We start from the raw sequence: 57671 nt of genomic DNA, 5'->3' as shown, positions 1-57671 counted from the left end.
CGGCGCCGGTGAGACCGCCGCGAGCATGCCGCTCGATCGCAGCCTGCGGCAGCGGCTACCCGCATTGAACAGGGCCGGAATATCGAGGGTGTCCCCGTTCCCTGTAGCCGCTGCCGAGCCCCGCGAGGCTGTGATAGACCCGAAGGGTCTCCGGCGCCGGTGAGACCGCCGCGAGCGTACCGCTCGATCGCAGCCTGCGGCAGCGGCTACCCGCATTGAGCAGGGCCGGAATATCGAGGGAGTCGCCGTTCCCTGTAGCCGCTGCCGAGCCCCGCGAGGCTGCGATAGACCCGAAGGGTCTCCGGCGCCGGTGAGACCGCCGCGAGCGTGCCGCTCGTTCGCAGCCTGCGGCAGCGGCTACCCGCATTGAGCAGGGCCGGAGTATCGAGGGTGTCCCCGTTCCCTGTAGCCGCTGCCGAGCCCCGCGAGGCTGCGATAGACCCGAAGGGTCTCCGGCGCCGGTGAGACCGCCGCGAGCGTGCCGCTCGTTCGCAGCCTGCGGCAGCGGCTACACGCGCATTGAGCAGGGCCGGAATATCGAGGGTGTCCCCGTTCCCTGTAGCCGCTGCCGAGCCCCGCGAGGCTGCGATAGACCCGAAGGGTCTCCGGTGCCAGCAAGATCGCCGCGAGCGTGCCGCTCGATCGCAGCCTGCGGCAGCGGCTACACGCGCATTGAGCAGGGCCGGAGTATCGAGGGTGTCCCCGTTCCCTGTAGCCGCTGCCGAGCCCCGCGAGGCTGCGATAGACCCGAAGGGTCTCCGGCGCCGGTGAGACCGCCGCGAGCGTGCCGCTCGATCGCAGCCTGCGGCAGCGGCTACACGCGCATTGAGCAGGGCCGGAGTATCGAGGGTGTCCCCGTTCCCTGTAGCCGCTGCCGAGCCCCGCGAGGCTGCGATAGACCCGAAGGGTCTCCGGCGCCGGTGAGACCGCCGCGAGCGTGCCGCTCGATCGCAGCCTGCGGCAGCGGCTACACGCGCATTGAGCGGGAGCGGAATATCGAGGGTATCCCCGTTCCCTGTAGCCGCTGCCGAGCCCCGCGAGGCTGCGATAGACCCGAAGGGTCTCTGGCGCCAGCAAGATCGCCGCGAGCGTGCCGCTCGATCGCAGCCTGCGGCAGCGGCTACACGCATTGAGCAGGGCCGGAATATCGAGGGAGTCGCCGCATCCCTGTAGCCGCTGGCGCAGCCTGCGATAGACCCGAAGGGTCTCCGGCGCCGGTGAGAGCGCCGCGAGCGTGCCGCTCGTTCGCAGCCTGCGGCAGCGGCTACACGCGCATTGAGCGGGGCCGGGATATCAAGGGAGTCGCCGCCTCCCTGTAGCCGCTGGCGCAGCCTGCGATAGACCCGAAGGGTCTCCGGCGCCGGCGAGATCGCCGCGAGCGTGCCGCTCGATCGCAGCCTGCGGCAGCGGCTACACGCATTGAGCTGGGCCGGAATATCGAGGGAGTCGCCGCATCCCCGTAGCCGCTGGCGCAGCCTGCGATAGACCCGAAGGGTCTCCGGCGCCGGTGAGAGCGCCGCGAGCGTGCCGCTCGATCGCAGCCTGCGGCAGCGGCTACACGCGCATTGAGCGGGGCCGGGATATCAAGGGGCGAACAGGTTCAGGAAATGCCCAGGGCTTTCAGGCGTCGGTACAGGGTGCGTTCGCTCAGGCCCAGGGCCTTGGCCAGTTCGCTGCGCGAGCCTTCGAACACTTCCAGGGCGTGGGCCAGTTGCTCCAGGTCCTTGCCCGCGCGGCGCCGGCTCGGCGGCGTTGTCGCAGCGGCACTGCCGGCGCGCAATTCCTCAGGCAGGTCCTCGACGCGGATCACCCCGTCGTCGCTGAACAAGCGCGCCCGTTCGAGGATATTGCGCAGCTCGCGGATATTGCCCGGGTAGGCATACAGGCCCAGGCGCTCCAGGGCCTCGGGAGCCACCCTGGGCACCGCGCCCGGCGCCAGGCGCTGCAACAGGCTGTCGATCAGCAGCGGCAGGTCGTCGCTGCGCTCGCGCAGGGCCGGCAGGCGGATCGGGAAGGCGCTGATGCGGTAGTACAGGTCCTGGCGGAAGGTGCCGGCGGCGACCATTTCCTTGAGCGGCTTGTGGGTCGCCGAGACCAGGCGGAAGTCCGAATGCACGGTGCGCAGGCTGCCCACCGGGCGAAAGCTGCCGGACTCGATCAGCCGCAGCAGCTTGACCTGCATCGCCAGCGGCACTTCGCCAATCTCGTCGAGAAACAGGGTGCCGCCATGGGCGGCTTCGGCCAGGCCGATCTTGCGTTGCAGGGCCCCGGTGAAGGCGCCCTTCTCGTAGCCGAACAGTTCGCTTTCCAGCAGGGTCTCGGTCAGGCCGGTGCAATCGACCACCACCAGCGGCCCGCTGGCCCGCGGGCTGCCATCGTGCAGGGCGCGGGCGAACAGCTCCTTGCCGGTACCGGACTCCCCTTGCAGCAGCACCGGGATCGGCGACGGCGCCGCCCGTTGCAGGGCGCTCAAGGCCGCATTGAAGGCCGGCGAACGGCCCACCAGGCCCTTCTGTTGCGGTTGCACCGAGGCCACCGCCACCGAACTCAAGCGCTCGACATAGGCCACCACCTGCCCCGCGTCGCCAAGGATCGGCCGCAACTCGACGTCCACATGCTCCGGCCCGCGCGGGGTGTGATGGATATGCAGCAGGCGCTCCGGCAGACGGGTCTCGAAGGCCTTGCGCATTGGGCAGTGTTCGCCGGCCTGGTCGCACGGCACCGCGAACTGGTGGGACACCCGGTAGCACTTGGCGCCGACATGGGGTTTGCCCTCGACGCCAAACTGGCGCTGGTAGGCGGTGTTGGCGGCGAGGATGTTGTAGTCGGTGTCTAACAGGATCGTCGGCTGCGCGTCATGTTCCAGATAGGACATCAGGGCTAACATTTCAGTATTGGCGAGGGCATGGGTGGACTGGGGCATGGCAACTCCTGGGCGTTGCGCGGCAGCTTAAACCATGGGCGCGGTTTCTGCCATTTACTGCCATAAACTGCCAACCGACTGCCATCTACAATTGACAGTGACAGCCCGAATGCCCGCCCCAGGCCTTTGAATTCAATGAATGAGCGGTAAAAACGGCGCGCGCCGGTTGGCACGTTTATTGACAGTCCAAGGGTCTGTACGAAAAGTTGGCGAGCGAAGCTCAGGCAAGGCGCAACGACCAACGGGAGTAACAGCCGAAGGCTGGCCCGGAGGGTGAGCGCAGCGAAGCAAAACAGGCGAGGAACGGCCGGGGTCGCGCCCGACTGCAGGGCCTGCATGAGCATTCCGATCGGACTCGCGCACGAGCCTGTTTTTGCGTAGCGCCGGAGGTGCCCAGCACGCAGCCACTTTTCGTACAGAGCCTAGGGACGACTGCCAGTCCCGGCCGGCATCACCCTATTGTTCGGAGAGCTCAATGATCATCGGCGAATCGCTGTGCGTAGAAGCCTTTTTTGACCACCAGACGTGGACCATCAGCTATCTGGTGATGGACCAGGGCACCCGGCGCTGCGCGCTGATCGACAGCGTGCTGGACTACGACCCCAAGTCCGGCCGCACCCGCACCGAGTCCGCCGACAAGCTGATTGCCCGGGTGCATGAACTCGATGCCCAGGTCGACTGGATCCTCGAGACCCACGTGCACGCCGATCACCTGTCCGCCGCGGCCTACCTCAAGGCGCAACTCGGCGCCCGGGTGGCGATCGGCAACCAGATCACCGTGGTGCAGCAGGTGTTCGGCAAGTTGTTCAATGAAGGCCAGGATTTTGCCCGCGATGGCAGCCAGTTCGACGTGCTGCTCGAAGACGACAGCCACTTCGCCATCGGCAACCTACAGGCCCGCGCCCTGCACACCCCCGGCCATACCCCGGCGTGCATGACCTATCTGGTGCAGGTCGGTGAAGAGACGGTGGCCTTTGTCGGCGACACCCTGTTCATGCCCGACTACGGCACCGCCCGCTGCGACTTCCCCGGCGCCGACGCGCGCACCCTGTACCGCTCCATTGGCAAGATCCTCGCCTTGGCGCCGCAGACCCGGCTGTTCATGTGCCACGACTACCTGCCCAACGGCCGCGAGCTGCAATACATGACCACGGTCGCCGAACAGCGCGCCAACAATATCCACATCCATGAAGGGATCGATGAAGACACCTTCGTGCGCATGCGCGAGGCCCGCGACGCCACCCTGGAAATGCCGGTGCTGATCCTGCCCTCGGTGCAAGTCAACATGCGCAGCGGCCAGTTCCCCGAGCCCGACGACAACGGCGTGAGCTACCTGAGAATCCCGCTGAACGTCCTTTAAACCTATAACGCCACTCCACCCGGAGACGCTGCCATGCGCCCTATTTCCCCGATTCAACGAGCCGTCAACGGCAGCCACCAGGTGCTGATCGTCGGCGGCGGCGCGGCCGGCATTGCCACCGCGTCCAGCCTGATCAGCCGCGAACCGCACCTGGACGTCGCCATCATCGACCCGGCCGACACCCACTATTACCAGCCCGGCTGGACCCTGGTCGGCGCCGGGGTGTTCCGCGCCGAAGACACCGCCCGCAGCATGGCCTCGCTGATCCCCAAGGGAGTGAAATGGATCCAGGCCGAGGTGAGCCGCTTCGAGCCGGAGCACAACGCCCTGCTGCTCAACGACGGTCGCGTACTGGGTTATGACCAGTTGGTGGTCTGCCCGGGCCTCAAGCTCGACTGGCATGCCATCGACGGCCTGAGCGAAACCCTGGGCAAAAATGGCGTGACCTCCAACTACCGCTACGACCTGGCGCCCTACACCTGGCAACTGGCGCAGCACCTCAAGCAGGGCCAGGCGTTGTTCAGCCAGCCGCCGATGCCGATCAAATGCGCCGGCGCGCCACAGAAGGCCATGTACCTGTCCTGCGATCACTGGCTGCGCACCGGCCGGCTGGGGCAGATCAACACGCGCTTTTTGAATGCCGGCGGCGTGCTGTTCGGCGTACCGGACTACGTACCGGCGCTGATGGAATACGTGAAGAAATACGCCATCGCCCTGGATTTCGGCCACAACCTGGTGGCAGTGGACGGCCCCGGCAAGCGGGCGACCTTCGTCCGTAACAACGCTGAGGGCCAGCAGGAACGCATCGAGCTGCCCTTCGACATGCTGCACGTGGTGCCGCCGCAAACCGCCCCGGACTTTATCCGCAGCAGCCCGCTGGCCGACGCCGCCGGCTGGATCGACGTCGACCCGCACAGCCTGCGGCACACCCGCTACAGCAACATCCATGGCCTGGGCGACGGGACCAATACCAGCAACGCGAAAACCGCCGCCGCGGCGCGCAAGCAGGCGCCGGTGGTGGCCACCAACGTGCTGGTCAACCTCAAGCGCCTGCCGGCCCGGGCGCAGTACGACGGCTACGGCTCCTGCCCGCTGACGGTGGAACGCGGCAAGATCGTCCTCGCCGAATTCACCTACGGCGGCAAGGTCGCGCCGAGCTTTCCGGCGTGGCTGCTCGACGGTCGCCAGCCGACCCGGCGCGCCTGGTGGCTGAAGGAACGCATCCTGCCGCCGTTGTACTGGCGCGGCATGCTCAAGGGCCATGAATGGCTGGCACGGCCCAGCCTGGTGACGGACCTGCCGAAATCATGAGTGAGTACAGCTTGCTGGGCGCCGGGCTCGGCGCATTGATCGGGGCGATCCTGGCGTTGACCGGGGCCGGCGGCGGGATTCTCGCGGTGCCGCTGCTGGTGTTCGGCCTCGGCCTGAGCATGGTCGAGGCCGCGCCCATCGGCCTGCTCGCGGTGGGCCTGGCGGCCGCCGTGGGCGCGGTGCTCGGGCTGCGCGAAGGCATCGTGCGCTACCGCGCCGCCGGCTTCGTCGCCGGCATCGGCATCCTCATGGCGCCGGTCGGCCTGTGGCTGGCCCACCGCCTGCCGAACCTGCCCCTGGCCCTGCTGTTTTCCGCGGTGCTGCTGTACACCTGCGGACGCATCCTGCTCAAGGCCACCCACGAACTGCGCCACGGCCAGCCGGCGCCCCGAGCGGCCTTCCAGCCCTGCGTGCTCAACCCCTTGCAGGGTCGCCTGCGCTGGACCCTGCCCTGCGCCCGCGCCCTGACCTTCACCGGCATGCTCTCGGGGCTGCTGTCCGGCCTGCTCGGCGTCGGCGGCGGCTTCGTGATCATCCCGGCGCTGACCCGCTACACCAACCTGGACAGCAAAAGCATCGTCGCCACCTCCCTGGCGGTGATCGCCCTGGTGTCCATCGGCAGCGTGATCACCGCCAGCCTCAGCGGCGTGATGCACTGGGCCGTGGGCGCCCCCTTCGCCGGCGGCGCGGTGCTGGGGCTGATCGCCGGCCGCCAGGTCGCCCGCTACCTGGCCGGGCCAAGGTTGCAGCAGCTGTTTGCCCTGGTAGGCATGCTGGCCGCGGTGATGCTCAGCCTCGGCGCACTCGGCGCCTGGCACTGAGCCCACAATCGCGAGCAAACGCTCTTCTGTAGGAGCGAGCTTGCTCGCGATAACGCCCGCCCCGACAACAAAAACATCCCGGCAACCAACCGTTCCTACAACCAATGAGCACCTGCCCAACCTCTTGCAGATTCCTCCTAAATCCTTGCCCCGCCATTCCCGGTACGCACCACCACCCCAAAGACTAAACTTCACTCACCCTTCCCTCGCACAAGGTACTCTTTCCATGAGCATCGACTGGCTGCATTTCACCCCCTGGAGCGCCCTCGCCGGTGGCGCGTTGATTGGCTTGGCCGCCGGCATATTTGTGATGGCCAACGGGCGCATCGCCGGGATCAGCGGCTTGCTGGGCAGCCTGCTGCAACCAGGCAGCGAAGGCTGGAGCGAAAAGGCCCTGTTCCTCTCGGGCCTGCTGCTGGCGCCGTTGTTCTGGGGGCTGTTCCAGGTGTTGCCGACGATCGAATTCCAAAGCGGCACCGTGGGCCTGATTGGCGCCGGGCTGTTGGTGGGCCTCGGCACCCGCTACGGCTCTGGCTGCACCAGCGGCCATGGGGTCTGCGGCATCTCCCGCCTGTCCCCCCGCTCACTAGTGGCGACCCTGAGCTTTATGCTGACCGGCTTTATCACCGTCTGGCTGCTGCGCCATGGGATGGGGCTATGAACGGGAGGGCAATGAAAATGCGCAAGGTCACGGCTTTTATCGCCGGCCTGTTGTTTGGCCTCGGCCTGCTGCTGTCGGGCATGAGCAACCCGACCAAGGTCCTGAGTTTCCTGGACCTGGCGGGCCAGTGGGACCCGTCCCTGGCCCTGGTGATGCTCGGCGCCATCGGCGCTGCCTGGTGGCCGTTCCACTGGGCCATCAAGCAGCCCAATGCCCTGCTCGGCGGCCCCCTGCAATTGCCCACCCGTCGCGACATCGACCGCCGCCTGATCGGTGGCAGCCTGCTGTTCGGCATCGGCTGGGGCATCGCCGGCATCTGCCCGGGGCCGGGGCTGACCCTGCTGCTCATGCCCCATTGGCAGGCCTGGGTCTTCGTCCTGGCCATGCTGGCGGGCATGCTGCTGTTCCAGTGGCTGGAAGCGCGCCGCGCGCACTGAACCCTTGGCGAACCAGACCCGGCAAGGTTAGTGTCCGGGTCTACCCCTAGAAGGATGCCCACATGGACAGTGAAATCCGCCCCGCCCACGAGCAGGACGCCGACGCCATCAGCCGCCTGATCATCGCCGCCCTGCAGACCAGCAACGCCCAGGACTACCCAGCCGCCGTGATCGCCCAGGTGCGGCAAAACTTCAGCCCGCACGCCGTGCGCCAGTTATTGAACAAACGCCAGGTCTGGGTGGCCCAGATGGCCGGCGAAATCGTCGGCACCGCCAGCCTCGACGGCCAGGTAGTGCGCTCGGTCTTCGTCGCCCCGGAAAGACAAGGCCAGGGCATCGGCCGCCAGCTGATGGCCGAGCTCGAACGCCAGGCCCTGGGCGCCGGCCTCACCCAACTGACCGTGCCCTCCTCGATCACCGCCGAAGGCTTCTACGCCAACCTGGGCTTTCGTACCCTGCGCGAGCAATACCATGGCGAGGAACGCACCCTGATCATGCAGCGCGAACTGAGCCCAACGACGCACACCCTGTAGCCGCTGCCGAGCCCGCGAGGCTGCGACGACCGGTCCGCGCTCGGGCGCAGCAGTCGCAAAACCTGAAAACGCGGTTTGCCTGAATAAACACCCAGACCAACCGACAACCCCCACTCAGGGCAAAGCCTCAAACCGCCCACTCCCCTCATTCCACTGAAACCCCGGCAACTTGCAGTCGCTCAAACTGATCCGCAGGCTCTCCCCCTCCGCCTGCACCTGCAACATATCCACCCCTTGATACAGACAACCCGGCGCCGCCAGCGTCAGGATCTGCAGCGGTTTGCCGCTGGCCTTGTCCACCACCTCGATCGCCGTTATCCGCTGGTCATTGCCCTGCATCGGCACCTGGAAATACCAGCGTTTGCTGGACGCGCTCTGTAACAACGTGGTGTTCGGCTGCGGCCACGAGTAGTCCGAGTTCACCAGGGCCACCAGCTTCAGGGCGATGGGCAAGGTCTTGCCGGTGCGATAGCTGGTCCAGCTGCCGCGCACCTGCTCGCTCTGGCGGCTGACCATCAGGTCGTTGAACTGCAGCCGCGCCACCGGCAGGTCCTGCTCGTCCAGCTCGTCCATGGCCAGCACCTTGTTGCTGAAGCTGAAGGTCGGCTTGAGGCGGATCGGCGTGCGATAGCGCTGGTAGGCATAGGTCCCCTGGTACAGCGCGTTCTGGCTGCCCAGCGTCAGCACGATAGCCTGCTTGCCCAAGGTACCCTGGTACACCCCATGGGCCGCTTGCGCCGGCACTAGCCACGCCACCAGCAACAACGCCGCCAGCCCGCGAAAAAGATCACCCACCCGCATCAGAAACGCTCCTCGCCAGACTGAATAAATTCCAGCCGGTCAGGGCTGATCACACGGTAATAATCCCAACGCCGGGTGCCCGCACTGAAGTTGATAAAGTCCTGCTGGCTGAACTCCATCTGCCCGCCCGCGGCAAAGCGCACAGAGCCCTGCGCGGCGAACTGCTCCAGCTGCGGATGGCGCAGATACGCCTGGGTCTGTGGGTGGTACAGGTAATACTCGGTCGGCGCGCACAGCACACTGCCGTACGGGCCGTTCAAGCTGTAGCTCTGCACCTGAAAATCGATGGTGGAGTCGGCATCGAAATGCTCGAAGGTCAGGGTGCGGGTCCCGGTCGGAGCCAGGCACCACTGCCCGCCCACCTCCTGCACCACTTCGCCGGTGGCCCGGCTCAGCACCCGGATGTTGTCCACCCGCCCCGTGTCCTCCCCGGCGTTGCGCACGGCATGCACACTGAAATAGAACTGCTTGTCGGCCGCCGGCTGCAACAACTCACCGTCAAAGGCCTCGCGCTGACTCCCGCCAAAACGCATCACCCGCTGCAACCGCAACGGCTGCTGCACCCCCGTGCGCAAATCGACAAACGCCCCCTGCAACACCTGCGCCCCCTCGGCAAAGGGCTGCAACGACACAGCCGCCGCCGGCAAGGTCGGGTTATCCATGATATTGATCAACAGCCCCCCGCCCGGACGAAACGGCGTGAGCTCCAAAGGCATCGGCAAGCGCTCGGCCCCGCTAAACCAATAGCCGGACATCCCGCCGCCGTATTGCGAGTCATAGGTGAGCGCCAACTCCACCGGCGTATCGCCGAGCGTGCCGCGGTAGGTAGTGATGGGGTTGGCGTTGGCCGTAGGCACACTCAGCGCCATGCCCACTAAAAGCACCGGCGCCAACCGAGATAGAAACTGCCCCAGGCGAGACACACACCCCCGCGTCCCTGCCCCTACTCGCCTCCCGCCACCAACGAACTGGGTCATGCCTGCGCTCCTTGCAATGGGTAAAAGGCGCGCAGGATAGCAAAGTTGGTTGGGGGATCAGAGGGTGTTGCTGCGGCCCTGTAGCCGCTGCCGAGCCCGCGAGGCTGCGATGGGGCGCGCAGCGGCCCTAAATCGGCGCACCGCGATTGTTCAGATACACCTCAGCGGCTGAATCGTGGACGCTCCCCCACGGCCTAGACCTGCGATAACCACTACGGAGTTCTTAGTAGCCGCCCCGCTTGCGACAAGGATCAACGACTCAGCCTCGCCCTACCCACAATCGAGACCTTTCCTACAGCCCCGCCGTTGTCCCTGATCCACCCCACACCTATAGTTTTCACGTCTGCTGATTTCGATCAGCACAGGGGTTCGCAGCCTTATCGAGAGGACATTCAATATATTTATTCGTCAAGGAACAGCGATGAACAACCAAACCCCACACGGACGCTTTATTCCTCTAACCCCAATCGCCAGCGATACCCCAGTGCTTTTTATTGACAGCCACGCACCTCTGGTAGATCTGCATGCCTGTGCTAGCGAGCGTTTACTCACCACACTCGACTATCTGAATCTGATGGCTTGCACTAGCTTGCGCGACTCCAGCGACAAGGACATCGATACCGTGGCTAATACCGCCAGATTGTTGCTGCAGGATGTGCGGGATGTGTTGGCGGTGATTGAGACCCGAGCTTTTAGTGCCTGACTAAAAATAACAAAGAGCCGGCTACTCGCCGGCTCTTTATCCACCCGAGAAGATCATTAGAGAATGGCTAGTCTTGATGCTCTACAACCACCCCTCACAAAGCAGCTCCGTTTGATCGAGGATCATCTGTGCAGCATCTTCGGCTTTATCCGGCGGATAGTCATACTTGCGCAAAATCCGCCGTACCAGAATACGCAGCTTAGCCCTAACACTTTCGCGACTGTTCCAATCAACGCTGACATTGGCACGCAAACTCGCCGTCAATTCATGAGCAATTTTCGCCAGGGTCTCATCACCCAATTCGCGCACCGACGCCTCGTTAGTGGCCAAGGCATCGTAAAACGCCAATTCATCCTCATTGAGCCCAAGCTCTTCACCGCGCTTGCTGGCAGCGGCGAATTTCTTGGCCATTTCGATCAGCTCTTCGATCACTTGAGCCGTTTCAATCGAACGGTTTTGGTAGCGCTTAATCACATTGGCCAGCAGCTCGGAGAACTTCTTTTCCTGGACCAAGTTGGAGCTATAACGGCTCTTGATTTCACCTTCCAGCAAGCGCTCCAACAGCTCTACTGCAAGGTTCTTCTCCGGCAGGTTACGTACGTCGGCAAGAAATGCGTCGTCAAGTAGGCCGATATTAGGTTTGTCCAAACCTACTGCCTCGAAGATGTCCACCACATCCCCAGAAACCACGGCATTGCCGATGATCTGACGAATCGCCAACTCACGCTCTTCATCGGTTTTCTTCTGCTGACTGACATCACGCTTGATCAAAATCACCTTGATCGCTTGGAAAAAAGCCACCTCCTCGCGAACTGCCTTGGCTTCATCCAAGGTGCAGCACAAGGTGAATGCCTTACTCATGGCCAACGCATTGTCAGCAAAGCGCTTTTTACCGTCCTCCAGACCCAACACATGGTTGGCGGCCCCCGCCAACAGCTTGTGGCCACCGGTTAGAAAATCGCTGTAATCGAAACCGTGCAACAGGCTACGCAGGACATCGAGCCTCTCCTCCAACACCGAGTAGGCTTCATGAGCATCCACCGTGGGGCGCCCTTTGCCCTTACTGCCGGTGTATTCCTTAAGCGCCGCTTTCAGCTCGTTGGCGATACCGATGTAATCCACCACCAGGCCGCCCTGCTTGTCCTTGAACACTCGGTTAACCCGGGCGATAGCCTGCATCAGGTTGTGGCCCTTCATCGGCTTGTCGACATACAGCGTATGAACACAAGGCGCATCAAACCCGGTCAGCCACATATCACGAACGATCACCAACTTGAGCGGGTCGAGGGGGTCTTTGAAGCGTTTTTCCAGGCGTTTTTTGACCTGGCCAGAGTAGATATGCGGCTGCAACAAGGCCTTGTCCGAAGCGCTGCCGGTCATCACGATCTTGATTGCGCCTTTCTCCGGGTCTTCGTCGTGCCAGTCAGGACGCAGGGCAACGATTTCGTCGTACAGATGCACACAGATTTCACGACTCATGGCGACCACCATGGCTTTGCCAGGCATCTGTCCCATGCCGACCAGCCCCAAATTACGCTCCTCGAAATGCGTGACCATATCCGCCGCCACGCTATGAATGCGCGGCGAAGCGCCCACTACCTTTTCCAACGCAGCCCAACGGCTTTTCAAGCGTGACTGCTGCTCGTCCTCTTCATCTTCGGCCAGCTCATCCACCTGATCATCGATGTTCGGCAGTTCGCTTTCTTTCAAGGACAACTTGGCTAGGCGTGACTCGTAATAGATGGCGACAGTGGCACCGTCTTCTGTGGCCTGCTGCATGTCGTAAACATGGATGTACTCACCGAACACCGAGCGGGTATCGCGGTCTTCGCTGGACACCGGAGTGCCGGTAAAGGCCACGAACGTAGCGTTCGGCAGTGCATCGCGCAGGTGCTGGGCATAGCCCACCTCATAACGCGCCCGGCTTTCTGCTGCTTGCAGGCCAGCGGGGGCTTTGAGCTCGGCATTAAAACCGTATTGAGTGCGATGCGCCTCGTCGGCGATAACCACGATATTGGAGCGCAGGGACAGCACCGGAAAGCTGTCTTCATCGACGCCCGGCATAAACTTTTGAATGGTGGCGAACACAATGCCGCCACTGGGTCGGTTGGCCAGCTTGGCCCGTAGATCACCACGGGACTCCACCTGGACTGGCTGTTCCCGGAGCAGATCTTGAGACAGGGAGAACACTCCAAACAGCTGGCCGTCCAGATCGTTGCGGTCGGTGATGACCACAATGGTCGGATTCTCCATCGCGGTTTCCTGCATCACCCTTGCGGCGAAGCAGGTCATGGTGATGCTCTTGCCCGAGCCTTGGGTGTGCCAAACCACACCGCCCTTATGGCTGCCACCAGGACGTGAAGCAGCGACTACCTGCTGAATAGCGGCGCGTACGGCATGGAACTGGTGATAACCGGCAATCTTCTTCACCAAGCGGCCGTCGTCTTCGAACAACACGAAATAGCGCAGGTAATCGAGCAGCATCTCCGGCGCCAACGCGCCGCGTACCAAGGTTTCAAGCTCGTTGAATTGCCCAAGCGGATCGAGTGTTTCACCGTCGATGGTGCGCCAGTTCATAAAGCGCTCGATATCCGCCGACAGCGACCCCATTCGAGCTTCAGTACCATCGGAAATCACCAGGATTTCGTTGTACTGGAATAAGTCCGGAATCTGCTCCTTGTAGGTCTGAAGCTGCTCAAACGCTTTACCGAGATCCGCCTTCACGTCAGCCGGGTTTTTCAATTCCAACAAGACCAGCGGCAACCCGTTAATGAACAGGATGATGTCCGGCCGACGAAGCTTCTTCGGCCCTTGGATACGGAATTGATTGATGGCCAACCAATCATTGGATTTGACTTCGGCCCAATCGATCAAGCGCACGAAATCGCCGCGGGTTTCGCCGTCCTTCTGGTACTGCACAGGTACGCCACTGACCAGTAGGCGATGGAACAAGCGGTTGGCCGAAAGCTGCACCGGCAAACCCAATTCCAGCACCTGTTTAAGGGCATCTTCGCGGGCTGCCAATGGCACCTTGGGATTGAGCTTGGCCATCGCACTGCGTAAGCGCTCGACCAACACCACTTGCCGGTAGTTATCGCGCTCGGGGTGTTCTCCGTCGTGGGCGATGTATGGCCCATACAATCGGGTATAACCCACGTCCTCCAGCCAGCCGAGGGTTTCCTGCTCCAGTTGGTCTTCGGTCATTACAGCATTAGTCCCTTATCAATCCTCGACATTGGCCAACAGCGGGCTGCCCAACCAAGTCGTTCCCCCAACCTCACAGGCTGGGTCATCTAGTTATTGGTCACCCACGTCGCCCCTTGTGCAGTCAATCGGTACTTCTGTGCCGGACTGCGTGGCGAATCGGGATGAGTCATTTCAATCAACCCGGCCACTAATGCAGGGTTCAAATAGTTGTTACGGAAGGTGGGGCGGTGCACCAATTGTAGGTGCTGCATCAACTCCCCCGCTTTGAGGGCAACACCGCCATCCAATACTTGAAGCAGCCTGGCTACTTGGTCGCTTACTTGGTCGCTTACTTGGTCGCTTACTTGGTCGCTTACTTGGTCGTTTTGGCTGCTATCGAGCAACGCCTGATGCAACGCTTGCAACATGAACTCCACAAAAGGCGTGGCCTCACTGCATTGATCTGCAGCACTCAGCGCGGCGTAATAAGCCTCCTGCTGCTCGCGAATCACTGTCTCCACGGGCAGCCAAGCCAGAACGGGACGCCATAGACTGAGGATTAGCGTTTGCCACAAGCGCCCCATCCGCCCATTGCCATCGGCGAACGGATGGATGAACTCGAACTCGTAGTGAAATACACAGCTGGCCAGCAATGGGTGCAGATCCGTGCTGGACAACCAACTGAGCAGATCGTCCACCAAGGTCGGTACACGGCTGGGCGGCGGGGCCATATGAACCAGTTTTTGCTCACGGTAGATACCCACCCCAGCGCGACGGAACTGTCCGGCATCGTCGATAAGACCGTGCATCAACAGAGCATGAGCCTCTAGCAAATGCTCACGCAACGCTGGCTGCCAACCGGGCATGGCTTCATAGGTGATAAAGGCATTACGCACTTCCTGGATCTCACGGGGCTGGCCTAATACCCGCTTGCCGTCCAGCACGGCCGTTACCTGTTCCACAGTCAGCGTGTTGTTCTCGATGGCCAGCGAAGCCTGGATGGTACGAATACGATTGCCCCGCCGCAGCTGGGGCGTCAGGGTCGCCTCATGCCGCGCCGACAACCGCCCCACCTGCTCGCTGATCTGCGCGACAAGCGCGAGCATGATTGGAGTCAGGGTCAACGGCGGCTGGTAGCGGCTCATGGGTTTGGCCGCTGCTCAGCGAGAGATTTGGGATTGCTCACGCAGAGACCTCCCATTCCTTAGCGGTTAACTCGCCGGTTTGGTGGAAGCGCCGGACACGTCCGAGGAACTCGGCAAAATCACTATTCTCTTCGCTTAGACGGTTGCACATGTCCCAATCGATCTCACTGCGCTCCCGCGCCGGAATCAGAATCTGGCTTTCCGTGGGATTCTCCACGTCCAGCTGAATTACCCCGATGCCATGGGCGGCAGCAAGCATTCGCAACTCTTTGAGCGTGCCATCGCCTTCCACTGTGGCGGCCACCAAGTAGCCAAAATGCGCCCAGGAGGAATTGGACACCGTCTGGAAGAAACACTTGCGGGCATTGGAGCGGTTGAGCAGCAGTTTGACCTCGAAGGACCACAATCGAGCACGAGGCCCTCCCAGCTCGCGAACACAATCACGCACATTGAGCGTCCAATCGGCGGTCAGGTTCTCCAGGCCCACCAAATCCGGATGCAGCCACTCATTACCGCCACTGCCAGCACGGTTGGAGGAACGCTTTTCGTTGATACGCATGGCGTTCACGCACTGTTCTTCTGACAGCAGGTATTGCGCCAGCAAGGGGTAGAGTGCGTGCTCGCGTAACCGGGTGGGTTCGGGCAACTCCGCGGCCTCAGGAGAGAGGCCTTCCGCCGCCGCAACCTCGGCATTGGCGTCCAATTCCGACCAGTAATAGTGACGTGGCCGACCTTCGGTGGTTTTCAGTTGCGGATGCTGCTTCTGCCAACGGGGACGCGAGCCGGCAATTTCCGCTGCCAGTTGCTGCACCAGGTCAGCGTCGGTCTGAATATGGCTGCCACTGCCATCTTTCTTGGCCGCGCATTCGGTGGGGAACTGCTCGAATATCCATAGCGCCAGTTCACGGGCGGTGTGTTGGGTATCGAGTTGGCTTTGCAGGCGATCGGTAACACGTTTGCGCAGGTTTAGAGCCATATTAGATGGCCTCCGACAAAATCTTTTCAGTGGCGGCTGTCGCTTCTGGCAGGCGTAATTGACCGGAGATTAGGCGAGGTAGCAGAGTGTCGCGAAGTTGGGTGAGGGTTTGAGCAAGTTGATTGTTCGAAAACATTTTTTTTCGCAATGAGAAAACAATCTTATCAAAAGACTCAAGAATAGATTTCGTCGCCACTACCACAGGTAATCTATAGACATTATTTCGGTTCAGGCCAGGCACAGCACCATCGGTATTCATACTTTCAAGGCCGAGCGTTTTCAGGAGACAATAACAGTAAGTTAGCGGCTTATCTGTTCTGACGTAAAAAACGGTATCGATAGGAAAGAAAGGCCTATCTTCCCAGTACAAACTACCAACAGTCCCTTTACGTCCAACTATGACTGATGGACCATTGACCAATGATTTATTGTGGCTGCCCGTGACTCCGCCTGAACCATATACTGGAACTGGGCCGTCAATCCGATCTGTTGCTTTCAATGCCTTACCGTAAGACAACTCCATTAGGTCCTGGACTTTTTGTAGCTCCCATCCTGCTGGTACCAACCCCTGCTCGGACTCTTCAAAACTGCTAGGAAATAATGCCGCGGTGGCTGCATCCATACCTTCGGGCTCAAGCCCTACCGCCTTAGCATGAACTGGGTCAAAATCGACGAACCAAGACCTGAATAGTGTTTGTGCGATGGCCTCCAGAGTAGAGTTAGTCTCGCGCAATAGAGTAATACGATCATCTATTGATCCAACAAGCTGAAAAATTGACTCCTGCTCTAGAAGCGGAGGAACCAGCACTTGCATTTTGTCTACACGAGTAATGTAAATATGCTTAATAGTTGAGCCATCAGAGTCACCCTCCATTACTCGCTGATAGTGTGGCGAGAGGAGTAAATACTTGAGAAAATGGGAATTTATTCTCCTATTTGGTCGAAGAAGAGCAACCGATTGGTTTATACAAACCCCATCACAATCAACAACTGCGACCCTACCAATTGACCCATCTTTCGTGAGTAGTACATCACCAACTTTTGGCCTACTTTTATCCGTTAACTTCTCTATGAATGCTTCAGCAGTTGTCTTCCTAGCCGTGGCATAGTTAATACGACCATCTATTACATCCTTAGCAGTGATCTTCCACGGCCCCACTTCAGCATCAGGCATTGGATTTGTAAAACCGTAAGTAATTAAATCGAGAAAACTACGCAACTCTCCGGATTGCCATGATGCTGGAATATTTCTGAGTTCCGCAGTTTTAGAACTCATATCCAAGCCCTCCAAGTTTCTGCCGGATCAACTGGTCGAGTTCTACACCTTTGGCCATCTGTTCACCCAACAGCCCCGTGAGGTTCTCCATCTTGTCAATGAAAGCTTCGTAATCATCCTCAACAACCTCTACCCCAACATAGCGCCCCGGATTCAGTACATAGTCGTGCTTGGCAATTTCCATAAGAGCAATGCTGCGGCAGAAGCCAGGAATATCCACATACTCGGCAATTTCGCCGCCTACATCCAAGGGCTCGCCGCGCCAGTTAGCTACAGTCTGAGCAATACGTTCGATATCACTGTCGAGCAACTCTATCTGTACTCGACTGATATTGGTACCGAGCTTGCGAGCATCGATAAACAACACCTCACCAGGACGAGCGACTTTCTTCTTAGTGAGGAACCACAAACAAGCCGGGATCTGCGTATTGAAGAACAACTGACCAGGAAGTGCGACCATCACTTCCACCACATCAGCATCGACCATTGCCTTGCGAATATCACCTTCCGTGCTCTGGCTAGAACTCATCGAACCATTGGCCAAAACAATACCGGCGCGGCCGTTGGACTTGAGGTGAAACAACATATGTTGCAACCAAGCATAGTTGGCGTTGCCTTGCGGTGGTGTGCCATACACCCAACGCGGATCACCCTCCAGGCTGCCATGCCACCAGTCGCTGATATTGAACGGCGGGTTAGCCAGCACAAAGTCGGCACGCAGGTCGCCGTGCTGGTTACGAATAAAAGTGTCACCCGGCTCTTTACCGAGATTGAAGTCAATGCCGCGAATCGCCAGGTTCATTGCCGCCAGACGCCAGGTGGTCGGGTTGGATTCCTGGCCATAGATTGAGACGTCACCCAGTTTGCCACCATGGGCCTCGATGAACTTTTCCGACTGTACGAACATGCCGCCCGAGCCGCAGCAAGGGTCATAAACCTTGCCATGGTGTGGATTGAGCACGGCAACCAGAGTTTTAACGATGCTGGCCGGCGTGTAGAACTGCCCGCCCTTCTTACCTTCGGCACTGGCGAATTGGCCTAGAAAGTATTCATACACTTGGCCCAGCAGGTCGCGGGCTTGGTTGGCATCGCCACCGAAACCAATGGTCGAGATCAAATCGACCAACTCACCGAGCTTGCCATCCGGCAATTGGGCTCGGGCGTAACGCTTGTCGAGAATATTTTTCAGGCTGGAGTTTTCCGCTTCGATGGCGGCCAGTGCCTCGTCAATGCGCTTGCCAATATCCACCTGTTTAGCAGCGGCGCGCAGTGCCTCCCAGCGCGCCACTTCCGGCACCCAGAACACGTTGACTTCGGTGTAGTAGTCGCGCTCTTCCAACTCTTGGGCCAGCAGTTCGGCGTCGTCACTGCCCAGGTAGTAATCATCGCTGGCATCGGTAAAACGACGCTTCAGCTCGGCACTACGGCCAGCGAAGCTGTCGGAGATGTACTTGAGAAAGATCAAGCCGAGAACGATGTGTTTGTACTCAGCGGCATCCATATTGGCGCGCATCTTATCGGCGGTGGCCCACAGGGTTTTCTGTAGGTCTTGTAGCGTGTTGTTGGTGGTCTTGACCGAGGCTTTGCGTCCCGGCTTTTTCTTGGGTGGTTTAGCTTCTACGCTGGCTGGTGTCTCGCTTACCGCATATCGAGCGCGAGCTTCGTTAAGGACTTGTTCAGCAAGACTGCTGGCGGCCTGTTTAGCACCCTTTTGATCCGACACGGACTACTTCCTACGTTTGACGCAGATGAATTGCGCAATGAAAAATGAAAAACCAACCCCTGGGGCCGGTCGAAGATGGGCTGCATGATACCGGGCTGATGGCTTTTAGTCAGATCCCGATGCCCTCATCCCCACCATGACCGCTAAGGCTAAGGTTCGACACTCAATGAGCCCCCAGTAAAGCCTCAAATTCCGATGCCTGAATCTCCGAAGCCCCACTCAACATGTCCCGAGCCAACGCCCGCCTCTTGCTCAACAACTCATCCAACGTAGCCTCAAACGTTGGCATCGCCTCATCTCGAATAGTCGGGTAGTACACATATACATCCTTCTCCTGCCCAATCCGATAAGCCCGATCCGTCGCTTGGTCTTCCTTGGCCGGGTTCCAGCAACGGGTGAAGTGAATCACATGGTTAGCCGCCTGCACATTCACCCCAAAACCAACAGCAATGGTCGACAGAATGATTACCCCAAACCCCGGAAGCTCCTGGAACTGATCAATAAGCTTCTGTCGACTATTGGCACTCTGGCTGCTGGTGCTGGTATCGCCGTTAATAACAGTGGCGCGAAAGCCAAAGTGCTCCTGAATCGCGTACTGTAATTCCCGCTGAATATCCCGCAACTCAGTGAAGACAATCACTTTATCCCCCTTGCTGGCCCTTTTGATGGACTCGAGGGTTTGCATCAACCATTGCAGCTTCGGTGAGTTATCGCGCAGCCTTTTATCAGGCTGGACGCTGTAAGGATGGGCGCAAATAAGCTTGAGCTTGTGCAGCAAGCCAAGCATATGGGAGGCCTTTTGATCGAGCTGCTCGTTGATCTGTTGCTTCTGGCTGTAGGCGGATACCTCAGACAGGTACAGATTCCTCTGTAAGGTATGCATGACCAGTGCACGGCAGGCCGAGTCTTCAATTTTTGCAGGTAGGTCCTTGGCAATATCCTGTTTGGTACGGCGTAGTGTCTGTGGCTCGATAAGCCCGCGAAGTCGTTCCAAGGCAACAGTATCGCGCTCCAAACCAGCTTCGATTGGGCGCAGATACTCGCGACCAAACTGGTTCAAGCCACCCAGAAAGCCCGGCTGGATGAAGTCGAAAAGGCACCATAGATCGATAAGCGTATTCTCGACAGGTGTCCCGGTGCAGGCCACTCGAAATCTTGCAGGAATAGCTTTGACTGCCTGGGTCACCAATGCAGCCGGATTCTTTAGCTTTTGCGCTTCGTCACAGACAACGATCGACCACTGCTGGCGTGCCAGAGAAAACTCTTGGTCGCGAAGCGTTTCGTAAGTCGTCAGGACAATTTTGGCGTCGCCCATCCACCCTGGACGAAGAAGATTTTTGATGCCTTTGCCTTTCAAATCGGCAGGAATTTCCTCCTTTTTGAACTTCACAGCACTCAAGGCTGAACCATACAACTTCAGTACTGGTAGAGCGTCAGCAAAGAAGAATCTTCGAAGCTCACGCTCCCAGTTATCCAGTAACGAGACCGGGGCGATGATTAGCGTTGGCTTATCTTCGGGATACTTTTCGAGATACCAGACCAGAAAGGTAAGTAGCTGGATTGTTTTTCCAAGTCCCATATCATCGGCAAGCAAGCAACCCGATACATCCGTGGGGGACAGACGGAAAAGATGCTGCAACCAAGCGACACCTTGCAATTGATGGTCCCGCAGCACGACTTCAGGCTTTAGGAGATTAGGCAGCTCTGGCGTTGCGTCCAAAGCGCTTCGCAAGGCCGCCTGACGAACCTGTACGTAGGTGGGTTCGTCGATATTGTGACCAATCTGCAGAACAGCACGACCGACCTTATCGACAGGCTTAACCAACGCAGTCTCGACAGGAGCAATCTTTTTCGACCATGCCTCAAAGAGCTGCTCCGCTACAGCCATAGGAAGAGGCGTCTCAGACTCAGGTAAATAAACCGATTCGTCACCCGCGGCACGAGCCTCGTCCAGTCGCTGCTCAAAAACCTCGAATTGAGCACGGTCGGAGGGATCCCAACGCCCCAAAATCTCCGCATCAATGCCAAGCATCGCAACATCCGGTGGCAACCAGTTTTCAGTTGCCTCTTTGACCAGGAATGGTGATGTGATGCGCTCGGCTTCACCGATACCTGTTACTCGGTCGCCATAGAGGGAAAGGTCCAGTACTGAGTCAAACTCAATACCAGCTGCTTCATTTTGCCAACGCTTAAGCAGCTCTCCAATTCCCGCGAGCTGGCGTAAATCAAAATCGCTGAGTTCAAGCTCGTATCCCTGCCAAAAGCCCGCAGGCATACCGGCGGCCAGTTTCACATGCAATTCATGTACGAAAGGCGCAAGCTCATGCGCCGCATTGAACGTGATTTCGATGGAGGCTTGCGGTACTGGCGAAATTGGTTCGAGAGTCAGGTTTACCCTCTCAATTCGATGACCAGCATCATCCAACTTCGGCTCCAGGTGAAAGCGATGAAAGAAGATCCCAGCCTCAATCAGATCCTCTTCATAAGTGTCTGCGTCCAACACCTGTGCAGCACTATCCCCTAGCGCGCTGTAGGGATTACGAACAAATGAAAGCGCATCATCACCAGCAACTCGTCGACCGGGCAACGAACGAACGTAATCCAGTACAGATTTAACCTCAGGCTCTATCAGGACGTGGGTCAACGACCCGTCATCATCCGTAACTCGATATCGATCCTGAACCTGCTTGGCGCCATCGAAACTCTCGAGCCAGTTCGCCGGTTGACCTTCGAAGCTGGGCTCCAGCTCAATCACCGGCGTATTACCCACCGTCGATTTTCGTGGATTGAGCCGCAGGCTTTCAGGTTTGATGACGACCGTTTTATCCAAGAAGCCGTCCATACCCGCACTCGCCTTGCGTGCCAACTTTCTGATGCTGGCCCAACCGATCTGGTTAGTCACTTCACCTGGCTCACTTTGTTGAGCCAAATAAAGTTGTCGTACAGCACCAGTCAACCTCCAAGATGACTCAGGCAAAACCTCAATTGCTCCGTTGTATTGGATAGTGCCGCCAATACGCTGTATCTGAATGCTGGCGTTTGACTGAGGGTCGCGCCAACCGCTGATAGTGACCTTAAAGTCGTTAGAGGCAAGGCTGCCTTGGCTGCTCAGTTGAGGAACGAGCTTCGTCTGCGCAGGCAGGCCCAACAACGGCACACTCGTCGCATGGTCCGGATCATCAATAAGCCGATAAAGCTCATCCCAGGTCAGCAACCAGCGATCGCTGAGCTGGGAGACAAACTCCTCCTCTTCCAGCTGGTCCAGATAGCTTGCCAATGGCCAGGACTCAGCATCCTCAGCCAAACTCAAGGGGTAGCAAAGACCCTGCTCCTCAATGGAAAAAACTGGTGCAGTAGTTACCAATGAGGCGTCCTGTTGCAGGCCTATGCCTTTAAGGAAACGCTTGAGCATTATTGCCTCCAGAACCTGAGGGGCTGGTGATTGACGGGCTTAAAGCCTAATCGTAGAAGTGCTGCGATTGCCGTCTGGTCTGCAACACTCAGCTGAACTTGCAAGGCGCCACCTCGTGCACGTTGGTCGTAGACTTTGTGTTGGACCGACTTCAGGGCATCACGAACCTGATCCTCAAGCGCCACAGGTTTGGGGGAACCAGATGAACTGATCTGACTTTGCACGCGAATCCCCCATTTCCCTAACGAGTCATCGAACTTGCTGAGCCAACCTTCTATGCGATTTGGACGACTTGGTGCAGGTGAATGCCGCATACGATCCAGCGCACGATAAGGCTGTTTTAGATCGGTCAAATCGAGTTGTGTCTTGTCTGGATTGAACGGCGACTTATCTGCTTGGTACACGTAGCAGGCATTGCCCGTTCCGGAAAACTCGACAAAGAAATAGTTCCCGATCTGCATGACAACAGCATTGTTGTGACCTGGAGCCCCTATCAGCCGGCTAAGCCGCCCTTTATTTTTCTCACGGAAATGAACAAAGTCTCGTCCGCCAGCGTTCCAAGCATCCGCCCCCATAACGATTCGGGTATAGCTCATCTGATTGGCGAACCGCAGCCAATAATGCAGACGCGACTGATCGACTTCTGCCTCCCCCTTCAGCAAATTGAAAAAGTGCTCAAGGTCTTCCTTAGCGAACCATGCAACCACCATTGCGCAGACATTTTCGTCAACGTACTGCAGCCAGCTGTTTTGCTTGGAGCGAATCTGCGGACTTCCCCAGTTATCGAGGGCGACCTGTTTCAAGAGTGACGACGGTTTTTCCCGATAATCAGCCAAGTGATAGCGGGAAAGACAGGCACTGAGAACATCGTTCATGTAACGCGGGTGCTGGCGGCCTATATCCACCAGATCCGGTAGACGCTGGGCAAACTCGGTATCGTCCAACATGAAAATGCGGGAGATGAGGACATTAAAGATTCGACGCCACAGCCAACTGCTATCTGGGATCTGCGCAATCGTCTGCAATGCAGAAAGATCGCTGATCTCACCATTGAACATCTGGTCACCCAGTCGTGCACCCGCCTGCTCAGAAAAGAGTTCCTGATGCTGCTGGACGATCTGAATCCATTCTTTCTCGCGCCTTTGCTGAGCACTAACACAATCAAAACCAAGCTGGATATCCGCCCTTAACAGACACCAATTAGCATTCTGATCAGGAGTGGAAGCCTCATACCCAAAGTAGCTGAAGCACAGTGCCAACCAGTCTCGACGACTTAGCTTTCTCTTTTCGATACGGTCATGAACCTCTTTATGAACACGAACAAAAAGCTGTTCATCTTCCAAGATCGGCCCCACACGTTCGGTCTTATCTGAAAGACCGGCGAAAACCAAACGCCACTCTGAAGCACTGAGTGGGAGAACATTTCGGAATTTGTTTATTGCCTCACGGCGTTTTTCCTGGGGCGGAGGTAGGGCCTTTTCAGCACGCTCGAATCTCTCATAAAGATCAACTCTCGCAGCTCCCAGGCGGGGGAACCGCGCCAGTGGCTCAGACGCGTGTCCTGTGCGATATACAGACAGCCCCAAATCGATAGCGGCGGAAAGCCTTGCAATTGGGCTAGTCATCGGTTCATCGCCAACTGACATTTCTCCATATCGGTGTTATTGAACACCGGCACCTCAGGTTTGAGGTTTTCTTCCTTTTCCTTGAGGCCAAAGAACTGCATGCGCAGTTCTACTCGTCGACTTTCTTCCTTGGTGTCCTTTGCATTGTTGAACGAGACACCACCCGCAAGGAATATCGACCGAATTTGTTGTTGGTGCTCAGGCGACAATCCAACTTGAAGTGGGCTGCGACTATCCAACAAGCTGCACATCACCCACTCTGAACGCTGCAAAGAAAGATGCAGGTTATACAGGTAAGAACCATCGGTATCAGTCGATCCCTCAATCACAACCTGCTTAAACCACTTCCGCCCTTCGTCACTGTTTGCCGCATCCAGAATCATAGGAACAACATCCTGTAGCGCTGTTTGCCCCTCGCTGCTCAGCGCATATTGGTTATGCCCAAAGCGGCCGGCATCGCCGAAGCTGATTCTGTTGTCTTTGCAATCCACAACGATTGTTCTATTAGCAGCTTTAGCCTTGAGACTGAGGTGTTCGCAGATCTGGCTAATGTCTTGACTACGTTGTTTCTCACCCTGCTCTGCCTGGTTAATACGCTGAGTTACGGAGCTCAAGGCTGCAACCATTACCACTAAAAAAAGAATCATCATCGCCGTCATCAAATCAGCGAAGGAGATCCAGAAAGGCTTTTCTCCTTCGTCTCTTGAACGGGCTGCCGAAGGCATTTGCTTACCAAACATCGACTAGCCTCCGTTACTGCCTGATGCGTTCCATGATGTCGCCGAAATCTTCGAGACTTTCCTTGACCCCCTCTACCCCGCCGGCCAAGCTTTTGACCGCTTTATCAAGCTCGGCATCCAGACTACCGAGTGTTTGTCTCAAGGCCCGATCCATGCCTTCACCAAACTCTTTGAAGCCGTTACCCAGCACACCACTGATATTTTCCAGGTACTCATACACTTCACGATTAAGCGCCTGCATCCGCTCACTTTGAACCTTCAGGTCCTGAAGGTATTGGCTACGGCCGCTAGCTTCCCCTTGTGCGCTTGCAACAACGCCTTCGATCACTGCCAAGGTTTTCGCCAGTGCTTCACGATTGTTCCGGTAGTCTGCAACTACAGTGTTTAACTCACGGGATGCTTGAGCGAGTTCAGTTCCTGCACCCTGGACTGTCCCCATCAAACCTGCGGTCGACTCACTGGCGCGAGCAACGCTCTGTCCAGCCGTTTCGAACCGCTCTGCCGCCATCCGCATCTTGTCAGCACCTTGCTGCATGCTCTGTAAGTGCTGTTCTGTTTGAGCACTCAATGCTTTAACGGTATCCTGCGCAGATTTTTGTTGCTCTGTAACTGTTTGCAGCAATGCCTTTACTTGTTCATCTAATCCACCCACCAAATCGCGGGTACCTTGATGCAGATCAGCCTGTGCAGCACGGGTCGACTGATCCATCTGCTGCTGACCATGTTCCAGTTGCTTGAACACCGCCGAAAGTTGCTCACCCAGCACCTCAACGGAGCCGGCAATTTTCGCCATGGTTTCCTGTTGCCCTTGGCCAATGTTCTGCTTGATCGACTCAACAAAGGCCTGAAGGTTCTCAGCCATCGCCTGTTGGCGAGCCTCACTTTCAGCGAACAGTTTTTCTAACTGTTGTGCCATCCGAGCCCCTGCGTCCTCGCCTTCATTACCGATACGGGCAATCGAAGTCTGGAGATTGACAAGCATCTCGTTCATCCCCGCCTGCATGGCGCTTTGTCCGGCCTGCATATCAGAGAGCAACTTTGCAATCATGGTTGAGCTGTTTTGAGTAGAGGACTCGCTCGCCGAACGCATATCTTGAATAAGCGTGGAAAAGCCTTGCTGCATCGATTGCATTGCAGCGACAGACTGCCCCATCAATTCGTGCAGCCCATTGAATTGCTGACCGAATGTACCTTCCAACTTTTTCATGAAGGCAACCAGAACATCCTGAAGAAGATTCTGCACTTGCCCTGACTGTTCGCCACTAGCGGCCTGAACCGCGCCCGCGATGGCTTCAAGGGGGGATTTGAGACTGTTTTCAATTGCACCGCTCACCTGATCGGCCAGCAACTGACCAGAGTCACGGTAAGTGGCCGATAAGGTATCGGCTAATTTGAGGCTTTCCCGAACTTGGGTATCAACCAGGTTCTGCAGCATCTCACGCAAGTCAGTGACCAGACTGTCCTTAAGCTGACGCGTCTGCACCGAGCTTTCTGCACTCGAACGTACAAGCTCTGCCAGGTACTCCTCGCCAACGCCACTGTCGAACAGACCATCGATGGTTTCGTTGAATGTCTCAAGGTGCTTGTAACAACGGCCGAGGCGCCACTTCTCAGTGATCGTCACAGCAATAGAGGCCATAATCGAAATGAAAGAGCCTATGAAAGCAAACAATACATCCTTTAAAAGCTTGTCGACGCTACTGTTGACCAGTTCAGGTGTACTGGGGTCAAAATGCTGCAGCCCTAGCATCAGACCAAAAAAAGTCCCGACAATACCGATGCCCGTCAAAATGCCCGGCAGATGTTTATAAAACTCTGTTCCGAGTGGGGTATCAATGACGCTTTGAGGTGAAAAAAAGTGTGCTGCGCCGGCGGTAGCACGCGAGCGGACGAGTACTTGCTCACCTTCCGAAAGCTCAAACTGGTCATGCAATGTTTCGGCGTACTCCCGCCAGGAGTGCTCAAGATTGGTCCCCTTGAATAGGCTCTCCAATTCAGTTCGACGCTGAGGAGCCGCTAGAGAGCGCACTTTTAGCAAATGTGCGGTCAGCTTCTTTAGCCTGCTGCTTAGGCGAAATGACCGGTAGAAATATCGAACTAGGTACCAAGTACATAAGACGGTGACAAATCCAACCACTATCTTGGGCGCGATGAGCTGTTCGGAGCTCGCTGCGCTCCATAAATGTACCAGTGTCGAAAAATCCATGTTTCCAGCCTTCGATTAGCAATATCTTGACGTTCAGGATGCCCAGCTCAACCCACTGGAGCATCCATCGCCATACCTATTGGCAATCGATGACAGCACTTTGCTTGGCAATTTTTCATGGGAAAAACGAAGGAACGATGGGAGAACGACAAAACGTTCTATCCCATGGGGAACCTTCCTTGGACAACTGCTAGAAAATCATGTCCTTGTGCCAGCACCTTAGCCTGAGCCATAACCGCCGTAAAGCTGGACACGATCAAAGGATCTTGGGCGAAGAGAAGCTACAAAGCTCTGTGATGGTGCTCTGAAAGGTGATGCAGCAAAAGGCAGGAGTACCACTCCGCACCTTTAGTACTTGCGCCAATACTGTTTGCATGTGGAATGCAGAGTATGGAAACGATAAATAGACCACCGTGAACCTGTAGAGGTGTTCGGACGGTGCTCCATCAGCAATGGTGACCTTACAGTCCCCTTCGCCGGCAAGCGCCTCAGAGAGAAGCGCTCAATGCCGTATTCAATCTTTAGAAGGGACTCTTCACAGCAAATCAGTCTCAAGCGCCCCCAACCCCACCAACTTCTCCGGATTCCGCATGATAAAGACGCGGTTCACCCGCCCCTCTACGTCATACCCAAAACTCACCACTGCAACCACCTCCCCCTCCGCCCGCACCACCACCCCACGCCCACCATTGATCTCCACCTCCTGCCACTGATACTCCCGCAAGTACCGGCTCAACGACTCGCCCACAAACGCCAGCACCGCCTCCAACCCATACAAGGTCTCGCGAATGGCGCTGGCTTTGCCGCCGCCATCGGCACACAGCTCGACGTCTTCGGACAGCATGGCGGCCAGGCCTTGGGTCGAGCCGCTGGTGATGGCGCTGTGGAAGGCGCTCAGCAGTTGTTCCTGGCGTGAGGGGTCTGGCTGGTAACGCGCTTGGGTGTTGCCCAGGCTGGCTTTGGCGCGGGAGACCAGTTTGCGGCAGGTAGCTTCCTGGACGCCGAGGGTATGCGCAACTTGGGGGTAGTCCAGGTCGAAGATGTCGTACAGCAGGTAGGCGGCGCGTTCCTTGGGGGTCAGGCGTTCGAGCAGGAGCAGGAAGGCGGTGGACAGCGACGAGGCCAGTTCATGGCTGTGTTCGGGGGAGTCGTGGTGCAGGGTGTGGATCGGTTCTGGCAGCCAGGTGCCGACGTAGTCCAAGCGCGAGCGCTGGGCCGAGCGCAGCAGGTCGATGCAGTGCCGGGTGCAGGCGGTGGTCAGCCAGGCGGCCGGGGTGGCGATGGAGGCCTTGTCGGCCTCCAGCCATTTGATGAACAGGTCCTGCACCACGTCCTCGGCCTCGGCGCGCGAGCCCAGGAGGCGGTAGGCCAGGCCCAGCAGGAAACTGCGACGGCTTTCGAACACCGTCGTGTCATCGATTCGATCCATCCTCAGTGCCTCGACACCTGCAAGCGATTCCACAGGTTGATCATGCCGATATCGGCCGTCAAGGCGGCGATCTGCGCTTCGCTGAAATGTTCGCGCAGGGCGGCGCGCAACGGGCCGAAGTCGGTGTCTTCGCGCAGCACGGTGAGGGCTTCGGTCCAGGCCAGGGCGGCGCGTTCGGCAGCGTTGAAATCGCTGACATGGCGCCAGACCACCAGGCGGTCCAGGCGCTCGTTGCTTTCGCCGTCTTCACGGGCCTCGCGGGTGTGCATCTTCACGCAGAAGCCGCACTGGTTGATCTGCGAGGCGCGCAACACCACCAGGTGGTGCAGCTTGCGGTCCAGGCCGTGGGCGTCGATCAGGCCGTGGACCTGGCCCAGGCTTTCGAAGATCTCGGGGATGGTTTGCAGCAGGTTGACGGCTTGGGTCGGGTGGCTGGATGACATGGGGTGGCTCCGTTATTTGAGGGATACACCGACATGACGGGCCAGCCTGGCGGTTTGTGACGGGGTGGTGGAAAAATAATTCGGGCTCCGATAAGGCGGCTCAAACCGCCTGAGGATTCAGCGCATAAAACTCATGCAACTTGGCCTGCAGCAGCTTCTTGTCCGGCAGCTGTGTCTGGTACTCGGCGATCAATGCGGGCGAGAGTGAGCGGTTGAGGGCGTACTCGACCACCTCGTCGTCCTTGCTGGCACAGAGCAGCACGCCCAGGGCCGGGTTCTCATGGGGTTTGCGCACCTGGCGGTCCAGCGCCTCCAGGTAGAAATCCAGCTTGCCCAGGTGTTCCGGTTCGAAGCGCCCGACCTTGAGTTCAATGGCCACCAGGCAATTCAACCCACGATGGAACAGCAGTAGGTCCAGCACAAAATCGCGCCCGCCGACCTGCAGGGGGTAGCGCGAAGCGACAAAACAGAAGTCCCGCCCCATTTCGATCAGAAAGTCTTTCAGTTGCTGCACTAACCCACTGTGCAGGTCGGCTTCGCTATGCCCCTGGGCCAGGTCGAGAAACTCCACTACATAGGCGTCCTTGAACACCTTTAGAGCTTCTGGGTGAATTTGTCTCAACGCTGTCGAGACTTTTGCCGGTCGGGTCAGCGAGCGCTCGAAGAGGGCCGATTTGATCTGGCGCTCCAGCTCCCGACGCGACCACTGCTCCTGAACCGCCATGCGCAGGTAGAACTCACGTTCCTTAGGCTGTTTGCTCTGCCCAAGAACGACCAGGTTGTGGCTCCAAGACAATTGTCGCACCAGTGGTGCGACTTTCTTTTCACCCCGATAGACCTCATAAAACTGGCGCATACGAAACAGATTGGCTCGGGTAAAACCCCGCAACCCCGGCTGCTGCCGCGCAAGATAATCGGCCAATTGCCGGACCACCCCATCGCCCCACTCCGCCGCCTCGATCTTGCGGCTGATATAGGCGCCGACCTGCTAATACAGCTCCACCAGTTCGGTGTTCACCGCCCGCACCGCCCGTTGACGCGCGGCGGCGATCATTTGCGCCACTTCGTTGAAGGCCGCATCGGTGGAGGGCCGTGCTTGATTCATAAAAAGGGTCCTGCCTGAAGGATGTAGTCCACCATCATCAGGCGGCCCTCAAGCAACGTGCAGTCAGCCGCTTCTCTTTCTATTGAGCGAAATTTCCTGGATTGAGCAACGCCGGCAGCTCTGTCACCCCGGCATACACTCAAAATCCCGCACACTCGCCACCTGTTTCCCCTTCCCGTCATACAACCGCGCCCGCACCTCGGTGCCCAGGGTCGATTCCACCAGCTTGTAATGCTCCCCCGCCTGGAAGTTCGGGTAGCTCACGTGTCCGCGGCAGTCGATCTGGTTGGAGTCGCCGCCGACTTCTTCGAACAGGGTCACATCCAGGCGGTGGGCGCCGGGCTGGACTTCGAAGTAGCGGCCGTCGTCGACGTTCTTGCCGTCGACCCGTTCGGCCAACAGGTCGCTGGAGCCCTCTTCTTCGAGGCTGATCCAGGCTTGCCTGGGGTCGGGCTGGGGCATCGGGCCGGCGCAGGCGGACAACAGCAGCACCAGGCTCAGGGCGGGAATCAGCAACAGGGGTTTGGCATTCATGGCAGCTACCTCGGCAGTAAAAAAATCGACACCGGGCGAAGCGAAAAAAGCAGTCGCGCCGGATTGCCCTCCAGCTTGTCGAGGCCCCATGCGGAGGACAAATGAATCCCCGTGAAAGGAAATTCAGGCCTTACCTAAAACTTCCTTCACCTGGCTGAAAGCCGCGTGTTAGGTGGGTCGCCGGAGACTGCCGAGCCTTGTTTCCGCCTCGGAGGTCCACCCCATGCTCGGGCTGGTCAAGACCGCTCTGCTCAAGCCCTACACGTTTATCGTGCTGGCGATTTTCATCTGCATCATCGGGCCGCTGGCGGCCCTGCGTACCCCCACCGATGTGTTCCCCGATATCGGCATTCCGGTGGTGGCGGTGGTCTGGCAGTACACCGGCCTGTCGCCGGACGCCATGGCCGGCCGGGTGATCTACACCTACGAGCGCTCCCTGAGCACCACGGTCAACGACATCGAGCACATCGAGTCGCAATCCTTGCCGGGCATGGGCATCGTCAAGATCTTCTTCCAGCCGGGGGTGGATATCCGCACCGCCAACGCCCAGGTCACGGCGGTGTCGCAAACCGTGCTCAAGCAGATGCCGCCGGGCATCACCCCGCCGCTGATCCTCAACTACAGCGCCTCGACCGTGCCGATCCTGCAGATGGCTTTCTCCAGCCCGACCCTGTCGGAAGCGAAAATCCGCGACCTGGTGCAGAACAATATCCGCCTGCCCCTGAGCTCCGTGCCCGGGCTGGCGATGCCGACGCCCATGGGCGGCAAGCAGCGGCAGATCACCCTCGACCTGGACCCGCAGGCGCTGGCCGCCAAAGGCCTGTCGGCGCAGGACGTGGGCAACGCCCTGGCGGCGCAGAACCAGATCATCCCGGTGGGCACCGCCAAGCTGGGTGGCAATGAATATACGGTGCTGCTGAACAACAGCCCGAGCGCCATCGACGAGCTCAACGACCTGCCGATCAAGACCGTCGACGGCGCGCCGATCACCATCGGCCAGGTGGCCCATGTGCGCGATGGCTCGCCGCCGCAGAGCAATATCGTGCGGGTCGACGGCCACCGCGCGGTGCTGATGCCGGCGCTGAAGAACGGCAATATCTCCACCCTGTCGATCGTCGATGGCATCCGCCAGATGCTGCCGCGCATCGACGAAACCCTGCCGCCGGCGCTGAAGACGTCGCTGCTGGGCGACGCCTCGGTGTTCGTCAAGCAGTCGGTGGGCAGCGTGGCCCGGGAAGGCATCATCGCCGCGCTGCTGACCAGCGCGATGATCCTGCTGTTCCTCGGCAGCTGGCGCTCGACCCTGATCATCGCCGCCTCGATCCCCCTGGCGGTGCTCGCGGCCATCGCCCTGCTCGCCGCCAGCGGCCAGACCCTCAACGTCATGACCCTCGGTGGGCTGGCGCTGGCGGTGGGGATCCTGGTGGACGACGCCACGGTGACCATCGAGAACATCAACTGGCACCTGGAACAGGGCAAGGCGGTGAAGGCCGCGATCCTCGACGGCGCCAAGCAGATCGTCGGCCCGGCCTTCGTCTCGCTGTTGTGCATCTGCATCGTCTTCGTGCCAATGTTCCTGTTGCAGGGCGTCGCCGGTTACCTGTTCCGGCCCATGGCCCTGGCGGTGATCTTCGCCATGGCCAGTTCGTTCATCCTCTCGCGGACCCTGGTGCCGACCCTGGCCCTGTACCTGCTCAAACCCCATGTGCCGGAAGCAGGCCCAGGGCATCACCCGGAAGACGCGTTCATCAACCACCACGAGGGCGAGCAGCACGCCCGGCCACGGCATGCGCTGGTGCGCGGGCTGCTGGGGTTCCAGCAGGGGTTCGAGCGGCGCTTCTCCAACGTGCGCGACACCTACCACGGCCTGCTGAGCCTGGCCCTGGCCCATCGCAAGCGCTTCCTGCTGGGTTTCCTCGCCTGTGTGCTGGCCTCCTTCGCCCTGCTGCCGAGCCTCGGCCAGGACTTCTTCCCGGCCACCGACGCCGGCGCCCTGGCCCTGCATGTGCGCCTGCCCCTGGGCACGCGGATCGAGGAAAGCGCGGCGGCCTTCGACCGCATCGAGGCGCGGATTCGCGAGGTGATTCCGCCGGAGCAACTGGACAGCGTGATCGACAATATCGGCATCCCCCTGAGCGGCATCGACATGGCCTACAGCAGCAGCGGCACCATCGGCCCGCAGGACGGCGACATCCAGGTCACCCTCAAGCCCGGCCACGCGCCGACCGCCGACTACGTGAAGCAATTGCGCGAAGCCCTGCCGGAAAGTTTCCCCGGCAGCCAGTTCGCCTTCCTGCCGGCGGACATCAGCAGCCAGATCCTCAACTTCGGCGCGCCGGCGCCGCTGGACGTGAAAATCTCCGGCCCCGACAGCGCCGCCAACCGCGCCTATGCCCTGGAACTGCAACGGCGCCTGCGCCATGTGCCGGGCATCGCCGACCTGCGCATCCAGCAGTCCACTGGCTACCCGTCGCTGGCGGTCAAGGTCGACCGGCTGCGGGCCAACGGCCTGGGGATTACCGAGCGCGACGTGACCAACAGCATGGTGGCCTCCTTGGCCGGCAGCTCCCAGGTGGCGCCGACCTTCTGGCTCAACCCGCAGAACGGCGTGTCCTACTCGATCGTCGCCGCCACCCCGCAGTACCGCCTGGACAGCCTGCCGTCCCTCGAGGCCCTGCCGGTGACCGGCAGCAACGGCCAGTCGCAGATCCTCGGCGGCCTGGCCAGCATCTCGCGAGTGGACAGCCCGGCGGTGGTCAGCCACTACAACATCCAGCCCACCCTGGACCTCTACGCCAATGTGCAGGGCCGCGATTTGGGCGGCGTGGCCCGGGATATCCAGAAAGTCCTCGACGCCAGCCAGGCGCTGCGGCCCAAGGGCACGACCCTCAGCCTGCACGGGCAGATCGACGCCCTGCATGAAGCCTTCGGCGGCCTGAGCCTGGGCCTGCTCGGTGCCGTGGTGCTGATCTACCTGCTGATCGTGGTCAACTTCCAGTCCTGGCTCGACCCGTTCGTGATCATCACCGCGCTGCCGGCGGCCCTGGCCGGGATTGTGTGGATGTTGTTCCTCAGCGGCACTTCGCTGTCGGTGCCGGCGCTGACCGGGGCCATCCTCTGCATGGGCGTGGCCACGGCCAACTCGATCCTGGTGGTGAGCTTCTGCCGCGAACGCCTGGCCGAACACGGCGATGCCCTGAAGGCCGCGCTGGAGGCCGGCTACACGCGCTTTCGCCCAGTGTGCATGACCGCCCTGGCGATGATCATCGGCATGCTGCCGCTGGCCCTGTCGCAGGAGCAGAACGCGCCCCTGGGCCGCGCCGTGATCGGCGGCCTGATCCTCGCCACCACCGCCACCCTGCTCTTCGTTCCCGTGGTGTTCAGCCTGGTCCACGGGCGTCACCCCACTCGCGCTGTCGCTGGAGAAAGTACCCATGTCGCCTGAACACACCCCCTCGCGCAAACGCCTGCTGTGGCTGGGCATCGGCGGCCTGACCCTGGCCGCCCTGCTGGTGGCCAACGGCCTGGCCGCGCGTACCCGCCATGAACGCGCGGTGGCCGCCTGGACCGAAACCGCCGCCGTGCCCCAGGTGCTGGTGTTGCAGCCGCAGCCGAACCGCCAGGGCGACACCTTGCGCCTGCCGGCGCACCTGGAAGCCTGGAGCAAGGCGCCGATCCACGCCCGGGTCAGCGGCTACCTGAAAAGCTGGAACAGCGACATCGGCGCCAAGGTTCAGGCCGGGCAAGTCCTCGCCGAGATCGACAGCCCCGACCTCGACCAGCAGCTGGCGCAGGCCCACGCCCGGCTGGTGCAGGAACAGGCCAATGCGCGCCTGGCGCAGACCACCGCCGTGCGCTGGCAGAACCTCGTGGCCAGCCACTCGGTGTCGCGCCAGGAAGCCGATGAAAAAACCTCCAATGCCGCGGCCGCCAAGGCCAATGCCGAAGCGGCCGCCGCCGACTATGCGCGGCTCTCGGCCCTGGAGGCCTACAAGACCATCCGCGCGCCCTTCGCCGGCACCATCACCGCGCGCCACACCGATATCGGCCAGTTGATCAAGGCCGACAACGACAGCGACCCGCAGCTGTTCGACCTGGCCGACACCCACAAGCTGCGGCTCTACGTACCGGTACCGCAGAACTACGCCAGCGTGATCCGCCCCGGCCTTACAGCCGAGCTGACGGTGCCGGAACACCCCGGCCAGCACTTCAGCGCGCGGCTGATCGGCGACTCCACCGCCATCGACCAGCGCTCCGGCACCCTGCTCGCCCAGTTCGTCGCCGACAACCCCGACGGCGCGCTGCTGCCCGGCGACTATGCCGAGGCCGCCCTGGCCCTGCCCACCGACACCCGGGGCCTGAGCATCCCGGCCAGCGCCTTGATCTTCCGCGCCCAGGGCACCCAGGTGGCGCTGCTCGACGAGCACAACCGCGTGCACCTGCGCGACATCCATATCGGCCTCGACCTCGGCGCGCGGCTGGTGATCGACCAGGGCCTGCAAGCCGCCGACCGGGTCATCGACAACCCGCCCGATGCCCTGCGCGAAGGCGACCTGGTGCAACTGGCCGACGCCGGAGGTGAGCATGCGCCCAAGGCTTGAACCGCTTGCCGTGTTGCTGTTGCTGGCCTTGCAAGGCTGCTCCCTGGCGCCCGGTTACCATGTGCCGCCTGTGGAACTGCCGGCCCACTACCGCGAACAGACCAGCGACGGGCCCTGGCATCCGGCGCAGCCGGCGGATCAGTTGGCCAGCCAGTGGTGGCTGCTGTACCAGGACCCGCGCCTGGATGACCTGCAACAGCGCCTGCTCAAGGCCAACCCGGACCTGGCGGCGGCGCTGGCGCACTTCGACGCGGCCCAGGCCTACGCCAGCCAGCTGCATGCCGGGCTGTTCCCGCAGATCAGCGCCAGCGGCCAGTCGCTGCGCCAGCGCCAGTCGGACCACCGGCCGTTGCGCGGCAGCAGCCAGCCTTCGGTGTACAACAGCGACACCGCGGGTTTCTCGCTGAGCTTCGACCCCGACCTGTGGGGGCGGATTCGCAACCAGGTGGCCGCCGGCGATGCCCAGGCCCAAGCCTCGGCCGACGATCTGGCGGTGGCGCGCCTGAGCCTGCAACAGCAGCTGGCGAGCCTGTATGTGCAGCTCAATGGCCTGGATGCGCAGCGTGCGATCCTCAGCCAGTCCCTGGACGATTACGCCCAGGCCCTGCAACTGACCCGCAGCCGCTACCAGGGGCAGATCGCCTCGGAGCTGGACCTGACCCGCGCGCAAAGCCAGCTGGCCAGCGCCGAGGCCGAGCTGGACGAAGTGCGCGGGCAACGCAACCTCACCGAACACGCGATCGGCGAACTGGTGGGCGAGCCGGCCAGCCAGTTCCAGTTGCCCGCGGCCACTCAGGCACTGACCCTGCCCGATGTGCCGCCACAACTGCCCAGCACCCTGCTGCAACGCCGCCCGGACATTGCCGCCGCCGAACGCCGGGTGTTCGCCGCCAACGCCAACATCGGCGTGGCCCGGGCCGCCTGGTACCCGGACTTCAGCCTCACCGGCCTGCTCGGCGGGCAGACCCAGGGCAGCGGCAACCTGCTGGCGGCGGGCAATCGTTATTGGGCGCTGGGGCCTTTGGTCAACCTGCCGATCTTCGACGGCGGCCGCCTGAGCGCCAACGAACGCCAGGCCCACGCCGAATTCGAGGAAGCCGCCGCCCATTACCGCAGCCAGGTGCTGCGGGCAGTGCGCGAGGTGGAGGACAACCTGGGGCAGTTGCGGGATTTGCAGCAAGAGGCGCTGGACCAGCAGGCGGCGGTGAATGCCGCCGAGCATACGCAGACTTTGGCCATGAACAGCTATCAGGCGGGGGCGGTGAGTTATCTGGAGGTGGTGACGGCGCAGACGGTGGCGTTGCAGGCGCAGCGGGGGTTGCAGGCGCTGCAGACCCGGCGGTTGCAGGCGAGTGTGGGGTTGGTGGTGGCGTTGGGTGGGGGGTGGAAAGCTGGCGCCTGAAACCGGAGGCAGGGCTATAGAAAGCTCGATATTGCGTGCTTGCTATCACTCGACCGTACAGCAGTCGTGAACCTCAATCCTCCTATGTACATATCCATTCCTGCGGTCACGGCGGCTTACGGTTCCGCTCTTACAGCGGGTCACTTTGGAAAGTCCGGAAGCCGGCCCAGCCCAAAGTAACCAAAACGCCCTGCCCCTGGCGTCCGGTCCTCGCCAAGGCTCGGATTCCCTCGCTCCGGTCCTGCTCCGTGGGCCACCGCCCCAGGCCATCCATGGCCTGGGGCGGCTAACTCGGCATCCCTGCCGAGTTGCCCACTGCGCAAAACCTCCACTCGGCCTCCCGATGGGGCAAACAATCAAAAGCAACGCGAGGCGGCCTACCGGCCTGGATTCAACGGTGATCCCTGTAGCCGCTGCCGCAGGCTGCGATCGGCCCGAAGGGACGCCAAGCCTGTATCCACGGTTTGCCTGATATACCGCAGCGCCTGGTTTTACGGGCGCTTCGCGCCCGATCGCAGCCTGCGGCAGCGGCTACAGGAGATACGGCGATCATCCGTCCACCATCAACCGCAATATCGCTTTTGCTCTCACTTCCACTACAGCTCCAGCTTTGGCTTTGGCTTTGGCTTTGGCTTTGGCTTTTGATCTTGATCTTGATCTACCCGCCCCTTTCCCAGAGGCCGAACGCAGGTCTTGCGCAGGGGCCCGAAGCAGGACCGGAGTGAGGGAATGCCGAGCACTAGCGAGGCACCGAATGGTGGGGCGAGACCTTTTGGTTACTTTTGGCTGGGCCGGCATCCCGGGCGTTTGCCAAAAGTGACCCGCCGTCAGGGCGGAAGCCTAAGTGGCCGTGACCGCAGAAACGGATATGTACCCCGTCCAACATCACCAGCGAAACCACTACCGCTATCGCCAGTTCAGCCTCGCTCCTACAGAAGCATGCGATCTTCTTCTGTAGGAGCGAGCGGGCGGCGATCCGACTTGCCCGCGATGGCGTCCGTGCAAACACCCCAATTCTGGCTCAGGCCACCCGCTGCCCCTTGGCCACCGCCTGGGACGCCGCCAGCATCGCCCGCAGCAACACCGCGCAGCCGGCGGCGAGGTCGTCGGGGTCGGCGTTTTCGATTTCGTTGTGGCTGATGCCGCCTTCGCAGGGCACGAAGATCATCCCCGCCGGGCCCAGCTCGGCAACGAAGATCGCGTCGTGCCCGGCGCCGCTGACGATGTCCATATGGGACAGGCCCAGCCCCTGCGCCGCCTCGCGCACCGCGTCGACGCAGATCTTGTCGAAATACAGCGGCGGAAAGTCCGCGGTCGGTTGCAGGTCGAAGGTCAGGCCATGTTCTTCGCAGGTGCTGTCGATCACCTGGCGCACCTCGGCGATCATCGAATCCAGGCGCGCCGGTTCCAGGTGCCGGAAGTCCAGGGTCATGCGCACCTCCCCCGGGATCACGTTGCGCGAACCGGGATAGGCCTGCAGGCAGCCCACGGTGCCGCAGGCATGGGGCTGATGGCCGAGGGCGGCGCGGTTGACCGCGGCCACCACCGCCGCCGCGCCGACCAGGGCGTCCTTGCGCAGGTGCATCGGGGTCGGGCCGGCGTGGGCTTCGACACCGCGCAGCTTCAGGTCGAACCATTTCTGGCCGAGGGCGCCGAGTACGACGCCGATGGTTTTCTTCTCGTCCTCGAGGATCGGCCCCTGCTCGATATGGGCTTCGAAGTAGGCCCCCACCTTGTGCCCGCTGACCTGGCGGCTGCCGGCATAGCCGATGGCGCTCAGCGCAGCACCGACGCTCACGCCCTCGGCATCGGTCTTGGCCAGGGTTTCTTCGAGGGTGAATTTCTCGGCGAACACCCCGGAGCCCATCATGCACGGCGGGAAGCGCGAACCTTCTTCGTTGGTCCACACCACCACTTCCAGTGGCGCTTCGGTTTCCACCCCGAGGTCGTTGAGGGTGCGCAGCACTTCGAGCCCGGCCAGCACGCCGAAGCAGCCATCGAACTTGCCGCCGGTGGGCTGGGTGTCGATATGGCTGCCGGTCATCACCGGCGGCAGCTGCGGATTACGCCCGGCTCGGCGGGCGAAGATGTTGCCGATGCCATCCACCGTGACCGTGCACCCCGCCTCCTCGCACCATTGGACAAACAGGTCGCGGGCCTGGCGGTCGAGGTCGGTCAGGGCCAGGCGACAGACCCCGCCCTTGACCGTGGCCCCGAGTTTCGCCAGCTCCATGAGCGACTGCCACAAGCGGTCGCGGTTGATGTGCCGGTGGCTGGATTGCAGAACGTCGACGGCAGCGTTCATGGTGATCTCCTCAGGCTTTTCTGGTTGTCGTTGACGAGGTCGGGCTCGTCTTGGGTGCTGTGGTGTCTGGTGGATCGCATCGCGCAAAAAAGCGACACGGCCCCTTGTAGGAGCGAGCTTGCTCGCGATAAACGTGCAAACAACCTTGTCTGCCTGTTGGATCGCGTTATGTCTGCTGGCCAATCGCGAGCAAGCTCGCTCCTACAGGGTCCGTCCATTACACCGGCGTCTTGGCGGTCGCGGTTCGCGGGCTGCCCAGGCTGCACAGCCCGTAGTAAATGATCCCGCCCAGCGCCGAGCCGGTGAACCAGCCGTAGCTGTAGAACCAGCTGAACGCATCGCTGCCCAGGGACAGCAGGGTCAGCGCCACCGGCACGCCAAAGGCGATAAAGCCGTACCCGTTCCACGCCGGGTACACGTCATCGCGGTACAGCCCGGCCAGGTCCAGCTGCTGTCTGCGGATGATGAAATAGTCCACCACCATGATCCCGGCAATGGGCCCCAGCAAGCTGGAGTAACCCAGCAACCAGTTGGAATACACGGTTTCCAGGCTCACATCCGAGACCAGCAGGCCGAGCTTTTTCAGCAGTTCATGGGCCATCAGCGCCAGGCCGACGAGCCCGGTGAGGATCACCGCCTGGGTGCGGCCGATCAGCTTGGGCGCGATGTTCTGGAAGTCGTTGGTGGGCGAGACGATGTTCGCCGCGGTGTTGGTCGAGAGCGTGGCGATGATGATCAGCGCCATGGCCAGGGCCACCCAGCCGGGGCTCTGGATATGGCCGATCAGGCTCACCGGGTCGGAGACGGTGACGCCCACCAGTTTCACCGAGGCGGCGGTCATCACCACCCCCAGGGCGGCGAACAGGAACATGGTCAGCGGCAGGCCGAAGATCTGCCCGAGGATCTGGTCCTTCTGGCTCTTCGCGTAGCGGCTGAAGTCCGGGATATTCAGCGACAGGGTAGCCCAGAAACCGACCATCGCCGTAAGCCCGGCGAAGAAGTAGCTGTAGACGCTCGCCCCTTCCGGACGCTTGGGCGGCTGCGCCAGCAGTTCGCTCAGCGACACATTGGGCAACGCCCACACCAGCAGCCCCGCGCCCACCAATACCAGCAGCGGCGCCGACAGGGTTTCCAGCCACTTGATCGACTCGGCGCCGCGCAGCACCACCCACAGGTTGAGGGTCCAGAAGAGCATGAAGCCGATCACTTCGCCGGTGCCGCCCAGGGCCTTCCAGCCCTCGAAGATCGAGCCGAGGAACAGGTGGATCGCCAGGCCGCCGAACATCGTCTGGATGCCGAACCAGCCGCAGGCCACCAGGGCGCGGATCAGGCATGGCACGTTGGAGCCGATAACGCCGAAGGACGCCCGCAACAGCACCGGGAACGGTATACCGTACTGGGTGCCGGCGAAGGCGTTGAGGGTCAGGGGGATCAGCACCACGATATTGGCCAGCAGGATCGCCAGCAGCGCCTCGCCCACCGTCAGCCCGAAATAGGCGGTGAGCACGCCGCCCAGGGTGTAGGTCGGCACGCAGATCGACATGCCGACCCACAGCGCGGTGATGTGCCATTTGTTCCAGGTGCGCTCGTGGACCTTGGTCGGCGCGATATCGTGGTTGTAACGGGGGCTGTCGAGCACGTCGCTGCCGGCGTCCAGCTCGTACAGGCCGGCACGCTCGGTCACTTGAGATCTGTTCTGTTGCATGGCCGCTCCACTTTTTCTGATTATTTTTGCTCATCAGGCGGGCCGGCAGACGTGCTGCCAGCCCGGCGATGGCCGGAGAACTGACGACTTTTACCGACCGGCCATCCTGTCGACGGCGGCACTCAATAAGCGTGCCGGCTGGTCCATCGACGGTGCTCCACAGTCGGTAAAATCCATGTAAACAACTGATGTTTCTTCAGTTTTATTCTGAACAACTTCCTGTCCGAGATAACTTGCCGGTTCACTCAGGCCGAATGCCGGGCAAGTTGTCCAGCGGGTCAGGACTCAATCTGGTGCACGCAAAATTTTTTCAAACTTTCGTATGGGCCACAGGCCTCCTTCAAGCGGCTGATTTCACATAGGAAATCTTGCTCATATTTAGATCCTGTCAAGTGCGTCAAAATGGTGAAAGGCTGCACCATTTTGCGGATTCTTAATTTTAATCCTTATATTTCAATAGCTTAATATCTATACAGGCTTATAAAAAATAATCTTGCCGATTGATTGAACAGCAGCTAGTTTTTATTCCTGACACCGCTGACAGGAATAAAGATTCCGCAGCCTGCTTATTACAAGAACACCAGAACCGGCATAAGCCGGTCATGCCTGCGAGGAACTCGGAATGTCTCTGTTGATCCGTGGCGCCACCGTTATTACCCATGATGAAAGTTATCAGGCCGATGTGTTGTGCGCCGACGGCGTGATCAAGGCCATCGGCCAGAATCTGGGCAACAATCTGGACAGTCCCGCAGGCTGCGAAGTGCTCGATGGCAGTGGCCAATACCTGATGCCCGGCGGCATCGACCCCCACACCCATATGCAACTGCCCTTCATGGGCACCGTGGCCAGCGAAGACTTCTTCAGCGGCACCGCGGCGGGCCTGGCGGGCGGCACCACCTCGATCATCGACTTCGTGATCCCCAACCCGCAGCAGTCCCTGCTGGAGGCCTTTCACCAATGGCGCGGCTGGGCCGAGAAGTCGGCATCGGACTACGGCTTCCACGTCGCCATCACCTGGTGGAGCGAGCAGGTGCGCGAGGAAATGGCCGAGTTGGTGAGCCGGCACGGGGTCAACAGCTTCAAGCATTTCATGGCCTACAAGAACGCGATCATGGCCGCCGACGACACCCTGGTGGCGAGCTTCGAGCGCTGCCTGGAACTCGGCGCCGTGCCGACCGTGCACGCGGAGAACGGCGAGCTGGTCTACCACCTGCAACGCAAGCTGCTGGCCCAGGGCATCACCGGGCCGGAAGCCCACCCGCTGTCGCGCCCTTCCCAGGTCGAAGGCGAAGCCGCCAGCCGGGCCATCCGCATTGCCGAAACCCTCGGCACGCCGCTGTACCTGGTGCACGTCTCGACCCAGGAGGCGCTGGACGAAATCGCCTATGCCCGCGGCAAGGGCCAGCCGGTGTACGGCGAAGTGCTGGCCGGGCACCTGTTGCTGGACGACAGCGTGTACCGCCACCCGGACTGGCAGACCGCCGCCGGCTATGTGATGAGCCCGCCCTTCCGCCCTCGCGGGCATCAGGACGCGCTGTGGCACGGCCTGCAAGCGGGCAACCTGCACACCACCGCCACCGACCACTGCTGCTTCTGCGCCGAGCAGAAAGCCGCCGGCCGCGACGATTTCAGCAAGATCCCCAACGGCACCGCCGGCATCGAAGACCGCATGGCCGTGCTCTGGGACGAAGGGGTGAACAGCGGGCGCCTGTCGATGCAGGACTTCGTCGCCCTGACCTCCACCAACGCCGCGAAGATCTTCAACCTCTACCCACGCAAGGGCGCGATCCGCGTCGGCGCCGATGCCGACCTGGTGCTCTGGGACCCGCAAGGCACGCGGACCATCTCGGCCAAGACCCACCATCAGCAGGTGGACTTCAACATCTTCGAAGGCAAGACCGTGCGCGGCGTGCCCAGCCACACCATCAGCCAGGGCAAGCTGGTCTGGGCCGACGGCGACCTGCGCGCCGAACGCGGCGCCGGGCGCTACATCGAGCGCCCGGCCTACCCGGCGGTGTTCGACCTGCTGAGCAAGCGTGCCGAGTTGCATAAGCCGACGGCCGTTAAACGCTGAGCCCGGGGGCCTTGCCCCCTATCGCGAGCAAGCTCGCTCCTACACAAAACGACGTCTCCCTGTAGGAGCGAGCTTGCTCGCGATCCGGGCGCTCGCGCCCGGTAGACAAACAATGCCCATCAGAGGCAATCGATAAAAAAACCGTGAGGCCCGAACCGTGATCAAGACCCTGAACCACTTGCCCCGTCCCCGGGAGGATGGCGCCACCCTCGCCGGCCATTTCAGCGACCTGGCGCCGCCGCTCAACGACCGCCAGGCGCACCTGGAAGCCTCGCGCTGCCTGTATTGCTACGACGCGCCGTGTGTCAACGCTTGCCCCAGCGAGATCGACATTCCCTCGTTCATCCGCAATATCCACACCGACAACGTGCAGGGCGCGGCGCAGAAGATTCTCTCGGCCAATATCCTCGGCGGCAGCTGCGCCCGGGTGTGCCCGACGGAGATCCTGTGCCAGCAGGCCTGCGTGCGCAACAACGCCCAGGAATGCGCGCCGGTGCTGATCGGCCTGTTGCAGCGCTACGCGGTGGACAACGCGCACTTCAGCCAGCACCCGTTCCAGCGCGCCGCCGCCACCGGCAAGCGCATCGCCGTGGTCGGTGCCGGGCCGGCGGGGCTATCGTGCGCCCACCGTTGCGCCCTGCACGGCCATGAGGTGGTGATATTCGAGGCCCGGGAAAAAGCCGGCGGCCTCAACGAATACGGGATCGCCAAGTACAAGCTGGTGGACGACTTCGCCCAGAAGGAGCTGGAGTTCCTGTTGCAGATCGGCGGCATCGAGATCCGTCACGGGCAGAAGCTCGGCGACAACCTGAGCCTCACCGACCTGCACCAGCAGTTCGACGCGGTGTTCCTCGGCCTGGGCCTGGCCGCCAGCAAACAGCTGGGCCTGGCCCACGAGGACGCCCCCGGCCTGCTGGCCGCCACCGACTACATCCGTGAGTTGCGCCAGGCCGACGACCTCACCCGACTGCCCCTGGCCGACCGCTGCATCGTCCTCGGCGCCGGCAACACGGCGATCGACATGGCGGTGCAGATGGCCCGCCTCGGTGCCCGCGATGTCAACCTGGTGTACCGCCGCGGCGTCGAGGACATGGGCGCCACCCGACATGAACAGGACATCGCCAAGGCTAACCAAGTGCGCCTGCTGACCTGGGCCGCGCCCGAGGAAGTGCTGCTCGACGCCCAGGGCCGGGTGCGCGGCATGCGCTTCGCCCGCACCCGCCTGGTGGAGGGCCGCCTGCAAACCACCGGGGAAACCTTCGAGCTGGCCGCCGACGCGATCTTCAAGGCCATCGGCCAGGCGTTCGACGGCGCCGCGCTCGGCGACCCGCTGGCCCGCGAACTCAAGCGCGCCGGCGAACGCATCGAGGTCGACGAGCAACTGCGCACCAGCATCCCCGGGGTGTATGCCGGCGGCGACTGCGTCAGCCTCGGCCAGGACCTCACCGTCCAGGCGGTGCAACATGGCAAGCGGGCCGCCGAGGCCATGCATGCCCAACTCATGCTCAACGTGGAGGCTGCGTAAATGGCCGATCTGTCGATTGTGTTCGCCGGTATCAAGGCCCCCAACCCGTTCTGGCTGGCCTCCGCGCCGCCGACCGACAAGGCCTACAACGTGGTCCGCGCCTTCGAGGCCGGCTGGGGCGGCGTGGTCTGGAAAACCCTGGGCGAGGACCCGGCGGCGGTCAACGTGTCGTCACGCTACTCGGCGCACTTCGGCGCCAACCGCGAAGTGCTGGGCATCAACAATATCGAACTGATCACCGACCGTTCCCTGGAGATCAACCTCAAGGAAATCACCCAGGTCAAGAAGGACTGGCCGGACCGCGCGCTGATCGTGTCGCTGATGGTGCCCTGCGTCGAGGAGTCGTGGAAAAACATCCTGCCGCGGGTGGAAGCCACCGGCGCCGACGGCATCGAGCTGAACTTCGGCTGCCCCCACGGCATGCCGGAACGCGGCATGGGCGCGGCGGTCGGCCAGGTGCCGGAGTATGTGGAACAGGTCACCCGCTGGTGCAAGACCTATTGCTCGCTGCCGGTGATCGTCAAGTTGACGCCGAACATCACCGACATCCGCATGGCCGCCCGCGCGGCCCATCGCGGCGGCGCCGACGCGGTGTCGCTGATCAACACCATCAACTCGATCACCAGCGTCGACCTGGAACGCATGGTCGCCAACCCCATCGTCGGCAGCCAGAGCACCCACGGCGGCTACTGCGGTTCGGCGGTCAAGCCGATTGCCCTGAACATGGTGGCCGAGATCGCCCGCGACCCGCAGACCCAGGGCCTGCCGATCTGCGGTATCGGCGGCATCGGCAGCTGGCGCGACGCGGCGGAATTCGTCGCCCTGGGCTGCGGCGCGGTGCAGGTGTGCACGGCGGCGATGCTGCATGGTTTCCGCATTGTCGAGGAGATGAAGGACGGCCTGTCGCGGTGGATGGACAGCCAGGGCTACGGCAGCCTGCAGCAGTTTTCCGGCAAGGCCGTGGGCAACACCACCGACTGGAAGTACCTGGATATCAATTACCAGGTGATCGCCAGGATCGACCAGGACGCCTGCATCGGCTGCGGCCGCTGCCATATCGCCTGCGAAGACACCTCGCACCAGGCCATCGCCAGCCTCAGGCAGGCCGACGGTACGCATAAGTACGAGGTGATCGACGCCGAATGCGTGGGCTGCAACCTGTGCCAGATCACCTGCCCGGTGCAGGACTGCATCGAGATGGTGCCCCAGGACACCGGCAAGCCATTTCTCGACTGGCAGCATGATCCGCGCAATCCGTATCGCGAGGCGGTTTGAGGTTCGCCGGGTAAATATCATTGGCTGGACTGACGTCATCGCGAGCAAGCTCGCTCCTACAAGGTACGCATTGTCCTGTAGGAGCGAGCTTGCTCGCGATGGACGTAAAGGTTGACGCCTGCCCCTTGTAGCCGCTGCCGAGCCCCGGCGAGGCTGCGCTCGGCCGCGCAGCGGTCGCCAAACCAGGCACCGCATTCTTGCTGACAGACTGCATCGGCAGGTTTGGCGAGGACTGCGTCCTCGATCACAGCCTCGCCTGGGCTCGGCAGCGGCTACAGGTTTCGTGAACGCCTCGCCGTATCAGGGCTCCAGCCCAATCCCGCGCAAAATCACACTGGTCACGGTCTGCACTGCCTTTTCGAACTGCATGTCCGACAGCGGCTGGTGCTCGTTGATGATCATGATCTGGTGGTCGAAGTCGGCGTAGTGCTGGGTCGAGGCCCAGATCATATACAGCAGGCTCGACGGCTCCACCGGCAGGATGCGTTGGTCTTCGACCCACTGGCGGATCTTCGCTTCCTTCATCTTCGCCCAGTCGTACAGGCTGGCATCCAGCGCCTCGCCCAGGGTCGGCGCGCCGTGGATGATTTCGTTGGCCCAGACTTTCGAGCCATAGGGCCGGCTGCGGGAATGGTTCATCTTGGCGCGGATGTAGCTGCTGAGCACCACCCGCGGGTCGTCGAACATCTCGAAGCACAGGGCGTCCTGCTTCCACAGTTCCAGCAGCTCCAGCAGCACCGCGCTGTACAGCTCGCTCTTGGTGCTGAAGTAGTAATGCAAGTTGGAGCGCGGCAATTGCACTTCGGCGGCGATATCGGCCATGGCGGTGCCGCTGAAACCTTTTTCGGCGAATACCTTTTCCGCCGCCAGGAGGATCTTCTCGACGTTGCTGCGACGGATCTCGATCTTGTGATTGCCCATATGGGCTCCCTGAAAACAGTCTGCTGCAAGACTACCATTGGCCTTCGTACAAAAACGAAACTTCCTGAACCTGGCTTTCCCCGGGAAAAACGATTGGTTAGGATCCTTCCCGCCTTCTTCCCAGGCACCTGAAGTGTTCCGTCCAGGCGTTGATTCGCGACACGGACATGCAGGCAGGACTTTCGCCGCCGAACCCTGAGGGTTTCGGCCATCCTGCAACGCCGCCATGGATCATGCTCATGCACATTCGAAAACGCTGGCCCGCGGACGATCCGCAACTCGCCGCCCTGTGGGAACGCTCGGTGCGGGCCACACACGACTTCATCAGCGAAGACGATATCCAACTGCTCTACCCCCTGGTGCGCGACACCTACCTGCCGGCCCTCGAGGTCTGGTTGCTGGAGGATGACGACGGCACCCCGGCCGGCTTTATCGCCAACGCCGGCGAAAAGGTGGAAATGCTGTTCGTCGAACCGGCCCGCCGTGGCCAGGGCGTTGGCCGACAACTGCTGGACCATGTGCGCGGCCGGCATCCGCGGCTCAGTGTCGACGTCAACGAACAAAACCCCCAGGCCCATGGTTTTTATCGGCACTGCGGTTTTGTAGAGGTCGGCCGCTCGGCAACCGACGGCCAGGGCCGGCCGTTCCCGATCATCCATATGCGCCTGCAAACCCCTTGAACAGCGCGCCGATGTTTCATCCCGCGCCCCTGCCGCGGTCCATGTCCCCATCGGCGCAGCGACTGCCCGAGACTCATTGAACAGGTATTTCCCATCTGCTTGCTGATGCTCAACCAGATTGTCCACCTGGGCTGCGTCAGCCTGTGGCTCGGCGATTGGCGGGGGCTGCTGATGCTTCTGCGGCAGCCGGACGGCCAGCCGCTGGGCCAGCTGCTGCGGCGTTTCAGTGGGGACAGTTATGGGCTGGTGGCCGGGCTGAGCCTCAGCGGGCGGGTCAAGGTGCGGGGCCTAACGGGACAGCTGTGGCCAACACCGTTGCTGTCCGGCTTTGCCCTGACCCTGCCGCTCAACGTGCTGCGGGTGTGCGGCCTGTTCGCCCTGGCCCTGTTCAACCGCCTGCCCCCTTGTAGGAGCGAGCTTGCTCGCGATAGCCGCAAAGCGGCGATGCCCCTGTGTGAACGCGTCGTCGTTGAGTTTTTTCGCGAGCAAGCTCGCTCCTACAGGGCAGGCGCGTCATTCGAACTGCGAACCACCCTCGCCGGCCGTATCGATACTCACCACCACCGACATCCCCGGGCGCAGGCGTTCGCTTTCTGCCTGGTCGGGGTCGACGCTGATGCGCACCGGTATCCGCTGGGCGATCTTGACGAAGTTGCCAGTGGCGTTGTCGGCCTGCAACAAGGCGAACTCCGAGCCGGTGGCCGGCGAGATGCGCTGCACATGGCCGTGGAATTTGCGGTGGCCGAGCGCATCGACGGTGAAGCTTGCGGGCTGGCCGACGCGGATGTTGTCCATCTGGGTTTCCTTCATGTTGGCGATCACCCAGAGCTGGTTCGGCACCAGCGCCATCAACTGCGCACCGGAATTGACGTAGGCCCCCAGGCGCACGCCGATCTGCCCCAGCTGGCCATCGCGCGGCGCGGTGACCCGGGTGTTGGACAGGTCGATCCGCGCCAGCTGCACCGCCGCCTCGGCATTGGCCACCGCGGCCTCCAGCGAACCGCGATTGACGATCACCGTCTGCAGGTCCTGGCGGGCGATGTCCAGCTGCGCCTGGGCCTGGGCCACCGCGGCGAGGGTCTGGGCGTTGGCGGCGCGGGTCACGTCCAGGTCACGCTGGGACACCGAGCCGTCGGCGATCAGTTCCTGGTTGCGGCGCAGGTCGGCGGCGCTCTTGCGCGCCTGGGCCTGGCTGTCGGCCAGCGCCGCCTGGCGCAGCTTGATGGTGGCTTCGGCACTGTTGCGTTGCTGCACCACATTGGCCAGGGCCGCCTTCTGCGACGCCAGCTGGGCCAGGGACTGCTCCAGGCGCTGCTTGTAGATGCGATCGTCGAGGCGTACCAGCAGGTCGCCGGCCTTGACGAACTGGAAGTCCTGCACCGGCACCTCGAACACATAACCGCTGAGCTGCGGCCCGATGATCGTCACCTGGCCCCGCACCAGGGCGTTCTCGGTGCTTTCGATGGCGCTGCTGAACGGCGGCAGCTGCCAGGCATAGAGCACGACCAGCACGCCCGCGATGGCGATCGCGGCGAACCCCAGGGACGAGATGATCCGCACCCGCAGCGAACGCGGCTCGGTGATCGGCATCGAGGGCGGCGTGCTGCCTTCCGGCGTCGAGGCAATAGCGTTGGTGGTGGTGATGGTCGGTTCGGTCATGAAGAAATGGCACCGCTGGGTTGGACGGGAGTCGTGGCTGGGGTTGAAGTGGCGGGCGCGACCGCCTTGGTCGTGCTCATCAGCCACAGGCTGCGAATGAAGATCCAGATCATGGTCAGCACGGCGATCACCGCGATCAGCATGAACACATCGTTGTAGGCCAGCACGTTGGCTTCGCGGGTGGCGGCGCTGGCCAGGCTGCGGATGCCTTGCAGCTCGCGCGCCTGCGGGTCGGCGATCATCCCGGCGACGGCCGCCCCGCCGCCCTGCACCCGGCCCAGCACCCGTGGGTCCATCAGCACCAGTTGCTCGACGATATGGCTGGAATGGTATTTCTCGCGGACGATCTGGAAGGTCCCCAGCAGCGCCGAGCCGATCAGCCCGCCGAGGTTCTGGCAGATGCCGAACAGCACCGAGAAGCTCACCAGGTTGCGCGGGTTGGTCAGCACGTTGCGCGTGCCCAGGACCAGGGTCGGGCCGAGAAAGAAGGTCCCGCCGAAGGCCAGCAGGAACTGGCTGACATACATGTTGGCCGGGCGCGTGAGGTTATTCGAGAAGCTGTCCATCACCGAGCCCACGGCCATCAGCGCCAGGGAGATGACCAGCGGCATGAACAGGTGCGCCGGGTTGATGGTCAGGGCGCTGGTGGCCAGGCCGGCGATGCTGCCCAGCAGCATCACCCCGTACAGCAGGCGCATCTGCTGGCTGCTCATGTTCAGCGCCTGGAGAAACCCCACGGCGCCGGTGGACTGCTCGGACAGCACCATGCGGATCAGGATCACCGCCAGGGCCAGGCGGATCGCCGCCCCGCTGCCCAGCCAGCGGGTCATCAGCATCGGGTTGCTGCGGTTATGTTCGATGGCCAGCCCGGCGAGGATCAGCACGATGGAACCGGCCGAGGCATAGCCGATCCACGGCGCCTCCAGCCACCAGTCGATGCGCCCCAGGGACAGCACCGCGCACAGCAGCGCGACGCCGCTGGCGAGGATGGCGAAGGTCAGGAAGTCGAGTTTCTCGAAGGTGCGGAAACGGTCGCCGGGCGGCAGCTTGAGCAGGAACACGCAGCCCAGGGAGGCCAGCGCCAGCCCCAGCTCGAACAGGTACAGGCCGCGCCATTCGGCGATCTGCAGCAGGTCTTCGGAAAACAGCCGGGCCAGGGGCAAGGCCAGTTGCGAGGCCCCCAACCCGAGCACCAGGGCCTTCATCCGCCACTTGGCCGGGAACGCCTGGACCATGTAGTACAGGCCCAGGGAACTCAGGGCCGCGCCGACCATGCCGTGGGCCGCGCGCACGGCGATGGCCGAGCTCAGGTCGTTGACGAACAGGTGGCCGAAGGTGACCAGCGCATAAAGCACCAGGAACACCTCGGTAAAGGCACGCAGGCCGAACTGCTGGCGAAACTTCACCAGCAGCAGGTTCATCGACACGTTGGTCATCACGTAGGCCGCCGGCAGCCAGGCCATTTCCGCCGTGGTCGCGCCCAGCGCCCCTTGCAGGTAAGGCAGGTTGGCGACCACCAGGGCGTTGCCGAGGCCGCCGGTGATCGCCACCAGCAAACCGACCAGGGCAAAGGCCAGGCGCTTGTGGGTGGGGTGCAGCGGCGTCGAGGGGGAACCGGGCAAGCTGGGCTTTTCGTGGGGTTGCCAGTTGCGCGGGGCGTAGCTATTCATTGACCTTGCCATGCACTGACCTTGTTCCATGTCCGCCCGAGTGGCGGACGCTCCAGAGTTGTCCCGGGTTGCCCGGCAGTGTGCCGGAAAACCTCGGGCCCCAGGCACACTGCCGGGCTCGATTGACGAACTTTATGCAAAGCCAATCACGCCGCGGAGGATTTTTTCATCCCGCTGCCGGCCACCTGACGAAATACCCGTGGCACTGACGCAAATCCGCCACAGGCCCTGCCTATCATGGCCGCTGCCCACCCCCTGGAATCGGCCGTCACCTGTACCTCCCACGGAGCCCCGCAATGCCCCTGTCCTTCCAGAAGCTGCATGCCAACGGCGACGACTTCATGCTCATCGATGCCCGTGGGTGCGACAACCCGATCACCGGCGAGCTGGCCAGGACCCTGGGCGACCGCCAGCGCGGCGTGGGTTTCAATCAACTGGTGGTGCTCAGCCATTGCCCCGAGACGGCGGCGCAACTGACCTTCTGGAATGCCGATGGTTCCAGCCTGAGCACCTGCGGCAGCGCCACCCGCGGCGCGGCCGACCTGCTGATGCGCGAAAGCGGCGAAGACTCGGTGCGGGTCAAGACCGTCCGCGGTATCCAGCGTTGCCTGCGCCTGGACGATCAGTCGGTGTCGGTGGAGATGGGTGTGCCGCAATTCGCCTGGCAGGAGATCCCGCTGGCGACGGCCCTCGACAGCCTGGCCCTGCCCCTGCCCGGCGAGCCGGCGGCGTGCAGCATGGGCAACCCGCACTGCACGTTTTTCGTCGAGGACCTGCACGCCATCGACGTGGCGACCCTGGGCCCGCGGATCGAGGCCCATCCGCTGTTCCCGCAGAAGACCAATGTGCACTTCGTCCAGGTCATCGACCGCCGGACCATTCGCCTGCGTATCTGGGAACGCAACGGTGCCATCCCCTTGGGGTCCGGCTCATGCGCCTGCGGCGCGGCGGTCAACGGCATACGCCGCGGCCTGCTGGACAGCCCGGTCGAGGTGCTGTGCGACGGCGGCCCGGTCACCGTCAGCTGGGACGGCCAGGGCAAGGTGCGCCTGGCCGGGGTGGTGGAGCGGGTGTTCAGCGGGGTGATCTGAGAGCCGCGGCGTTTGGTGGATCTGATCGCGAGCAAGCTCGCTCCTACAGGATTTGCGCAAACTCTGTAGCGAGCTTGCTCGCGATGAGGCCAGCGGCAGCGACGCCCTCCCCGGACTCGATTGGTAAATTTTCTTTAAAGGTGATCTGGTTTCGAGGGGATTTTTCAAGCAGAAACCGGATGCCAGCCTATCGGCACTTTTTCCTCGAGGAGTGCCACCATGTCCCCCCACAAACACTCGCGCTGGCTCAAGCGCCTGCTCGCCCTCAGCCTGCTGGCGCCGGCCCTGGCGTTCGCCCAGGAGCGCCCTTGGCCGGACGGCGCGCAACTGGTGCTGTCGTTTTCCATGCAGTTCGAGACCGGTGGCCAGCCGGAGGGCGCCGAAAGCCCGTTTTCCGCAAGCCCGCTGCCCAAGGGCTACCCCGACCTGCCGGCCAACACCTGGTTCGACTACGGCCACAAGGAAGGCCTGTGGCGCCTGCTCGACCTGTGGGACCGCACCGGCATCAAGGTCACGTCCCATGTGGTCGGTGAAGCCGCGCTGAAACACCCGGAGCTGGTCAAGGCCATCGCCGAGCGCGGCCACGAAGTGGCGGCCCACGGCATGCGTTGGGCCGACTCTTACAACATGAGCTATGCCCAGGAAAAACAATTCATCAGCGATGGCGTGGACGCGGTGCAGAAGCTCACCGGCCAGCGCTCGGTCGGCTACAACGCCAACTGGCTGCGGCGCAGCCCCAATACCCTGAAGGTGTTGCAGGAGCTGAACTTCACCTACCACATCGACGACGTCAGCCGTGACGAGCCCTTCGTCACCCTGGTGCGCGGCAAGCAATTCGCCGTGGTGCCCTACACCCTGCGCAACAACGACATCGTGCTGATCGAGGGCCGGCACTTCTCCGCCGAACAGTTCTACCAGCAGTTGGTGCTGGAGTTCGATCGCCTGTACGCCGAAGGCGCGAGCCGGCGGCGGATGATGTCGGTGAGCCTGCACGACCGTATCGGCGGCACGCCGGCGATGGTCGAAGCGGTGGAGCGCTTTATCCGCTACGCCCAGTCCCACCCGAAGGTCAGCTTTATGCGCAAGGACCGGATCGCGCAGATCGTGCTGACGGAGAACAACCCGCTGATCGATAACAGCGAGGCGGCGTACAACGATTGAGGCGTCATATGTTGGCCGGGCGGTCGGCGGGTCGTTCCGCGAGCGGCGGCGGCCTGCCGATTTTTATCGCGAGCAGGCTCGCTCCTACAAGGACCCGTGCAGTCCCTGTAGCGAGCTTGCTCGCGAGAGGCCAGGCCTGCCGTTCGCCCGTCAACTGCCCAGCGTCAAGCCATTGGCCGGCAACGGCAGCGCGGTCTTGTAGCGCACCTGCTTGAGGGCGAAGCTGGAACGGATATTGGCCACGCCGGGCACCTTGGTCAGGAAGTCCATCATGAAGCGCTCCAGGGCCTGGATGGTCGGCACCAGCACGCGGATCAGGTAATCCGGATCGCCGGCCATCAGGTAGCACTCCATGACTTCCGGGCGGTCGGCGATGGCCTCCTCGAAGTGCTGCAATGCCTCTTCCACCTGCTTCTCCAGGCTGACGTGAATGAACACGTTGACGTGCAGCCCCAGCAGGTCGGCATCCAGCAGGGTCACCTGCTCGCGGATCAGGCCCAACTCCTCCATGGCGCGCACGCGGTTGAAGCATGGGGTGGGCGAAAGGTTCACCGAACGGGCGAGGTCGGCGTTGGTGATGCGGGCGTTCTCCTGGAGGCTGTTGAGAATGCCGATGTCGGTACGGTCCAGTTTGCGCATGAGACAAATCAACCTGTTTTTTATGTTTATGCAGATTTTTTATCTGCAAATCATCTTTAGCGCAACGAAACAGAGATAAATATTCTCCTTGGCCCGGCCTATGATTGTTGTAGGACAAGATTTCTTTTACCCAAAGAATGACTGTCAGCTCAGCGCGCCCACTACAAGAAATTCACAAGATCGAGCGTAGACAAGCCATGACCCAAGCGTACGAACCGCTGCGCCTGCACGTGCCCGAACCCTCAGGCCGTCCCGGTTGCAAAACCGACTTCTCCTACCTGCGTCTGACCGACGCCGGCACGGTGCGCAAACCCCCAATCGATGTAGAACCCGCCGACACCGCCGACCTGGCCCGCGGCCTGATTCGCGTGCTCGACGACCAGGGCAACGCCCTGGGCGACTGGGCCGAAGACATGCCTGTCGAGATCCTGCGCCAGGGCATGCGCGCCATGCTCAAGACGCGGACCTTCGACAACCGCATGGTGGTCGCCCAGCGCCAGAAGAAGATGTCGTTCTACATGCAGAGCCTCGGCGAGGAAGCCATCGGCAGCGCCCAGGCCTTGGCCTTGAACATCGACGACATGTGCTTCCCCACCTACCGCCAGCAAAGCATCCTGATGGCCCGCGACGTGCCGCTGGTGGACATGATCTGCCAGCTGTTGTCCAACGAGCGCGATCCGCTCAAGGGCCGCCAGTTGCCGATCATGTACTCGGTAAAAGAAGCCGGTTTCTTCACCATCTCCGGCAACCTGGCCACCCAGTTCGTGCAGGGCGTGGGCTGGGGCATGGCCTCGGCGATCAAGGGCGATACCAAGATCGCCTCGGCCTGGATCGGCGACGGCGCCACCGCCGAGTCGGACTTCCACACCGCCCTGACCTTCGCCCACGTGTACCGCGCGCCGGTGATCCTCAACGTGGTCAACAACCAGTGGGCGATCTCCACCTTCCAGGCCATCGCCGGCGGTGAAGCCACCACCTTCGCCGGACGCGGCGTCGGTTGCGGCATCGCCTCGCTGCGGGTGGACGGCAACGATTTCATCGCGGTCTACGCCGCGTCCCGCTGGGCTGCCGAACGCGCCCGGCGCAACCTCGGCCCGACCCTGATCGAATGGGTCACCTACCGCGCCGGCCCGCACTCCACCTCCGACGACCCGTCCAAGTACCGCCCGGCCGACGACTGGAGCCACTTCCCCCTGGGCGACCCGATTGCCCGCCTCAAGCAGCACCTGATCAAGATCGGCCAGTGGTCCGAAGAGGAACACGCCGCGGTCAGCGCCGAACTGGAAGCCGAAGTCATCGCCGCGCAGAAACAGGCCGAGCAGTACGGCACCCTCGCCGGCGGGCAGATCCCCAGCGCCGCGACCATGTTCGAGGATGTGTACAAGGAAATGCCCGAGCACCTCAAGCGCCAACGCCAGCAACTGGGAATCTGACATGAACGACCACAACAACAATATCCAGTTGGAAACCGCCATGACCACGACCACCATGACCATGATCCAGGCCCTGCGCTCGGCCATGGACGTGATGCTAGAGCGTGACGACAACGTGGTGGTGTTCGGCCAGGACGTCGGTTATTTCGGCGGCGTGTTCCGTTGCACCGAAGGCCTGCAGGCCAAGTACGGCACCTCGCGGGTGTTCGACGCACCGATCTCGGAAAGCGGCATCGTCGGCGTCGCCGTCGGCATGGGCGCCTACGGCCTGCGCCCGGTGGCGGAAATCCAGTTCGCCGACTACGTCTACCCGGCCTCGGACCAGATCATTTCCGAAGCCGCGCGCCTGCGTTATCGCTCCGCCGGCCAGTTCACCGCGCCCATGACCCTGCGCATGCCCTGCGGTGGCGGCATCTACGGCGGCCAGACCCACAGCCAGAGCATCGAGGCGATGTTCACCCAGGTCTGCGGCCTGCGCACCGTGATGCCATCCAACCCCTACGACGCCAAGGGCCTGCTGATCGCCTCCATCGAAAACGATGACCCGGTGATCTTCCTCGAGCCCAAGCGCCTGTACAACGGCCCGTTCGACGGCCACCACGAGCGCCCGGTGACCCCCTGGTCGAAACACCCTTCGGCCCAGGTGCCGGACGGCTACTACAAGGTGCCGCTGGACGTCGCCGCCATCACCCGGCCGGGCAAGGACGTGACCGTCCTAACCTACGGCACCACGGTGTATGTCTCGCAAGTGGCCGCCGAGGAAACCGGGATCGACGCCGAGGTCATCGACCTGCGCAGCCTGTGGCCGCTGGACCTGGAGACCATCGTCAAGTCGGTGAAGAAGACCGGCCGCTGCGTGGTGGTCCACGAAGCCACCCGCACCTGCGGGTTCGGCGCCGAGCTGGTGTCGCTGGTGCAAGAACACTGCTTCCACCACCTGGAAGCGCCTATCGAGCGCGTGACCGGTTGGGACACCCCCTACCCGCACGCGCAGGAGTGGGCGTATTTCCCTGGCCCGTCCCGAGTGGGCGCGGCTTTGCAACGGGTCATGGAGGTCTGAATGGGCACGCACGTTATCAAGATGCCGGACATCGGCGAAGGCATCGCAGAAGTAGAACTGGCGCAGTGGCACGTCAAGGTCGGCGACCTGGTGGTCGAGGACCAGGTGCTGGCCGACGTCATGACCGACAAGGCCATGGTGGATATCCCCTCCCCGGTGCACGGCAAGGTCATCTCCCTGGGCGGCCAGCCCGGTGAAGTGATGGCGGTGGGCAGTGTATTGATCAGCATCGAGGTCGAAGGCGCCGGCAACCTCAAGGCCTCCGATCAGGCGGCCAAGGAACCCGCGGCTATTAAAGAAGCGGCACCCGCAGTGGTGGCGCCCAAGGTCGAAGCCGCGCCAGTGCTGGAAAACAAACCTGCCGCCGCGTGCCGCCCCGCGCCACAGGCACCGGTAGCCCGCGACGCCGACGAGCGTCCGCTGGCCTCCCCGGCTGTGCGCAAGCATGCGCTGGACCTGGGCATCCAGCTGCGCCTCGTGCAGGGCAGCGGCCCGGCCGGACGCATCCTCCACGAGGACCTGGACGCTTACCTGGCCCAGGGCAATCAGCGCGCCCATGGCGGCTCGACGCCATCCGGCTATGCCGAGCGTCATGACGAAGAGCAGATCCCGGTGATCGGCATGCGCCGCAAGATCGCCCAGCGCATGCAGGAAGCCACCCAACGCGCCGCACACTTCAGTTATGTCGAGGAAATCGACGTCACCGCCGTGGAAGAACTGCGCGCGCACCTCAATGAAAAACACGGCGCCAGCCGCGGCAAGCTGACCCTGCTGCCGTTCCTGGTGCGGGCCCTGGTCGTGGCCCTGCGCGACTTCCCGCAGATCAACGCGCGTTACGACGACGAAGCACAGGTCATCACCCGCCACGGCGCGGTGCATGTCGGGGTGGCCACGCAAAGCGACGTCGGCCTGATGGTGCCGGTGCTGCGCCACGCCGAAGCCCGCAGCCTGTGGGACAGCGCCGCGCAAATCTCACGCCTGGCCACAGCCGCGCGCGCAGGCAAGGCGGCCCGCGACGAACTGTCCGGCTCGACCATCACCTTGACCAGCCTCGGCGCCCTGGGCGGCATCGTCAGCACGCCGGTGCTGAACCTGCCGGAAGTGGCGATCGTCGGGGTGAACAAGATCGTCGAACGGCCGATGGTGATCAAAGGCCAGATCGTGGTCCGCAAGATGATGAACCTCTCCAGTTCCTTCGATCACCGGGTGGTCGACGGCATGGACGCGGCGCTCTTCATCCAGGCCATCCGTGGCCTGCTCGAACAACCCGCCAGTCTCTTTGTTGAATAGGCATTTCTGGAGTAAGGCATGCAACAAACGCTGAACACTACCTTGCTGATCATCGGCGGTGGCCCTGGCGGTTATGTGGCGGCGATCCGCGCCGGCCAGCTGGGCATCTCGACCATCCTGGTGGAAGGCCAGGCGCTGGGCGGCACCTGCCTGAACATCGGCTGCATCCCGTCCAAGGCGCTGATCCATGTCGCCGAACAGTTCCAGCAGACCCGGCATCACAGCCAGGGCTCGGCCCTGGGCATCAACGTCTCGGCGCCGACCCTGGACATCGGCAAGAGCGTGGAATGGAAAGACGGCATCGTCGACCGCCTGACCACCGGCGTCGCCGCCCTGCTGAAAAAGCACAAGGTCCAGGTGATCCGTGGCTGGGCCAGGGTCATCGACGGCAAGACCGTGGAGATCGAAGGCGCCGACACCCGTATCCAGTGCGAGCACCTGCTGCTGGCCAGCGGTTCGAAAAGCGTCAACCTGCCGATGCTGCCGATTGGCGGGCCGATCATTTCCTCCACCGAAGCCCTGGCGCCCAAGGCCCTGCCCAAGCGCTTGATCGTGGTCGGTGGGGGTTATATCGGCCTGGAGCTGGGCATTGCCTACCGCAAGCTCGGCGCCGAGGTCAGCGTGGTCGAGGCCCAGGAGCGCATCCTGCCGGCCTATGACGCCGAGCTGAGCCAACCGGTGCTCGAATCGGTGAAGCAACTGGGGATCAAGCTCTACCTCAAGCACAGCGTCGAAGGCTTCGATGCCGGGACTAATACCTTGCAGGTGCGCGACCCGAACGGCGACAGCCTGGAGCTGGAAACCGATCAGGTGCTGGTGGCGGTCGGGCGCAAGCCGAACACCCAGGGCTGGA

The 57671-nt window shown here is 61.8% G+C and carries 41 protein-coding genes and 2 pseudogenes (1 of these 43 cut by a window edge); 21 read left to right on the top strand and 22 right to left on the bottom strand.

Annotated features, from left to right (window positions below):
* Positions 1 to 1600: 1600 nt before the first annotated feature.
* Positions 1601 to 2923 carry a sigma-54 interaction domain-containing protein gene (locus tag IF690_RS12590; RefSeq protein WP_202700311.1) on the bottom strand — a complete coding sequence of 441 codons (1323 nt, stop codon included), beginning with the start codon at positions 2921 to 2923 and terminating at the stop codon, positions 1601 to 1603.
* A gap of 475 nt (positions 2924 to 3398) precedes the next feature.
* On the opposite strand from IF690_RS12590, the gene IF690_RS12585 reads away from it, so the two are divergent.
* The 6 genes from IF690_RS12585 to IF690_RS12560 all read left to right on the top strand — a co-directional run bounded on the left by IF690_RS12585 (position 3399) and on the right by IF690_RS12560 (position 8046).
* Positions 3399 to 4283 carry an MBL fold metallo-hydrolase gene (locus IF690_RS12585; RefSeq protein WP_202700310.1) on the top strand — a complete coding sequence of 295 codons (885 nt, stop codon included), beginning with the start codon at positions 3399 to 3401 and terminating at the stop codon, positions 4281 to 4283.
* A 33-nt stretch (positions 4284 to 4316) separates the two neighbouring features.
* On the top strand, positions 4317 to 5594 hold the full coding sequence (locus IF690_RS12580; protein ID WP_202700309.1) for an NAD(P)/FAD-dependent oxidoreductase: 1278 nt from the start codon (positions 4317 to 4319) through the stop codon (positions 5592 to 5594).
* Positions 5591 to 6415 carry a sulfite exporter TauE/SafE family protein gene (locus IF690_RS12575; protein WP_202700308.1) on the top strand — a complete coding sequence of 275 codons (825 nt, stop codon included), beginning with the start codon at positions 5591 to 5593 and terminating at the stop codon, positions 6413 to 6415. Before IF690_RS12580 ends, IF690_RS12575 begins: the two co-directional genes overlap by 4 nt.
* Before the next feature lie 226 nt (positions 6416 to 6641).
* Positions 6642 to 7076, top strand: a complete 435-nt coding sequence (locus tag IF690_RS12570; protein ID WP_202700307.1) for a YeeE/YedE family protein — start codon at positions 6642 to 6644, stop codon at positions 7074 to 7076.
* A 17-nt stretch (positions 7077 to 7093) separates the two neighbouring features.
* Positions 7094 to 7513: a DUF6691 family protein gene (locus IF690_RS12565; RefSeq protein WP_202701409.1), complete on the top strand. Its 420-nt coding sequence runs from the start codon at positions 7094 to 7096 to the stop codon at positions 7511 to 7513.
* Positions 7514 to 7575: 62 nt separating this feature from the next.
* Positions 7576 to 8046 carry a GNAT family N-acetyltransferase gene (locus tag IF690_RS12560; RefSeq protein WP_202700306.1) on the top strand — a complete coding sequence of 157 codons (471 nt, stop codon included), beginning with the start codon at positions 7576 to 7578 and terminating at the stop codon, positions 8044 to 8046.
* A gap of 114 nt (positions 8047 to 8160) precedes the next feature.
* Here IF690_RS12560 and IF690_RS12555 read toward each other — a convergent pair whose 3' ends face one another.
* Both IF690_RS12555 and IF690_RS12550 read right to left on the bottom strand, forming a co-directional pair.
* On the bottom strand, positions 8161 to 8847 hold the full coding sequence (locus tag IF690_RS12555) for a hypothetical protein (RefSeq protein WP_202700305.1): 687 nt from the start codon (positions 8845 to 8847) through the stop codon (positions 8161 to 8163).
* Positions 8847 to 9824, bottom strand: a complete 978-nt coding sequence (locus IF690_RS12550; protein ID WP_252189549.1) for a hypothetical protein — start codon at positions 9822 to 9824, stop codon at positions 8847 to 8849. The genes IF690_RS12555 and IF690_RS12550 overlap by 1 nt, the downstream gene beginning before the upstream one ends.
* Before the next feature lie 421 nt (positions 9825 to 10245).
* Between IF690_RS12550 and IF690_RS12545 the strand changes: the two genes are divergently transcribed.
* Positions 10246 to 10527, top strand: coding sequence for a fructose-bisphosphate aldolase (locus tag IF690_RS12545; protein WP_202700304.1), 282 nt, complete (start codon positions 10246 to 10248; stop codon positions 10525 to 10527).
* A gap of 81 nt (positions 10528 to 10608) precedes the next feature.
* Here the strand turns inward: IF690_RS12545 and IF690_RS12540 are convergent, their stop codons facing one another.
* The 13 genes and pseudogenes from IF690_RS12540 to IF690_RS12480 form a co-directional block, all read right to left on the bottom strand.
* Entirely contained in the window at positions 10609 to 13731 is a 3123-nt protein-coding gene (locus tag IF690_RS12540; protein WP_202700303.1) for a type I restriction endonuclease subunit R, read from the bottom strand.
* Positions 13732 to 13820: 89 nt separating this feature from the next.
* Positions 13821 to 14858 (bottom strand): Fic family protein, encoded by a 1038-nt coding sequence (locus IF690_RS12535; RefSeq protein WP_202700302.1) that lies wholly within the window; start codon positions 14856 to 14858, stop codon positions 13821 to 13823.
* Positions 14859 to 14895: 37 nt separating this feature from the next.
* A complete protein-coding gene (locus IF690_RS12530) occupies positions 14896 to 15834 on the bottom strand; it encodes a COG2958 family protein (RefSeq protein WP_202700301.1) in 939 nt (312 codons plus the stop codon).
* Position 15835: 1 nt separating this feature from the next.
* Positions 15836 to 17110: a restriction endonuclease subunit S gene (locus IF690_RS12525; protein WP_202700300.1), complete on the bottom strand. Its 1275-nt coding sequence runs from the start codon at positions 17108 to 17110 to the stop codon at positions 15836 to 15838.
* Positions 17100 to 18833, bottom strand: coding sequence for a class I SAM-dependent DNA methyltransferase (locus IF690_RS12520; RefSeq protein ID WP_202700299.1), 1734 nt, complete (start codon positions 18831 to 18833; stop codon positions 17100 to 17102). Before IF690_RS12520 ends, IF690_RS12525 begins: the two co-directional genes overlap by 11 nt.
* A 163-nt stretch (positions 18834 to 18996) precedes the next feature.
* Positions 18997 to 22245, bottom strand: a complete 3249-nt coding sequence (gene zorD, locus IF690_RS12515) for a type I Zorya anti-phage system protein ZorD (protein WP_202700298.1) — start codon at positions 22243 to 22245, stop codon at positions 18997 to 18999.
* Positions 22245 to 23870 carry a type I Zorya anti-phage system protein ZorC gene (zorC, locus tag IF690_RS12510; protein WP_202700297.1) on the bottom strand — a complete coding sequence of 542 codons (1626 nt, stop codon included), beginning with the start codon at positions 23868 to 23870 and terminating at the stop codon, positions 22245 to 22247. The genes zorD and zorC overlap by 1 nt, the downstream gene beginning before the upstream one ends.
* Positions 23867 to 24610 (bottom strand): type I Zorya anti-phage system protein ZorB1, encoded by a 744-nt coding sequence (gene zorB1, locus IF690_RS12505; RefSeq protein ID WP_007920741.1) that lies wholly within the window; start codon positions 24608 to 24610, stop codon positions 23867 to 23869. The genes zorC and zorB1 overlap by 4 nt, the downstream gene beginning before the upstream one ends.
* A 13-nt stretch (positions 24611 to 24623) precedes the next feature.
* Entirely contained in the window at positions 24624 to 26816 is a 2193-nt protein-coding gene (gene zorA1 / locus IF690_RS12500) for a type I Zorya anti-phage system protein ZorA1 (protein ID WP_202700296.1), read from the bottom strand.
* A 535-nt stretch (positions 26817 to 27351) separates the two neighbouring features.
* Entirely contained in the window at positions 27352 to 28245 is an 894-nt protein-coding gene (gene sigJ / locus IF690_RS12495) for an RNA polymerase sigma factor SigJ (RefSeq protein WP_202700295.1), read from the bottom strand.
* 2 nt (positions 28246 to 28247) lie between these two features.
* Positions 28248 to 28688: a carboxymuconolactone decarboxylase family protein gene (locus IF690_RS12490; protein ID WP_103331037.1), complete on the bottom strand. Its 441-nt coding sequence runs from the start codon at positions 28686 to 28688 to the stop codon at positions 28248 to 28250.
* 100 nt (positions 28689 to 28788) lie between these two features.
* A pseudogene (locus IF690_RS12485) lies at positions 28789 to 29793 on the bottom strand (PDDEXK nuclease domain-containing protein).
* A 123-nt stretch (positions 29794 to 29916) separates the two neighbouring features.
* Positions 29917 to 30327, bottom strand: coding sequence for a PA0061/PA0062 family lipoprotein (locus IF690_RS12480; protein WP_202700294.1), 411 nt, complete (start codon positions 30325 to 30327; stop codon positions 29917 to 29919).
* Between the two features lie 223 nt (positions 30328 to 30550).
* Between IF690_RS12480 and IF690_RS12475 the strand changes: the two genes are divergently transcribed.
* The 3 genes from IF690_RS12475 to IF690_RS12465 are packed head-to-tail and all read left to right on the top strand — an operon-like array spanning position 30551 to position 36330.
* A complete protein-coding gene (locus tag IF690_RS12475) occupies positions 30551 to 33772 on the top strand; it encodes an efflux RND transporter permease subunit (protein WP_202700293.1) in 3222 nt (1073 codons plus the stop codon).
* Positions 33762 to 34928: an efflux RND transporter periplasmic adaptor subunit gene (locus IF690_RS12470; RefSeq protein ID WP_202700292.1), complete on the top strand. Its 1167-nt coding sequence runs from the start codon at positions 33762 to 33764 to the stop codon at positions 34926 to 34928. Before IF690_RS12475 ends, IF690_RS12470 begins: the two co-directional genes overlap by 11 nt.
* Positions 34912 to 36330 carry an efflux transporter outer membrane subunit gene (locus IF690_RS12465; protein ID WP_202700291.1) on the top strand — a complete coding sequence of 473 codons (1419 nt, stop codon included), beginning with the start codon at positions 34912 to 34914 and terminating at the stop codon, positions 36328 to 36330. The genes IF690_RS12470 and IF690_RS12465 overlap by 17 nt, the downstream gene beginning before the upstream one ends.
* 1021 nt (positions 36331 to 37351) lie before the next feature.
* Here the strand turns inward: IF690_RS12465 and IF690_RS12460 are convergent.
* Positions 37352 to 38635 carry a Zn-dependent hydrolase gene (locus IF690_RS12460; protein ID WP_202700290.1) on the bottom strand — a complete coding sequence of 428 codons (1284 nt, stop codon included), beginning with the start codon at positions 38633 to 38635 and terminating at the stop codon, positions 37352 to 37354.
* 217 nt (positions 38636 to 38852) lie between these two features.
* On the bottom strand, positions 38853 to 40340 hold the full coding sequence (locus tag IF690_RS12455; protein WP_202700289.1) for an NCS1 family nucleobase:cation symporter-1: 1488 nt from the start codon (positions 40338 to 40340) through the stop codon (positions 38853 to 38855).
* A gap of 622 nt (positions 40341 to 40962) precedes the next feature.
* Here IF690_RS12455 and hydA point away from each other — a divergent pair.
* The 3 genes from hydA (at position 40963) to preA (ending at position 45214) form a co-directional block, all read left to right on the top strand.
* On the top strand, positions 40963 to 42414 hold the full coding sequence (gene hydA / locus IF690_RS12450) for a dihydropyrimidinase (protein ID WP_202700288.1): 1452 nt from the start codon (positions 40963 to 40965) through the stop codon (positions 42412 to 42414).
* Between the two features lie 157 nt (positions 42415 to 42571).
* Entirely contained in the window at positions 42572 to 43939 is a 1368-nt protein-coding gene (locus IF690_RS12445) for an NAD(P)-dependent oxidoreductase (protein WP_202700287.1), read from the top strand.
* Positions 43940 to 45214, top strand: a complete 1275-nt coding sequence (preA, locus tag IF690_RS12440) for an NAD-dependent dihydropyrimidine dehydrogenase subunit PreA (RefSeq protein WP_202700286.1) — start codon at positions 43940 to 43942, stop codon at positions 45212 to 45214. It abuts the gene before it with no gap.
* Between the two features lie 300 nt (positions 45215 to 45514).
* Here preA and IF690_RS12435 read toward each other — a convergent pair whose 3' ends face one another.
* A complete protein-coding gene (locus IF690_RS12435) occupies positions 45515 to 46135 on the bottom strand; it encodes a TetR/AcrR family transcriptional regulator (RefSeq protein WP_007922198.1) in 621 nt (206 codons plus the stop codon).
* Positions 46136 to 46374: 239 nt separating this feature from the next.
* Here IF690_RS12435 and IF690_RS12430 point away from each other — a divergent pair, with 239 nt between their 5' ends.
* Complete coding sequence (locus tag IF690_RS12430; protein WP_202700285.1) at positions 46375 to 46815, top strand: acetyltransferase; 441 nt, start codon at positions 46375 to 46377, stop codon at positions 46813 to 46815.
* A gap of 99 nt (positions 46816 to 46914) precedes the next feature.
* Positions 46915 to 47214, top strand: a pseudogene (locus tag IF690_RS28980) (copper homeostasis membrane protein CopD); the annotation flags it as partial.
* Between the two features lie 114 nt (positions 47215 to 47328).
* Here the strand turns inward: IF690_RS28980 and IF690_RS12425 are convergent.
* Positions 47329 to 48474 (bottom strand): HlyD family secretion protein, encoded by a 1146-nt coding sequence (locus IF690_RS12425; protein WP_202700284.1) that lies wholly within the window; start codon positions 48472 to 48474, stop codon positions 47329 to 47331.
* Positions 48471 to 50144, bottom strand: coding sequence for an MFS transporter (locus tag IF690_RS12420; protein ID WP_202700283.1), 1674 nt, complete (start codon positions 50142 to 50144; stop codon positions 48471 to 48473). The genes IF690_RS12425 and IF690_RS12420 overlap by 4 nt, the downstream gene beginning before the upstream one ends.
* Positions 50145 to 50440: 296 nt before the next feature.
* Here IF690_RS12420 and dapF point away from each other — a divergent pair, with 296 nt between their 5' ends.
* Both dapF and IF690_RS12410 read left to right on the top strand, forming a co-directional pair.
* Positions 50441 to 51235, top strand: coding sequence for a diaminopimelate epimerase (dapF, locus tag IF690_RS12415; protein ID WP_202700282.1), 795 nt, complete (start codon positions 50441 to 50443; stop codon positions 51233 to 51235).
* A gap of 219 nt (positions 51236 to 51454) precedes the next feature.
* Entirely contained in the window at positions 51455 to 52396 is a 942-nt protein-coding gene (locus IF690_RS12410) for a polysaccharide deacetylase family protein (RefSeq protein WP_202700281.1), read from the top strand.
* 150 nt (positions 52397 to 52546) lie between these two features.
* Here IF690_RS12410 and bkdR read toward each other — a convergent pair whose 3' ends face one another.
* Entirely contained in the window at positions 52547 to 53035 is a 489-nt protein-coding gene (gene bkdR / locus IF690_RS12405; RefSeq protein WP_007923098.1) for a Bkd operon transcriptional regulator BkdR, read from the bottom strand.
* 197 nt (positions 53036 to 53232) lie between these two features.
* On the opposite strand from bkdR, the gene IF690_RS12400 reads away from it, so the two are divergent.
* The 4 genes in view from IF690_RS12400 to lpdA are tightly spaced (at most 18 nt apart) and all read left to right on the top strand, a layout consistent with a single transcriptional unit that may run on beyond the window.
* The gene (locus tag IF690_RS12400; protein WP_202700280.1) at positions 53233 to 54468 is read left to right on the top strand and encodes a 3-methyl-2-oxobutanoate dehydrogenase (2-methylpropanoyl-transferring) subunit alpha; all 1236 of its coding nucleotides are present in this window, start codon (positions 53233 to 53235) and stop codon (positions 54466 to 54468) included.
* A gap of 1 nt (position 54469) precedes the next feature.
* A complete protein-coding gene (locus tag IF690_RS12395; RefSeq protein ID WP_202700279.1) occupies positions 54470 to 55528 on the top strand; it encodes an alpha-ketoacid dehydrogenase subunit beta in 1059 nt (352 codons plus the stop codon).
* Positions 55529 to 56818: a dihydrolipoamide acetyltransferase family protein gene (locus IF690_RS12390; RefSeq protein WP_202700278.1), complete on the top strand. Its 1290-nt coding sequence runs from the start codon at positions 55529 to 55531 to the stop codon at positions 56816 to 56818.
* An 18-nt stretch (positions 56819 to 56836) separates the two neighbouring features.
* On the top strand, positions 56837 to 57671 hold the 5' portion of the coding sequence (gene lpdA / locus IF690_RS12385) for a dihydrolipoyl dehydrogenase (RefSeq protein WP_202700277.1). The gene runs 557 nt beyond the window's last position; the window shows 835 of its 1392 coding nt (coding positions 1-835); the start codon lies at positions 56837 to 56839; the stop codon falls past the right edge of the window.

Source organism: Pseudomonas sp. SK3(2021) (genome assembly GCF_016772375.1).
Classification (GTDB): domain Bacteria; phylum Pseudomonadota; class Gammaproteobacteria; order Pseudomonadales; family Pseudomonadaceae; genus Aquipseudomonas; species Aquipseudomonas chlororaphis_I.
The sequence above is the reverse complement of the archived record's forward strand: the minus strand, read 5'-3'. Positions and strand labels throughout refer to the sequence as shown.

Coding starts and splice junctions, on each gene's coding strand:
- IF690_RS12590 (WP_202700311.1), bottom strand. CDS start 2,923: ATGCCCCAGTCCACCCATGCCCTCGCCAATACTGAAATGTTAGCCCTG.
- IF690_RS12585 (WP_202700310.1), top strand. CDS start 3,399: ATGATCATCGGCGAATCGCTGTGCGTAGAAGCCTTTTTTGACCACCAG.
- IF690_RS12580 (WP_202700309.1), top strand. CDS start 4,317: ATGCGCCCTATTTCCCCGATTCAACGAGCCGTCAACGGCAGCCACCAG.
- IF690_RS12575 (WP_202700308.1), top strand. CDS start 5,591: ATGAGTGAGTACAGCTTGCTGGGCGCCGGGCTCGGCGCATTGATCGGG.
- IF690_RS12570 (WP_202700307.1), top strand. CDS start 6,642: ATGAGCATCGACTGGCTGCATTTCACCCCCTGGAGCGCCCTCGCCGGT.
- IF690_RS12565 (WP_202701409.1), top strand. CDS start 7,094: ATGCGCAAGGTCACGGCTTTTATCGCCGGCCTGTTGTTTGGCCTCGGC.
- IF690_RS12560 (WP_202700306.1), top strand. CDS start 7,576: ATGGACAGTGAAATCCGCCCCGCCCACGAGCAGGACGCCGACGCCATC.
- IF690_RS12555 (WP_202700305.1), bottom strand. CDS start 8,847: ATGCGGGTGGGTGATCTTTTTCGCGGGCTGGCGGCGTTGTTGCTGGTG.
- IF690_RS12550 (WP_252189549.1), bottom strand. CDS start 9,824: ATGACCCAGTTCGTTGGTGGCGGGAGGCGAGTAGGGGCAGGGACGCGG.
- IF690_RS12545 (WP_202700304.1), top strand. CDS start 10,246: ATGAACAACCAAACCCCACACGGACGCTTTATTCCTCTAACCCCAATC.
- IF690_RS12540 (WP_202700303.1), bottom strand. CDS start 13,731: ATGACCGAAGACCAACTGGAGCAGGAAACCCTCGGCTGGCTGGAGGAC.
- IF690_RS12535 (WP_202700302.1), bottom strand. CDS start 14,858: ATGAGCCGCTACCAGCCGCCGTTGACCCTGACTCCAATCATGCTCGCG.
- IF690_RS12530 (WP_202700301.1), bottom strand. CDS start 15,834: ATGGCTCTAAACCTGCGCAAACGTGTTACCGATCGCCTGCAAAGCCAA.
- IF690_RS12525 (WP_202700300.1), bottom strand. CDS start 17,110: ATGAGTTCTAAAACTGCGGAACTCAGAAATATTCCAGCATCATGGCAA.
- zorD (WP_202700298.1), bottom strand. CDS start 22,245: ATGCTCAAGCGTTTCCTTAAAGGCATAGGCCTGCAACAGGACGCCTCA.
- zorC (WP_202700297.1), bottom strand. CDS start 23,870: ATGACTAGCCCAATTGCAAGGCTTTCCGCCGCTATCGATTTGGGGCTG.
- zorB1 (WP_007920741.1), bottom strand. CDS start 24,610: ATGTTTGGTAAGCAAATGCCTTCGGCAGCCCGTTCAAGAGACGAAGGA.
- zorA1 (WP_202700296.1), bottom strand. CDS start 26,816: ATGGATTTTTCGACACTGGTACATTTATGGAGCGCAGCGAGCTCCGAA.
- sigJ (WP_202700295.1), bottom strand. CDS start 28,245: ATGGATCGAATCGATGACACGACGGTGTTCGAAAGCCGTCGCAGTTTC.
- IF690_RS12490 (WP_103331037.1), bottom strand. CDS start 28,688: ATGTCATCCAGCCACCCGACCCAAGCCGTCAACCTGCTGCAAACCATC.
- IF690_RS12480 (WP_202700294.1), bottom strand. CDS start 30,327: ATGAATGCCAAACCCCTGTTGCTGATTCCCGCCCTGAGCCTGGTGCTG.
- IF690_RS12475 (WP_202700293.1), top strand. CDS start 30,551: ATGCTCGGGCTGGTCAAGACCGCTCTGCTCAAGCCCTACACGTTTATC.
- IF690_RS12470 (WP_202700292.1), top strand. CDS start 33,762: ATGTCGCCTGAACACACCCCCTCGCGCAAACGCCTGCTGTGGCTGGGC.
- IF690_RS12465 (WP_202700291.1), top strand. CDS start 34,912: ATGCGCCCAAGGCTTGAACCGCTTGCCGTGTTGCTGTTGCTGGCCTTG.
- IF690_RS12460 (WP_202700290.1), bottom strand. CDS start 38,635: ATGAACGCTGCCGTCGACGTTCTGCAATCCAGCCACCGGCACATCAAC.
- IF690_RS12455 (WP_202700289.1), bottom strand. CDS start 40,340: ATGCAACAGAACAGATCTCAAGTGACCGAGCGTGCCGGCCTGTACGAG.
- hydA (WP_202700288.1), top strand. CDS start 40,963: ATGTCTCTGTTGATCCGTGGCGCCACCGTTATTACCCATGATGAAAGT.
- preA (WP_202700286.1), top strand. CDS start 43,940: ATGGCCGATCTGTCGATTGTGTTCGCCGGTATCAAGGCCCCCAACCCG.
- IF690_RS12435 (WP_007922198.1), bottom strand. CDS start 46,135: ATGGGCAATCACAAGATCGAGATCCGTCGCAGCAACGTCGAGAAGATC.
- IF690_RS12430 (WP_202700285.1), top strand. CDS start 46,375: ATGCACATTCGAAAACGCTGGCCCGCGGACGATCCGCAACTCGCCGCC.
- IF690_RS12425 (WP_202700284.1), bottom strand. CDS start 48,474: ATGACCGAACCGACCATCACCACCACCAACGCTATTGCCTCGACGCCG.
- IF690_RS12420 (WP_202700283.1), bottom strand. CDS start 50,144: ATGAATAGCTACGCCCCGCGCAACTGGCAACCCCACGAAAAGCCCAGC.
- dapF (WP_202700282.1), top strand. CDS start 50,441: ATGCCCCTGTCCTTCCAGAAGCTGCATGCCAACGGCGACGACTTCATG.
- IF690_RS12410 (WP_202700281.1), top strand. CDS start 51,455: ATGTCCCCCCACAAACACTCGCGCTGGCTCAAGCGCCTGCTCGCCCTC.
- bkdR (WP_007923098.1), bottom strand. CDS start 53,035: ATGCGCAAACTGGACCGTACCGACATCGGCATTCTCAACAGCCTCCAG.
- IF690_RS12400 (WP_202700280.1), top strand. CDS start 53,233: ATGACCCAAGCGTACGAACCGCTGCGCCTGCACGTGCCCGAACCCTCA.
- IF690_RS12395 (WP_202700279.1), top strand. CDS start 54,470: ATGAACGACCACAACAACAATATCCAGTTGGAAACCGCCATGACCACG.
- IF690_RS12390 (WP_202700278.1), top strand. CDS start 55,529: ATGGGCACGCACGTTATCAAGATGCCGGACATCGGCGAAGGCATCGCA.